This is a genomic window from Salirhabdus sp. Marseille-P4669 (assembly GCF_900240405.1).
Classification (GTDB): domain Bacteria; phylum Bacillota; class Bacilli; order Bacillales; family Alkalibacillaceae; genus OEQK01.
Genome location: NZ_OEQK01000003.1, coordinates 403,700 through 460,808 on the forward strand (window position 1 = coordinate 403,700; position 57,109 = coordinate 460,808).

Below are 57,109 nucleotides of genomic sequence, written 5' to 3' on the forward strand. Positions count from 1 at the left end.
ACGGGGAATGTGTTTATTTTGCAAGGGATGATAATATTGTAATCGCGTCAACCTCAGGGTCAGACAGTAAAGTTGTGAGCACCATTAAAGAAAAGGCCTTTTATCCCCAAGAGCTTTATTTACACCAAAACTACTTAATCAGTATTGGATATTCAGAATCTACTATACGTGAACAACATACAACCAAAGAATCGGATGCGACTGATCGATTGTATCCGACCATGTATGCAATGCAAACGACCGTCTACATCTATGACATCTCCAACACAACAAATCCAAAGCAAATTAGAGAATTTACGATGGAAGGTTCCCTCACCGCTTCTCGAAAAAGCGATGGCTATCTATATTTGGTCGCAAATCATTATCCTCCTATTTCATTGCTACCAGAAAAGGAAGATGTTGAAATTCGGCCATTTGTGAAAGATACGGCTGTCAGCACAGCAGGTGAGCCAATAGATTATGAAGAAATGTTTTATTTCCCTGAAAGCAATGACAACAACTTTATGCTACTAAGCTCAATTGACTTAAATAACATAGACAAAGAAGCATCCGTTGAAACGTATTTAGGTGCTTCGAATCAGCTCTATATGTCTAAAAATAATGTTTATACTGCGGTAAACCGATACCATACAGAAGATCCGAAAAAGGGCATGGCGGATACGATGATAGCGAATTCGGCTGATACGGAAATTATTCAGTTCAAAATCGATAAGGAAAAAATCACATTCCATGCTTCCACAATCGTCAATGGAACGTTAATTAACCAGTTTGCCATGGATGAACGAGGAGATACATTCCGCGTAGCAACCACGAAAAATAGTGGATGGCAAAATGATGTACCTTCTACAAATAATGTATATACCTTTGATTTACAATTACATCCGCTAGGTAAAATAGAAGGTCTTGCGGAGGGTGAGCGTATTTACAGTGTGCGATTTATGGAAGACGTCGCGTATATGGTTACCTTTAGACAAATGGACCCGTTATTTGTCATTGATTTAAAAGATGCAAAAAATCCGAAAGTTCTAGGCGAATTAAAGATACCTGGGTTCAGTAATTATTTGCACCCTCTTGATGATAATCATGTCATCGGATTTGGGCAACATACAGAATTACGAAATGTGGAATGGAGTACAGAGCCTATTGTAAGTCCAGCAGGCTTTAAATTATCTCTATTCGATGTTAGCGATCCAGCTAACCCGAAAGAGAAATTCACAGAAATACTAGGCGAGGGTAGCTCTTATTCGGAGATCAACTATAATCATAAAGCATTATACAAACATCCAGATGAAAATCTATTTGGATTCCCTGCTTATTTATTTGAGACGAAGCCTGTGCAGCATGGAGATGATTTTTATGAGGAAGAAATATTAGTCTTTGAAGGTGCTTTTTTATATGACATTTCTCCAGAAACAGGATTTACATTAAAAGATTCCATTACGCACCAAAAGCAAAGCACGATCGATTATGGCTGGGATACACATATTCATCGGATGGTTTCTGTTGGTGACATGCTTTACACACTGTCATATGATGAGATGAAGGTTTACGATTTAGCAAAAGAACAAGTATTGGAAACAGTAGACTTGAATGATTAGTTGCATGTCCTAATTAAAAGATCCAAAGTACGAAGCCATAGAAAAACTGCACCTTCGATTGTTAGATGTGTCTAACAATTGTGGTGCAGTTCATTCAGTGCTTGGGATTTTTTCAAGAAATCACTTGTTGCAAGTCGCGATAAACATGGAGGCATCCTGATTCATGAAAATTTGCTTTCCATGATAAAAGGTTCTTATTTCCGTTGATTGAAATCCAACTTCCGCTAATTTTTCTTTCAGTTCGTCATGGGAAAAACCGTTATGAACCTTTGGATGACTTATGTTATCGTTTTTATCAAAGTCCACGATAAGGAGCTTTCCACCATCATTTAAGATATGAAATAGCTCCTGTATAATTTTTGTAGTATCTGGGATATGAAGAAGGACCAGTGACATAAACACGATATCTGCCTTCAACTCAGGAGTCTCTTTGGTAAAATCTGCGTAACGCACGTTTGCGTTCGTAATCCCTTTTTGGGCAATTTTCGCCTCCGCAACCTCCAACATTTGTTTGGATGAATCCACCAACAAAATAGACTCAACCAATTCGGCTAATTCTAAGCTTACGAGACCGGTCCCGCTCCCGTAATCAATTAAAGATTTTGATTTACTATTTTGTAATTCTAATTTTACTTCCTTCTCAATTACCTTAGCTAATGCCATTCTCTCTTCTGTATCATATCTTTTAGCCATTTGCTCAAAAACATTATTGTTCATTATGTATGCTCCTAATTCTCTTTTTTTGTTACGAAATCAATTGCAGCCTTTAATTCATCTGGATTCCGAGTACCAATCACTAGTGTTTCATACTGCATATTTACTTGTATCCCCTTGTTACCACTCATAATATACGCTTTTTCTCCATTTACATTGATCCGTATCCCCCATCCACCAAATCGTGTTAAAGCACTATAAGTAATCACCTTATAGTCACTTATATCCTTAATCAATAACGGTTTAGAACGAAAGTGAAATGGCAAATATTGAATAGAAATACCTTCATCATGAACTTCGATTATAAGTTTTGTGAAAAATAGGAGAATGAAAGGAAATGCAATACCGAATAGGAACCACATCACGATTAAAACTACATCTGGAGCAGGTTTATCTCCAACTGGATTTCCAAAAATAACTTGCTGGAAAAATGCATACCACAAAAAAATCATAAGGATAGAAGCTACTATCCAGATTAGAAAAGAGCGCGGCTTTTGAACTTCACGGTACAACACATTATTTTGCTTCTTAATTTCGCTTCACTCCTTGGACTAATTCTTATATTGGTTTATTTTAATCATACTCTTTTTTTCATTGCTTCGGCTACTGCCTTTGACTGCCCATCGTTTTCCTCATAAAGTTTATTTATGATGTTATTATAGTCCTCATCATTTCGATTCTGACTTAATTTATCTGCAGCTTGAACCTCTTCCACCTTTATTTTAAATCCAACGATACCTTTCATTTGTTTTTTCGTTTTGGAGGAAAGATTCTCCCATAAAACTGGATTTTCACGATGCTTTTCATATTTTTGTAATAGTAGTTTTAAATCTTCTTCTAATTCTTGTTCATTCATTATAGAAGCTCTCCCATATACATGGACCGATTGATAATTCCATGTTGGAACATTTTCAGATTGATACCAGGATGACGAGATGTAAGCATGTGGGCCTTGATAGATTACCAGAACATCCTCATCTTCCTCGAAGGTCTTCCATTGCGGGTTCGCAAAAGCCAAATGCCCAGTAATCACATAGTCATCGCCCACTCTATGTAGCTCCAAAGGCAAATGCGTTGCGATTGGTTTTCCTTGTTGTGTCGTTATTAAGGTTCCAAAAGAGTTCCCCTCGATAAATTCTCGAACTTCCTTAAAGTCCGTAACCTGAAAATGCTTCGGTACATACATGTTAATCCACCCTTCCCAAAATCAATTGATTGGTTTGATCATGATAAAGTCTACCTGTCCTTCATCCACCATATAAAAGGAATGCGATTTTTTCTCATTAAGAGCGCATGTCTTTTCATTCTTTTCCCTTTTACGCTCAGCTAAGGCGCCTTCTTATTTCCTTCACAAGCACTTGTTTCTCTTCCTCACCAATTCCGTCAGATGATAGCTTACGCGCTGCTATTGGGGCAATCCAGGAATCGATTTCATCATATGTGGTTCCAGTGATTTGGGTATATTCCTTCATAAAATCTTGAATTATGTTCTCCCGATACGTATCAAATAGATTCATCGCTTCCTTAGGGGTATGTGGAGGTAGCACAGAAAACCGAATCATAAGGATAAACTCTGCTACATCCGCTTCTGGATTTCCATTCGTTCCATTCATCCAATCTATTAAAATAGGCTCTCCACTATTTCGGAATATAATATTGTTCGGATTGGCATCTCCATGGCAGATGTTACTTTTCTTCGGGAGATGGTCCAACAGTTCAAGGACAGCAATTTGTTCTTCTTCCAGTAAATAATCTACACTACGAATCTGTTTCTTCAAAAATTCTCTTTGGGTTGAAGGAAATTTTTTATGAAATACGGTGTTATGGACTTTCCCGAGTAATCGGGCAGATAATCGGGCATCATTCCAGTCTATGGTTGTTGGCTCTAAATCTATTGCTGGAGTTAAATTTTCAAAAAAGCGTTCTCTTAACGTTTTTCCGTATATACGCTCATATACGATTCCGGGACGATTTTCATACTCTATCATTTCATATGGACGCGGTACAGGTAGACCTAATTCCCATACAATGTTATGATTATGAAACTCTTTTTCTAAATCTGTATTATCGATAATCGGCTTTGCTAGTTTTAGAACCTGATTGTCCCCCCACTCTAATACTTCTGCGTTGGAACCTTCCCCTATTTTTCGTCTCATTTCCATTAAAAAAGCTCCTTTTATTCAAAATTTCTTTGTACCCATCGTCTGCTCTATCTTAAATTGGGATATTCATTTTAAATAATGACAATAGAAAAGACCATCAACCGATGATCTTGTTCTCTTGATGCATCTGAGTGGATTACAAGAGCTTAGACATATAATATTCATCCACGAATTCTTCCTGGATCCACACGGAATTTCTTTTTGTTCCTTCTATTTCAAATCCTGCTTTTTTATATAATGATATGCCAGCTTCGTTCTTAGTGACGACTGTTAGCTCTAACCTACTTACATGGTGCTTCTGTGCCCACTCATCTAAATTAAGAAATAGCTTCGTTCCAATTCCTTTTCCTCGAAATGCTTCTGGTATTCCAATCACAATGTAGGCAGAATGTTTATTTCTACGGGCCTTCCCACCTATCGCTAATAAGTATCCGACAAGTCTGTCCTCTATTTCTGCTACTAATATAGTAGAATTTTCCTCCGCTTGAATGCTTTCAATCATTTGTCGTTGTGCATCCTTATTAATATTTCGTTCCCCAGCTTCCCAAAGCATATACTCGGATTGTTTATCCACATCCATCATAAGATTTGCTAGATTTTCTGCATCTGTTAGTTGTATTTCTCTTATAATCATTGCTGCATCTCCTTTTTCTAATCATCCTGTTGTTCTGGTAATAGCAGTCCACTAGTTAATCGGAAATCTTCTCTATTTATCTTTATGCTTGTCGAGCATTTCTTGTAAATATTCCTCTGATTTCCCTCGTGGAATACTAAGACTCTTCCAGCTATCACCTTTTACTAGTTTTCCTATGTAAACCATTTGCCCAACATGAGAAGCGTAGTGTGCCATTTGCCTTTCTATCGCGTCTAAAACCAAATGACCTTCTCCTCGAATCGTAACCTTCTTCAACAAGTCCTGCTCCTGCAAATCAGCAAGTGTCTTAAAAAGAACTTTCCAGCCATTATCCCAAATCCGAATCAGCTCTGCTTTCGAGGATATATCATCAACAAATTCATCCTCACGATCTCGGTAGGATTTTTCCCCATCAGTGGTTAAAAAGTCGGTCCACCTAGAGATCATATTTCCGCTTAAATGCTTTACGATTATTGCTATGCTATTTGACTCGTTATTATAGGTCCAATGCATTTCCTCATCTGTTAATTGATTTATCGTCTTATCTCCAAGACTTTTAACACTTTGAAACCGCTCCAAGACAATGCTTAAATATTCTTTTCCAATGCTCATCCTTTCCCCTCCTCTTTGCAATTTATGTAACAATTGGATTACTTACCGTTTATTGAATCTGCTCCTTAATTAGATATTACCATAATATTCTAAAAATTCTTTCTGGAAATATAAAAATTTCTCTAAACTCCTTAAATTTCGATTTGTTATAATCTACGAGAAAAATACCTCTGTTAATCGTTTTTGAATGAATAAAAACATCCCCCATCCCATTATTCCAAGCATGATTGCGAATGGTAGTCGAATGGAATGTTTAAATGCGAGGTAAATTACGACTAGCATAACTATTGTTGCTGGCAGACCAATGATTACGCCTAGAGTGAAGTGAGAAATATTATGATTGGATTCCCCTTGAACACGTAGCCAAATAATGCTTAAAATACTAACTAATGGTAAGGCAGCGATAATGCCACCATACACAGGAAATCGCCTAGCTAATTCCGTAATAATACCAATAATAGCCGCTGATGTAATAATCTTGATCAATAAATACATTTATTTCGATACCTCACTTAGTAATTGAAATGCTTCAAGAACTTTATTTCTTTCCTCTTCTGATAATTTGAATAGTGCCACACGTAATTTATCCTCATCCAATTCAGTATTCTTTTTTAGCATCGTTAATCCAGAATCGGTTAATTGTAAATAAACCTTACGTTGATCCTGCTCATCTCTATCTTTCTTTAACCAGCCTTTACGCACTAACTTTTTCACATGTTCTGATGCTGTATTATGAGAAATGGATAAATGCTCTGCAATATCTCTGATCATGACAAATTGCTTTTTTTGCACCAATTGTAATATCCTCACATTTTGGTGTGAAATAGGTTCTTCATGAGCAGCATGAAGATAAAAGTAAATATCAGTAAAGGATTCATTTATTTCACGAATCACAAAACCACCCCATGTATCGTTTTAATAGATTATATCGTAATAAACGATATAATTTCAATGAAAAGTTTCTTTTAAGTGTAAGGTAGGACCTTCTTATATTCATACAAATTAAAAAGTCGAGTCTTTTTAGGGAACAAAGAATCTCTTATCCCCCTATAAAGACCCAACTATAGTAAGTTCCTATTTCAAATAGATTTCGCACTTAAGCAAACAAATGTAAGGTAAAACCTCCATCACTTCCGTCTCTCACCTAAATTAATCCCAATCCCCATATACATCACTGCTAATAACAGCATGAATGCAATTGGTAATAGAATATCTCCCCATCCCGCATTATACAAGGCAACATCAAGCATTGCTTCAACAGCATAGCCTAATGGGAAAATATCGGCTAAAACAGTAAAGACAGGATTATCCATTACACCAGGTGCCATATAAAGACCACTAATACCTGGAATTATTGGAAGTAAGGAAGGATAGATCATATAAAACTTTTCTGGTGTTTGTGCAATTCCCGTAATAAGCATGGCTAAGCTCACCGCACTTAATGTAAATACTGCAGCAATTGTTAGAATCATCGCAAAGTTACCAATTTCAAAGTCAAATACATACTTAAAAAGAACCAAGACGACAACCATTTGGAAAAATCCTATAATAAAACTATACACTAAATGTCCAGAGTACATTCCAACCTTACTGACAGGTGACAAAATGAGGCGATTCCAAACACCACTTACCTTATCTGCATTGATGCCATTTACTTTAAATCCAATCGTAAACATGGCGATAAACAATGTAAATACAAATAACAGCTGCTTCCCCATATCATGTTTGGTGAGCTCTCCACCTTGTATTGCTTCTGTTTCTACTAGTAAAGGGGCATTTTCTAAATAGCTTTTCACTTCTTTTCGAATATCAGCTGTATTTTCCGTACCAGTTAATGCCTGCAATTCCGCTTCTTCGGTAAATATTTTGTGCACCTCTTGCTCTACCAACTGAACATTTGGCATATCGGATGACGTAATTAACCGATAATCATGTTCCATTACATGAACAGCTACATCCCTTTTTCCTTCTGCAACTTGTTCTCTAGCATCTTCCTCACTGGTAACTGTAAATTCAATGTCGCTATTTTCATTTAATATCGTTACCCACTTTTCTTCAATCTCTTCTCTTTCTGGACCAGAAGCAAAAATGTCCACTTTACTCTCTGTATTCTCTCCTATATTTCCAAATAGAAGCGTTGCTAAAATACTAAGACCAATAAATAAGAGAATTAAAAATGGTTTTCGTTTGTCTTTAACCCACTGAGCATAGATCACTGGATACATTAGAGTCGCCCCCTTTTTGGAAACATAGACGTAGCGATAACAACACAAGCAGCAAAGAAAGATAAAAGATAGATCAATGGAAGACCTAACGCACTCCAATTACGGAACTGAACCCAGTCAATCACAGCTGTCTGTGTTAGACCATTTGGTGTATATTCTCCCACCATTTGCATAAATTCAGGTAGTCCATCTAAAGGGAAGAAGCTTCCACCTAACACCCCAAACGTCATCACAATCAGCATAAATAGGCCACTTGCTGCGTTACTATCCTGTAAATATAATGTTATCGTTGTAAATAGTGCAGAAAGACCTGCAATGGCAATCGTATATGCTGTGAACATTGCAATTAGTCCAATCCAAAACTCTAGTGATTTTCCGGGAAATACATTTAAAATAAGTTGAATTATTGTAAAGGTAATCGCCACTTGTAACCATATAATGATTAAGGTAGATACAATTTTACCGATTAAATAATGGAATGGATTACTATTTGTTAATAAAATTCGATTAAAGACCCGTTCTCGTTTTTCTGTTACAGTCTTAACGGAAACCGTGTGAGCAATAAAAAGTGGGAAAAGCGTCCCCATTGCAATCGTAAAATATAGTGCGATTGTATAGGATTCGGACTCTTCTACAAATTCCATTCCTCCTTGGGGCAAAATTGGCTCTGCTTGTTTCTCACTACTTTCAAGAGCGAATTGCATATTAAGCGAATTCGTGAAGCTTTGTACCAATTCTTCCAGTGTCGTTACTTCTGTTGACTGCTCATCCGCCAAAATTTTCAAGCTAGATTGAGACTGTTCCCCTAGTAGTGCGTTTGAAAGCATATGATACGTATATCCATTTGGCACCTTCAATATTGCGTCTAGCTCTCCGTTTTCTACTTGCTTGATCGCTTCCTTTTCTGTTAATTCGGTTGCCGTCACCCATTCCTTCATATCGGGGTTATTCAGAAATTCTTCCACCATTTGAACAGGTTGAAGGGTTGTCGATTGGGCAATCAACGCTTCTTTTTCGGAAACAGACATTTCCATATCTTCAAGTGTCGTTTTAAACTGTTGGACACCTGCTGCTACGTCATCCTCTTGCACAAAGCCAATAGTTAACTGAATTTCCTTATCGTCCGAGAATAGACCAGAAAAGGCAAAGTTTAAGATAACGATTAGGATGATTGGAAGTATCAGACTGATCAATATCTCTTTACGGTCTCGCCAAAAGACGAGCAGATCCTTTTTTATAAATGCTCCCATCTGATTACCTCCTTTAATCCCGCAATGTTTTTCCAGTCAGATGTAAAAATACATCTTCTAAACTTGGAATTTCCACTTGATAGTTTAAGATTTGAATTCCTTCTTTATCAGCAGCATGGACAAGATCGTTAAGTAAGCTTTTGCCCTTTCTCGCAATAATGCGAAACCCTTCTGATGTTTCCTCCACCTGCAGGACTTTTGGTAAAGCTTTAATTGTTTCCATCAATGTATCACTTCGATTGCTAAGCTCTACTAGAATCGTATCCTCACTGGACAAAATGCTTAACAGTTCGTCTTTCGTACCAGATGCAATTATGTTCCCATGGTCCATAATGTACACACGGTTACAAAGCTGCTCTACTTCCTCCATGTAGTGGCTCGTATAAAGCACCGTCATTCCACGTGTCTCATTTAATTGCTGAACCGTCTCTAAAATGTGGTTTCTAGATTGAGGGTCAATCCCAACAGTTGGTTCGTCTAATATCAAAATTTGCGGATGATGAAGCAAGGCGGCAGCGATATTAATTCTCCTTTTCATCCCACCGGAAAATGTTTTAATCAGTTCTTTTTGTCGGTCTTTTAAGCCCACAATTTCAAGAACCTCTTGGATTCGTTTTTCGAGTATGGCTTTTTTCACCCGATAGGCTCTACCGAAAAATTTTAGATTTTCATAGGCGGAAAGCTCCTCATATAAGGCAATTTCCTGTGGCACAACACCAAGTACATTACGAATTTCTGAGGAATTCTTGATGGTGCTTTTTCCATCTAGCTTTACATCCCCAGATGTCGGACGTAACAACGACGAAATCATAGAAATGGTTGTAGACTTCCCCGCACCGTTTGGTCCTAGCAATCCAACAGACTCTCCTTTATTTAAATAGAGATTTACCTCATCGACTACTTTCTTATCTTTAAAACGTTTACTAAGCTTTATCGTTTCTAGCATTGCATACAGCTCCTTTAGACTTTGTTACTGTTAGAATATAAAAAAAGAAACAGTATCACTACTGTCTCTAGTCACGAATTATCTTTTTCATCATTACTTTCATCATTTTCATTTTCAGTTAAACCAAATTGTGCCGAATTGCATAGATAGCAAGCTGTGTGCGGTCTCGCAAATCTAATTTTGTTAGGATTTGACTCGTATTGTTTTTAACAGTACCAATTGATATAGCGAGACGTTGTGCAATTTCGTTATTACTCAAACCTTCGCCAATACATTTCAAAATCGCCCGTTCTCTTGGGGTTAACGTTGGATCTGGCTCTTTTGTGTCTTGTTTTTTCATCAATTGGGGTACGACTTTGGCCGCTACTTGGTCTTCAAGCGATAGACCACCTTTTAATGCACTTCGAATTGAACGAAGCAAAGATTCCGTATCACCGTTTTTTAAAATATAGCCACTAACCCCAATTCGCAGCGCCTCCATGACATAATGATCATCATCAAAAGTCGTGAGCATTAAAATTTTCGTGTTTGGCCATCGGGATTGTATGACTTTGGCTGTTTCTAAACCATCCATTACTGGCATACGTATATCTAAAATAGCTATATCGAATTGCTTCTGTTCACATAGTGCTATTGCTTCTTTACCATTATCGGTCTCCCCAGTAACGGTGAATTCTTCCTCTGTCTCAATCATCATCTTTAAGCCTTGGCGCACCATCACTTGGTCTTCCGCTAGCAGTATTCGAATCAACCTCATCACCTACATTTGTTATTTTCAAATAGCCACTAATTAAAAATTTACCCTCAGATTGATATACTTTTAATCCCCCATTATGCTGCTCTAATCGTTCGCGCATGGAGCTTAACCCAAACCCTTCTTTATAAGTTTGATCACTAGCTACGGAATTGCTAATTTCGAAGCGAAAAATACTACCACCAGGTGCTTCAAACATAATTTCGGCTTCCTTAGAGTCACTGTGCTTCATAATATTTGTTAAGGCCTCTTGTACACTACGATAAATAACAAAGGATTGCTCCCCGGTTAGTAGGGTAGTAAATGCACCATGTTTAACGGTAAAATGGATTCGTATCAAGTTTTCTAACTCTAATCTACGTATAAGCCGAATAATTCCAGGAACCCCACCAGGATCATTGGATTTTAACGATTTAACCGCTCTTCGGGTCTCCTGCAGACTTTCCTGTGCCAGATTTTTTAGAGATTGTACGCGCTCCTTATAATCATCCGTTGCTTGTAACCGAAACATTTCCAGCTGCATAATCAGTGCCGTTAGTCGATGCCCCACAGAATCATGAATTTCATGAGCGATTAGTACCCGCTCCTCCTGCCTTGCCAATTCTTCCTCCGATACTGCCCTGCGTTTCAATTCACGGTATTCCATATACATCGCCTGATAGCGTGCATCTAAATCGGTTAGCTGATCCTTTGTCTTTTTATAAAAGTGCATCGCTATTAGTAGGAAACACATATAGAGTATGCAACAAATTATAAGTAAAGGTTTAAGATTACTAGATAAAATCGATCCTGTTAACCCGAATATACTCACACCTGCAATTAGAAAACTATATGGAAGAGTTAAGCGATAAAATCCTTCTGCAATCAGCAAGGATAAAATTAGAATTAGGAATGGATTAAACGCTCCATTATATGGAAATAAAACTGCAACTGCAACAACTACATTCACACAAGCGAGCAGTGCCAATAAACGCTCCCATTTCTCAATTAAAGGAACGATAAAAAATGATAGAAAGTAAAAGGTAACACCTAATATCGGTGCCGGTAACACCGTTTTATTTAAATCTATGTATACAATCGCAAATGGCCAGACAATCACATGTAATACTAGCCATAACCAATAAGACTTCATTCGGTAAACCCCTTTTCTATAAGAGGATATGGACTTCTTTATCGTACCATTATCTATTGTGTGGGACCAAGGTGGATGTTGTTTTTCTTTCTTAATAAATAGTTGTGGGATTCGAACTTTAGGATTACTTAATTCAACAGTTATTAGGTAGAATCCTTTTATTTTAAGGTAAAACATTTGGAGGGGTATATTTATTCTACTTTGAGGAGTACTTTTAACAGGTTAAGGTATGGATTGCAAAATGGAAATTCACAGAACAAATCACAGTTATATTTGCGAGTATATTCACAGCCTGTTCACATGAAAAAGTAGTTTGGTTATCCAAGCTACTTTTAATGTGAACAAAGGAATCTTATGCCGATAAAGCCCCGTTACCTTTTGTGTATTTTTACACGCTTAATGAATAATCTTCAATATTTTCATTTACTGCTTATCAAATTCTCCCATTCATCAAATGATAATTTTTCCGTAATATGTTTTAGTTCATTAGGAACAGCAACGAAACACATTAACTCTAAACTTTTCCCATCAGGATCATCAAAGTATACCGAGGCATTTCCTTGATTAGGTCTTACGAAGGGCTCAACCGATATTCTTCCTCCAAAAGGAACTGTTTTAACTTGTAATGATTCAAGCCATTTTAAAGACTCTTTTAAATCCTGATATGTGACACGGAAAGCGATATGTCTTAAAGAAGGATGATATTGCGTTTGGTACTCATCGCCTTGCCATAGCCCTAACCAGCTGATACCTTCTTCTATCCAAAAGAATGCTGTATCTTCATCGCGCCAAGCTAACGTCAAACCTAATTGATTGTAAAACCTAATAGATTTCTCTAAATTTTTCACAGGTAAGTGTGCTTCATACAACCCCATAATCATAAACAAAACCTCCTTGAACAAATAATACCAACATCTATTAAATTATGGATACGTATAATAGGTGTACTTTTTCTACTACTTTAGTTGTACAACTTGATTATTTTTCGTATTTAACTAAACTGCTTTTTATGACAGTAGGAGTTTTGGCTCCACAACTCTCTCTTACAGCAAAGCCCCTGTAAGTATTTTGATAATAGTCACAAGTAGTTCCGTAATTAACACACAAATTCCGAATGCACCATAATTATTGGATATATATTGAGTAACTAGCTTTTAAATTTTGCTACTTGACCTTTTTCGTTATTTGCATTATTATTTTGTACAATATAAATCACAAATCTTATAAAGCTGGGAAAAGGACAAAAATCATTCATCATTTTCTTATCAGAGAACAGGGCCATTGGCTGAAAGCCCTGAAGAAAAATGAGCGATTTACCACCTTCGAGCTATTATGGGGAAATGACCAAAAATCAAAGTATCTATAATCGGGAAATCCGTTATCGTTTTGAGCATAAAGTATCTTTTGGTGTTTTATGGAATCAGGGTGGAACCACGACCGCACTCGTCCCTATTGTTGGGAGGAGTGCGGTCTTTTTTTATAAAATAAAATAGTTTGGCGATGAAAAGGACATGAATCATTCATTCATTTCTTTACAGAGAGCAGGGTCATTGGCTGAAAGCCCTGAAGAAAAATGAGCGATTTACCACCTTCGAGCTATTATGGGGAAATGACTTAAAATCAAAGTATCTATAATCGGGAAATCCGTTATCTTTTTGAGCATAATCAGCTTTTTGGTGTTTTATGGAATCAGGGTGGAACCACGACCGCACTCGTCCCTATTGTTGGGAGGAGTGTGGTCTTTTTTATTAAATTCATATTAAATTAGGAGGAGTTAGAATGTTTAATCAATTAGAGGCAGAAAAAAGAAATCATCGAAAGTTAGGTCAAGAGTTAGAACTATTTACTTCAATGGAAGAGGCTCCAGGAATGCCTTTTTTCTTACCGAATGGTATGGTGATTAGGAATGAACTTGAAAATCTGTGGAGAAAAAAACACCAAAAGGCAGGCTATCAGGAAATTAAAACTCCTATCATGATGAAACAGGAACTTTGGGAAAAATCAGGTCATTGGAATCACTATCAAGAGAACATGTACTTCTCCAGTGTAGACAATCAAAATTACGCAATTAAACCAATGAACTGTCCTGGTGCACTATTAATTTTTAATAGCAAACGAAGAAGCTATCGAGAATTACCCATCCGTTTTGCAGAGCTTGGATTAGTTCACAGACACGAACTATCAGGTTCTTTAAATGGACTTTTAAGAGTTCGTTCCTTTACTCAAGATGATGCACATTTATTTGTTCGTGTTGACCAGATTGAATCCGAAATTGATAAGGTACTTTCACTTATAGATGAGATCTACTCCCACTTTGGTTTTGACTATAAGGTAGAACTCTCAACAAGACCTGAGGAATATATGGGGTCTGAAAAAATCTGGGATAAAGCAGAATTGGCTTTGGAATCAGTATTGCAGGAAAAGGGAGTTAAATATCAAATTAATCCTGGTGATGGAGCTTTCTATGGTCCAAAAATTGATTTCCACATATTAGATTCCCTTGGTAGAAGCTGGCAATGCGGGACTGTTCAACTAGATTTTCAAATGCCCCAAAAATTTAATTGTGGATATATAGGCAATGATAATAATCTTCATCGACCAGTTATGATTCATAGAGCTATTTTTGGTTCTGTGGAGCGTTTTATGGCCATTTTAGTTGAACATTTTGCTGGGGAGTTTCCTCTTTGGCTGGCGCCTGTACAAGTAAAAATAATCCCTATTTCTGATACACACGCAAATTTTGCAAGTGATGTAAAGTTCCAACTAGAATCAGTAGGATTACGTGTGGAAGTCGATTACAGGGCTGAGAAAATGGGATTAAAAATTAGAGAAGCTGAAAAACAAAAAATTCCTTATATGATTGTCATTGGTGATCAAGAGATGGAGAACCAGTCATTATCATTAAGAAAGAGAAAAGAAGGAAACCTTGGTGTGATGAGCATAAAAGAGACAACACATCGGTTAATTGAAGAAATCAACCAAATGATATAAATTAAACGAGAAAGCCCAAGAAGGTTAATATCTTTTTGGGCTATTCCTTAAAATGATGATCTCGATTATCCATAATTATAATTCAAATGTGGCGTACATTCATTCCATATAATAAATTAATTCCACAAGTTAGGCGCATAATCCTTTAACATAATACGTTAATTCACCAAGAAAACTAATAAATCCTTTAACATAATGTATGAATTCCACATAATCCGCTACATTTTCATTATCGGTTATCCACTCTTTCTGGATACATATCATGCTGGAACAGTCTTTGCTTGGCCATTTCCTCATAAACCGTTCCAGGTTTGCCGTAATTACAATATGGATCGATGGAAATTCCACCTCTTGGGGTGAATTTACCCCATACTTCAATATATTTTGGATCCATTAATTCTATTAAATCCTTCATGATGAGATTTACGCAGTCCTCATGAAAGCCACCATGATTTCGGAAGCTGAACAAATATAATTTCAGTGACTTGCTTTCGACCATTCTTACATCTGGCATATACGATATGTAAATCGTTGCAAAGTCGGGCTGCCCTGTAATCGGACATAAGGATGTAAACTCAGGTACATTAAATTTCACAAAATAATCATTGTCTTTATGCTGATTTTCGAACGTCTCCAATATAGATGGGTCATAATCATACACATATTTATTATTTTGATTCCCTAATAGGGTTAAATCTTTTGTATCACTTTTCATCATTCACTCCACCTTTTCTCATTTAGGATGTATGGGCATTTTCCAATTCTTTATTGCTTACATTCATCCATGCTTTTAGGACTGCAACACCTGCAAATTGCATTAAGATTTTAAAGACAATTTGCCCTAAAATAGCATATCCGACTAGGTTCCATGGTAGGAATCCAGCACCAATTGGACTTAGACCGATTACAACAAACACGATACTATCTAGAATTCCACCTACGATTCCGGAATAAAGAACTCGCATCGTAATTGGTAGGTTCAATCTCGTATAGATTTCCGTATCCGTTGTCTCCGAAATTAGAAAACTTAGTGCACTAGCAAATACAATCCATAATGTATCCCCTAATAGATTACTAGAAATACCGGATAGCACTAATGCCAACAATATAATCCCATATGTCTTCGCTCTTCCATACTTGTTTTGGACCAAATCTCGTAAAATAAAGGTTACTCCAATAAACAATGTCCCATATGGAATAATGAACATTCCCCATTCAAAAGGTGGAAATTTTGCAGTTATAATATTCGCAAACACGATAACTGCAAGATACAGTAAAACACGCACAAACATCATCTCCCTAGTTTTTATTATAGAGGGGATGGTTTCGAACCCTCTCTTAAACACAATACCTGAAATGGGTAGGAAGCACAATAAATTTCATCATTGTTTAAATATTGTGAAAGTACATGCTTGATTCCATTAAAAAAGTTAACCTTCACCCTCCGTGCTTAATCGGGATCCGGTTAACTTGAATAGGAAGAATTTACGGTTTTACTTCCGTTGCAATGCCACTCCACCTGGTCGGTAATCATTCAGAAACTCCTTTTTCTTAGAAAATGCTCTTCTTACTTTTTCTACAAAAGATAAAGTTACCATTGTTACAAACACTGTTGCTGACACAATAATAAGAGAAGTCATCATACTCAACATCTCCCTTCCTCAATTATCAAATATTGCGTTTTTCAGCTACATTTTATCAAATACTACGTTAATTGCAACATATTTTTATATATTCTTTAAAATTCTTTATATTTTATTGGTTTCCTTTAATTTTATGAAAATTTAAATGTGAATTTGGTCTATTGTTACTACAAAAAAGGTTGTTTGTTTCACCCCATTCACTACCATATGAAGAGCTCTTGCACATGTGAACCTAATTTTTCACGCATGAAAATAGCGCCCAAAATCTATTCGGGCGCTTCTCGTTTATTTTTGTGCAATGCACTTTTTAATATCTAATATTATTTATCTATTTATTATATTTTGAGATGGATTCAAGACTATATCTTCATAATCATACAGAATCTGTTCAGAATCCTCCAAGTGCCAGTAATTATTCCACAGTTAAGCCTGATAATTTAACTGTACACATCTAGGGACAGGTTAAAGCCTCTCCTCTTGCCCCATTTTTTTGTTAATACTCATTATCGAAAAATGCTATTTCCCTTTTCATTAACTCTTCCTCTAATAGCCTTATAAACTCTTTATCTAACTCTAGCTCTAATGCCTTCTTGTAACTATCAAACAACTGCTCGTCTGATAAAGAATGCAAATGAAATCCTCCTTTATAAGTTAGAAACAAGTAGCGCTACTATAATACTTATACCACTAATGAAAAAAATACAAACCTATTACATGAGACTAACGTCCTGTTTACAGCTTGAACTCTGTAGCCATACACTAATCGTTTACGAAATTTTATATCGTTAGGTCGAGCTATTATTTCTTGGTCGCACAAAGGTTGACTTTTCTTTCACTGGAGTTAAATCCATCTGTGGATATTCTTTTTGAACTAATTCATATGTTTCTTGTACAATATTTTCTAACTCTCTTACACTATGTTTAGGATGCTCCACTAAAACAGATTGCAAACGCTGGACTAAATTATTTGGTAATAGTGTCATCTTTTCAGTCGATTGCTTTTGCCATTTAAATGCTGGGTGGTGCACATACATACGATTTAGGCCAAACAGTATCCCCATAATGTTCGTTTGTGTGGAAACGATTACGTTATAAAGCATTAACCAGTCTTCTCTACTTAAGAGTGCTTCTCGATTACTCCATCTACTACCCATGTCTAAGTAATTATTAATCATCGCTTGACTCAAAGCTTGCGGATATTTTACAACCTTTTTCTTAAGTTGGCGTATTACTATTTCCCCACCGAACACTCGCCCATCATGTATAGTAGCTACCAGGCATTGTTTCTCCAAATCGGTTTCAAATCGGCTTACAACATCATCGATCCATTTTTCAATCGTTGTTGTTAAAAAGTTACTAATCTCAAGATTCACCCCTTCCGTAATATACGTTTCAGACCATTCGTCATCTTCAAAATCATAGAAATCAATTACTTCTCCGTTCACCCGATTTATAACGTACTTTCGGTCATGGTCAGTTGGGTCTATTTTCCAAAAAACAAATAACTCAATATCTGAAAATTCATCATGCCAATTACGCGCAACAGATCCACCGAGTAAAACCGCTTCCACTTTTGAATTCTCCATATAAACGTTGGCAATGTCATGTGCTAGTTTCTTTAAATCCATTTTTATACCTACTTTTTTTAAATATAGTGATTCCGCTACTCTTCTTACGGATATCTTATGATGAAAGTTTCAAAACACCCTTATCGTAACGAGAGAAAATTATCACATTCTACGACATTCGCCCATATTCGATTGGACATTGACCCATTCTCCCACCTTCTGAATATAGTATAGAAGCGATTGGGAGGTGAATGTGATGACAGAGGGATTATATAAAGATACTCCCGATAACCGAAACACTCTCGATCATTGGAAAAGAAAGAACTTAGATGAATTCGAGGCGAAAATGACAGATAAGGAGCGCCCCTTTCCTTGCATTCCGGCTACCATTGGTTTTTCCTTAAATCATTTACGATACGCTTTTGTTGGAAATCCCTTGGAACAGTCGACCATAGCTAATTTTGCTGCTCTATTAAAAAAATACACCGAGGATTCCAGAAAATACGGGAAGTATACTTCGCTTATCGTGTTTTATCACTTACCTGAAGAAATGAAGACAACATATACCGTCGAGGAATATGAACAGTTGTTTTGGGAACAGTTACGTGCACTATCAGCAGTTGATGAAAAGGATTGGCCAGACGACATTCCGACCAATCCTCATGATCCTATTTGGGAATTTTGCTTTCATGGAGAACGATACTTTATGTATTGCGCAACACCCGCTCACGGGAACCGCCAAAGTCGTCACTTCTTCACGATGCTATTAGCAATTACGCCAAGGTGGGTACTGCAAGCATTTACGAAAACCTCTCACATGGATAAAATGAAAGCTCGAGTAAGAGAACGATTATCCAAATACGATAAAATCTCCATTCATCCGGATCTGAACAGCTACGGAGCTGAAGATAATTTTGAATGGAGACAATATTTTTTGCGAGATGATCATTCGAGACTATCCAAATGCCCATATCATCGGGTATTGGAATGGCTGAAAAAAGATCCGTAATTGCGGATGGAGCAATTGCGGATCTAGAATTGATTAAATGATTAACCTCACTTGTTGGATAAATTAGGGTTGTTGAATGATTATGGGTAGATTTTGCCGAAAAGTGATTGAGTGTTGCATGAAAGTCATAACATCTTGTTGAATTAATTGTAATGATAAAGGAATGTATGCTTATTCTCGTTGATTTAATTTCAAATTACGAATAAATCGTCCATCTCTAGCACGATTTGAATAATTCAACAGTGCGTAGTGATAATTATTTAACTTACGAATTTAATTCAACAAAATAGCGCATTAATCATTCAACATCTCTCATTAATTCAACAAAATAGCGCATTTTTCAATCAACAACCAAGTTTAATTCAGCAATTGGCGTTTATCTTTCAGTGTGATTCATTAATTCAATAAAATGGAACGTTAATCATCCAACATCCCCAATTAATTCAACAAAATAGCGTAATAAACATACAAAACCCCAAATTAATTTAACAAATTAGCACCACATTTATTTCGTTCCAATTTCTTCTTTTTCCTCAGCCACGACAGATTCCGCTCCATCCTCTTCCGTTTCATAGTCTGGAGAAACAGCTTTTTTAATAAACAAAGCAATAACAAATGCAAAACAACATAACGCAAGAGCGAACCAGTATGCATGATGCACACCTTGGGTCATGGCCGCATCTGTTACTTCTTCGGTAATAGGTCCCGCTGCATTTTCCAAATACTGATTTTGTCCATTCGTCATGATACTGACAAAAACCGATACCCCTAATGCGCCGGAAATTGGTTGTAAGGTGTTCGAGATTGCCGTTCCATGCGGATATAAATTTTTCGGTAGTTCATTTAATGCATTTGTTTGGGATGGCATCATGATTGCGGAAATAGACACCATCAACACGATGTAAACCAAAACAAATGACCAAATTGGCATTGCTGGTGATACATTGCTGAAGAAAATCATGACACCAACTAAAACAAGCGTTCCGGGAATAATTAGCTTCCTCGGACCAAATTTATCAAACAATGTTCCCATTACTGGAGACAATAAACCGTTGAGTATCGCCCCAGGCAGCAGCAGTAATCCAGCTACTTTTGCGGAATACTCCATTGGTCCTTGAAGGTACATTGGCATTACAATTTCTGATGCAAACATTGCCATAATTACGATGATGAAAAGGATAATACCGCGAGCATAGCTTTTGTATTTAAACACACGCACATCCAAAAGTGGCTCCTCTAATCGCAATTGGCGAATGACAAATAAAGTAATACTGATGACACTAATAGCGAGAACCCATATAAAAGTTGGGGAAGAAAATCCTGCCTCTGTTTCCCCAGCACTACTGAAGGCGTAAACCATGCCACCGATGCCGATGGATGATAAGAAAATGGAGAGAATATCAACTTTTGGTCGTGTTACCTCCCCTACATTTTGCAAGAACTTCCATCCGAAAATAATAGAAAATAGTGCGAAAGGAATAACAATGATAAACAACCAGCGCCAGCCTAACAAATCAACGATAACCCCAGATAACGTCGGGCCTAGAGCTGGAGCGAACATCAATACTAAACCAAAGATCCCCATGATTCTTCCACGAACCTCAGGTCGATAAAGCAACAGCAGCGCATTCATGATGACCGGAATGAGCAATCCTGTTCCAGCCGCCTGAATCATCCGCCCTGTTAACAACATCGGGAAGCTGAAAGCACATGCTGAAATCGTCGTTCCAATAAGAAAAATACTCATGACCCCTAAAAACATTTGTCTTGTGGTAAACCACTGTATTAATAAAGCAGATATTGGCATTAACACACCCATCACTAACATAAATCCAGTTGCCATCCACTGCACCGTAGTAGGCTTTACCTGAAACACATCCATTAATTCCGTTAGAGCAATGTTTAGTAACGTTTCATTTAAAATGGCAAAAAACGCACCAAACATAAAAGTAACTAAGACAATTTTTGAATTGATCTTATTTTCCATATGTACCTCCTCGAATAGAGGGAATTTTTCAATCCTAAGTAGAAATTTTAACCATTTATCCTGAAACTGTCTATGGATAACATTTTAAAAAATTATTAAATTTTGAATCCTTGATGGTTATGACTTTGAGGATTTTTCCAGATTAGAAATTAATTCATTGATTTTTGGTGATAATCATTCAGCTTGAATTCGTTTTTTAACAATGTATTTGTGAATTTAATTAGTTCTGTTTAATTTTTCAACAACTTAATGCGTTATTCATTCAATTCAGCTCATTTTTTCATCAACTTTGCGCGTTATTCATTCAATTCCCCCTCAGAATTCCACAACATCCAGAGATAATCATTCAACACAGCCATTTTATTCAACAATAACCCACGGAATTCATTCCATTCTCCCCAAATATCCAATCCATCCAATTTAATATCCATTCCCTAATCAACAACCAACCTTAAAATAAACTCCTTCATATCGACAAAACGGGGATAGGTTGGTTTTTCATCTGATCCTGTGATGATAAGTGGTACGAAAGATTCTTGTTTATGCAACGACCCGTGCGCGGCACCACTTAGGTGGAATGGGGTTAATTGGGCTTTGAAGTCACAGCCAGGTTTGGCATTTACAATAATAAATCGTCCTTCATGTGAGTGTAGTGCGCTATGTAGCCTCGCTAAAGCATCGGGATAGTCTCCAAAACTAACTTTATTGTCATCTGTTACATCTAAATTTAAAAGTTTTCCCTCACCATCCAACTCCCACGTTTGGTTATAGACATCCATATACTGGCCGTTAGGGCGAAAGCGGAGCGATCCTTCACGGAGACCGGAAGTCACATGTACCGCATCCTCCTCTTTCCAAGCAATAATATCGATGCGCGTGTCCGTTTTCAGGTCGTCCACTATCGTCTTCAGTGATAGATTTTTATCTAATACATAAATATAAGTCATTCGCTGATTAACGCAGAGAACGAGTTGGTCTTTATTCTTAACTTGCCGTTCAATTCGAGCGATACGGTAATTTTTCAATATCTTTCTTAGGTCTATAATAAATTCCTTGTATCTCGTCCCTGTTGGGGAATGTCCGTTATCCCCAATCACCATCCAAACATTTTGTTCAACAGCTTCCTCCCAGCTGGAATACATGTTTAAAATTTTCTGAATTTCTTTATCTATTTTTGATATACCCTTTAAATCCATGCGTCCACGGAAATGAATACGCGCATCCATATCTTGAAATATGCAAAAAGTGAAAGCTGGAAGATTATTTTTTCGAATTAAAAAACGGAGCTCTCTTGCGGTAAATTTATAATTTCCGGCTGCAATTTGGGGTGTGAATCCCCATTTTCTAAGCTTGGAAAAATGACCTAAAGACAGAATGGAGGGGCCTTGTGTTGTCCATTCTCCATTTTCAAAATAGGTTAGAGCACTGAAAAGCCTTGGGACATGTAACTTTTGTGGTGTATTACCTCTATAGACGAACGAATTAATAGATGCTGATACAATTCCCCGCTTTGCTAAATCCTCATAAATGGTACTTACCTCAGTGCTCATGTGTTCATTATTTAGACGATAAAGCATGTTGTGTGTGGTTCTTCTTACCCCTTGTCGTGTGGTTTCTCGAAATCCAGTTCCATAGTTCACAATCTCTTTCTTACGATAATCAAACCAGTTTAGACCAGGTATATGATGTTTATCAGCATAAGCCCCAGTCAACAAGGTGCTATCGATGGTGACTGACATTGTTGGGAAAGAGCTAACCATGTTTGGTATGTAATTTCCGTTTTCTTTAAGGAATTGTAAGGCAGGTGCACGCCCAGTTTGTGTTGCAATCTCTAATGGCTCTGGCATTAATGAATCGATATTGAGTAAAATAATTGGTTTAGTAGTCTGATTCATCGCTTGTCATCCTCACTTCATATTGGTTCTATTTGGTAAAATTAGTTTGGCTTTTCAACATTACTCTTACTCATATTTTGAGGTGTTCCATTTCAAGATATGGTCTTTTGTACAAAAATACCGTTGGTGACTAATCACCAACGGCTTGTACAATAGCCCTAAATTGAGGTAACTCGCTTCATTATCATCCAACTTGCTTGTCCGGCTTAGAGGATGGTTATTTTTTGATGCTTGTCATCATAGCAACAACTAAGGTTCCGAAAGAGATCATCAATACTAGTGTCTCGAAAACCGTCAATCTACCACCACCTTTCTCTTCTGAGGTGTTTGGGGCATCTTGTACAACATGATTGTAACAGATTGTTAACGTAAATAACAGAACACTTGTTCTATTTATTACCTGTATGATGAAATGTAAAACCTTAGTTTATAAATTGTTTTAATACGTAATAGGAAAATTCATAGAAAAAGGAGCTTGGATGTCCAAGCTCCTTTTTCTCCATATTTTTATTTATTACTTCATAAATACTACAAAACTTCGGTCATTATCCTTACATCGCTTTTATCACACTCAAGTTCCTTCTAAACAACTCACCGGCATCGTTATTTAAAGTTATCCAACCTTTATATTCATCAGGAACGTTGACTTCTTCCATGTTCTCGTTATCTTTTGCTAACTTTATTAACACATTAATGTAGTTCTTTAATTTAACCATATCTTCTTTTGCTCCGATTGGTCCGTGGCCAGGGACTGCTTTTTGAATCGGGAAGTTAGTTATTTCATCTAGCATCGTTACCCAATGTGATGGGTTCGAGTAGGCGAAAAATGAAGGATGCATACCTACAAATAGAAGGTCAGCCATAAAAATGATTTCCTCTTCCGGTATATAAAGGACAGCATCACAAGAAGTATGGCCGCCTCCAAGTGTCATAATTCTAGCTGAGCGTTTTGTTCCATAAATGGTAAATTCGTTGGTGAATGTGAGTTGTGGTAACACCAATTCTAGATGAGGGAGTGAGATTTCTAGTTCTTTTAAAACGTTTATTTCCTTTTCAATCTGTTCATCATTGGAGGTTTTATTTTGTTCAACAAGGGAATGTATGTATTTTTTCAAGCCCTCTATATCTGCTTTCTGTGCAGCAATTCTTTCTGGATGATCCTTTTTCATTTGTTGAAGGGTTTTTTGACTAGATAGTATATTACAATCTTTAAATACTTGGTTTCCTCTAATATGGTCGCCATGGAAATGACTATTGATTACCCATGAAACTGGTCGATTCGTTATGGTCTCCGCAACCATCCTCAAATCTTCCGCTGCCTGTTGTGTGTTAAACGTATCAAAAATGATGCTTTTGTCTCCTAAATCTATGAAACCAGCATTTCCAACCGCTCCACCACCATCTTTCGCAATAGCTGCATAAATACCATCACTTACTTTTTCAAGGTTAAAATGCTTTGAATGAAATTCAGTCAATAACTGTCCCCTCCTAATTGTATTGATTCAACCTTACAACCATTAACATAATATTTCTATATTTTTTTGGAAAAATCCATCTTTCTATCGTACTAGCACAATGGTTATTTCCATTACATAGCTACCTATTTAGGAAAAACACTATATTTCCGATCTATTATGGATATCAATATTGACAGGTGAAAGTATACATTAGCCGCTACAAATCCAAAAATGGAAAATGTAATCACTTCCAATCGGTAGACGTTTTCACTAAATAGTATAAGAAAAATGATACCTACCATAGTACCAGCATACGAATATAATACTAGTCCAGCAAAATATCTTACCCAACTCTTTTCTATTAATTTGAGTAAACTATCAATATAGATCGATAGTGGTAATCCTGCAAGAAAATACATCGGTCCAGAGTAGATAATAACAAACACAAACAACTCAAAAAAACCAAAATAATAAGTATTAGGATTCTGCTGGTAGCTGGGTACATAGGAAAAGCAAGAATATAGTGTAGCAAATAAAATAGCAGATAATGCAACTGTTAATAATCTTTTCATTCGATCACTCTTTCCGTGCTGCAATAAATAAAAAGTAATCTCCTTTGACTTTTATTTCAATTAAACGTTTCCTAATTTAATATATCTATTAATTTACTTAGCTTAATCGTTAATCGTCTTTTGGATATGTACGGATGTGTAACCACTAATCCTCCCAACACTAATGCATCTTCACTCCATTCTTATGAAGCTAAGAACATATTCAGGTTTTATATTAATAGTACGCCTTGTGCAAAAGGTTTAGATTGGCGTGCGAGTAATTTTCATTTTCGGCTTGTATTTTTCAAAGTTCGGCGCGTAAATCAGAAATATGGACGAGTATTTTGCAGAATAACTCGTATTTTCAATTATAGAAGAGTATTTCCATCTATTCGGCGAATAAAAATGGACAATAGACGCGTATATAAGATTCCAACGAATAAATTGTTGATACAGACAAGTAAAGTTTTCTTCTATACGAATAAAGCTTCTGTATAAACGAGTATTTATCTAATTTCTAGATTTCCCTCAAAAATTAATGCAAAATGGTTAAGAGTTCTGCTCCATGGCCCCATTCAAGAATTAACTAAAGCTTTTTCTTATAATCGTGCCAATTACGATCCCAAGAAAACCAGCTATAATAGTACCAATAACCAATCCCCAGTTTATTTGTTCACCCTGCACCAAATTCCAAATGAACTCAACTGTTCATATTCCTGCGATAAATGCGATCCAAATCTTCATTATATTTTTTCCCAAATAAAAACCTGCCCTTTTTTTCTAACGAAAGCAGTCACAATGTGGGATTCTTACTAACAATGCTACCAACGTAGTGAAAATTTCGTTAAAATGTTAATAAATACGATTACTCCACTTAGTTGAAGCCTCATATCCTTTTAGTAAATCTACCCAATAATTATCGGTAATCCCTTCTTCTGCATAGTAGTCAAAAAATTGATTAGATTGCCCTCTTGTTCCAACCTCTGCTGTAAAATGTAATGTGTCTTCTATAACCTCTATGTATTCCTTCATTTGATTTTTCATTTTAGTCATATCTTCTATTTGCTCTGTTGACAAACGAATCCTATCTCTATCAAACGGAATTTCTAAATTCATGAAATAGTGATAATAGTCACTATTAACAATTGTAATTTTGTTATAATTAAAATCTTTTAATTCTCCAATATACTGAGCAAAATTTGCAACATCTTGAATATCAAAAACAATTTCACTAAAATTCAATGCCAATTCATCTTTCTGTGCAATAGTTAACATACCACTCTTTAAAACATCCTCTAATATCCCCAAGCTATAGGATGTTGAGGAAGTAATCCCAACTATTTGATTCACTATTTCAGAAGAGAGATATTTTTCATAAGCATTATTTTTGTATTCTGAAAGTATCCATAAGGTAAGACAAACAACTAAACACACACTTAATAGTAAAGACACTAAATTAAACTGCTTCATTTGCAAAAACATCCCACCTTACAATGGTACTTTTTTGGAGTGCATGGTTCCCTTAAAAAATAAAGTAAATTTTATGAAATTGTCTCTATCATGTTTCGTTTCATAAAAATGATTGTTATAAGAGTCGGAATAATGCTTTTACAATACATCTATACTCGAATCTAATTTTTAATCACACCAGAGTCAATAACTAATCTAGGAGGGAATGTAGTGAGTTTTGCGTTTACTCCAAGTGGCACACCATAATTAGGCTGGCAATGTCCAATATAAAAATTCTCCACAACTGGGAATGACACACATTTGAAGAAATCTTTTACCACTTTTTTTATTTTCGCATTTTCATTTGGTTCCACTTGAAAATTACCAACAACCACGCCTTTGACTTTACCAAACACGCCAGCTTGTTCAAGATGGGTTAGCATCAAATTTATCTTAAATGCTGGTTCTTCGACATCCTCAATTAATAGGATAGCTCCATCCGAATTCACTTGATAAGGTGTACCTAGTCCATTGGTAAGCAAAGTTAAATTTCCACCTACTAATCGACCTTCTACCGTACCATTAACTAGAGTGTTGAGTGGCGAATTACTAGAATCATAGGTAAACGAATCTCCCAAGAATAAAGGTAAAAATGAGGATACGGTTTCTGCAGTTCTTTGTTCATCATTTAAATCCGATCCTATCATCGGTCCGTGGAAAGTAACCAAATCACTAAACTTTTGAATTGCATTTAGAAGATACGTAATATCACTATATCCCCAGAATATCTTAGGATTTCTATTTATCATTTTGTAGTCAATCATCGGAGCAATTCTTGCAGTACCATAACCTCCGTTAGCACAAAAAACCCCATGAATAGTAGGGTCTAGGAAGGACTCGTGCAAATCAGCTAGTCGCTTTTTATCTATAGCGACAAGATCATCGTCCTCATCAAACACGTGTCGTCCAAAGACGACATCAAGTCCCATATCTTCAAGTACACGTTTCCCTTCTATCAGCTTATCTTCCTCTGGCCGACCGGCTGGAGCAATAATGGCAACACGGTCACCTTTTTGTAAAGCAGGTGGCTTGATCATATCCTTATCCCCTTTGCCAATATATTGGCTCTCTTTCACTAACAAAGCTTAAACGTGTCACTAATTAGAAAACAATCCGATAACCCCAATAACCATCAAACCTAAAACAATTACCATCACTGCAGCTACGGTATATAGTACAAACTTTTTCACAACCTTATCCACTTTGCTTTCGTCACTCATATAGCTCTCCCCCTTTACACTAACGGTTCAAGAATTAGAACTCTTTATCACCTTAAATGTTAAACTAGACAAAATAAACGAAAAAACGATAAGTAATGGTATTACGATAACAAGCGCTAGTAATTCTGTTTTGTAATGATAAGGTACAAATGCTTCCCATATTTCTCCTGTTATTTTCCATAACACAATAAAGAATAGTATGGTAAACACATAATAAATAAGTTTTTCAAAAATGTTATTCATTCAAAAAGTCCCTCCCTATACAGCGTTAAACTTGTAAAATATCCGGTTCATTCATCAAAAGTTTCTAAATCCTAACTATTCCCCATTTCAATAAGCTTCAGCAGCACCTAACTGTTCCAATACTTCAATCGCAAATTCTTCAAATAGCTCAATACCAATGATCTGGTTTCTTTAAATAGCTCGGAATTTTTGTATGATTGTCTCCAATTGCGGAATTTATTTGTGATTGAGTAAGAAATAGTGCATCGGATAAATCTGCTCCTCTTATATCTGCATCACGAAGATCAGCGCCAATGAAGTCAGCCTTTCTTAAATCACTGTTTCGTAGGTTGGAAGCAATTAATAATGTTCCACGAAAGTCTTCACCTTGTAGGTTTAAACCGCTTAAGTCTGCTCCTATGTAGTCTACATCTTTCCTTATCCTCTTCTTTTTACTAGTGTTACCTCTATACAGTTTACTAGTCTCTACTAAAAGAGCATTAACAGAACTTCTTTGCTCTACAATATCTGTCCCTAATATTTCCTTAGGTTTCATTTCAGTTAGCTGATTGGTTTCAATGTAAATCTTTTGCAGACGAGAATGAATAGATTGTGTTTCTTTTAATGCCAAGGCTTGTTTCAGGTACCAGAGCATTTCGTGAAGCTGTTGCACAAGAGGAAATACAGCAAACATTTCTTCCGCATGTTCAGCATCTTCTCGCCAATCCTTTCCAGTATAAATAGATTGTGAAACATGCTGGCCAGCACCAAAACACTCATAGGATACACAACCACGGAAGCCCTTCTCCCTTAGTTGATCATGGATATGACACAAGTTATTGGAACATAAATTTTGACAAGGTTTACCTCCATCCTTGTTAAAGGGAAAATCAGCTGACTTCCCAAAAGGTAAGGCAACACAACATAATCCAAAGCAATTTTTACAATCTGACGCTAATTCTTTACTCATTTTATAGCACTTCCTAAAGTACTCGAATATTTTTGGGTTTCACTTGACGTATTTCTAATTTTTATACCGCATCCACAACCTAGCGAAGGCAACAAAGGGCTACCTATTCTAGTTCCTTTTATCAAACTTTATCCAACCATAAAATATTATATAAGCAATTATAGGCAGAAAAGAAGAAATCCACTGGTATTCTATTGGAAAAAGTATGATAAGAATTACGGATAGAATGATAATAGGTAGTACCCAAATAAAAAACATTCTCACATATTTATTTTTGAAGCTAAGCTCAAACTCCTCCATTATTCATCACTCCAGTTATATCAACTTACACTCTTTTTACTAAAGAAACCGAATTGTGCATTACGGAAAATCCATTTTTTTGATAGAAAGGATAAGCTGGGACATCCTTTTCCGTAGCTAAGGTAATATGTTTAACATCTTTAGCTTTCAACACTTCTTCAATTAAAGTTAGAAAAGTGCTACCTGCCCCTTTGCTTTGTCTTTTTCTGGAAATAAAAAATTCTTTAATAAAATATTCTCGACCTTCCCACCAGTTAAAAATATATCCTAATGAGCAACCTATAAGCTCATCTTTTTCATCATATAAAGCCAATGAGAGCGAATTATTATTCTCCGTCAAATCCTTCATATAATGGTCTAATTGGTCATTATTCCACTTATCAAACCAAGGTTCATTTGAAAATACATCTAAAAATAATTCTTTCATTTCCTCATATTCGCTGTTTTTTAAAATTTCTACCTTCATCAATAGAGCCTCCTACTTTTATCATAGACTAATAGTATTTATTGGTAAGTAAATCTGAACTTCTTCTCCTTCTTCTACCGGATTCGACAATATATGAATCGAGATCTCTACGGTAACCTTTCCCCTCAGCCCAATCCACTAGATTCAAATGAAGTTCTTCAAGTTTTGATATATTTCCTCTTGTAGTGATGTAACGCTGATTTAGTTCCATATATTCCATTCCTGCTGGTACTACGTTGGGTTTGGCCTTCACAATTAGCCCAACATAATAATGACCACGCTGGTGCTCCTAACCTCTTTTCGGTTCAAATAATGCAATTTCTGTATTCGTTGCCGATAAAATTTCATTTGCGCGACTTAAAAGTTCCTGCGCAAGCATTGGTACTTCCTTGCTAAAATTTACATACTCTCCATTACTTTTTAATCCAACTATTTTAAAATTTTTACTTTCCATTCTGAACGGCATATTAATATCTCCTGTTTCAGCATACACCCTTAACTAATAAAAGATTCTTCTTAATTACTCACTACGTCTCTCAAACATCAAATACAAAACAACAATTAACATTATCATATTAGAAATTTGAAACATTGCTGTAGTATCCGTATTATTAAATAAAACACCAATAAATGGAACTTGATATAATATAAACCCTAGGATAAGTGAAATTAGAACAACTAGAAATGTATTAAGCATATCCCCTCTCCTTAATGATTCATTTTAGTTTTTGAAGCATAATACTGTTGTAACTCGACTTCTTCTGTCCATTTTAACAAATTATACCACTTATAAATACCACTAAATGTAATACCTTTAATAAATTTCCATAGGATAGCCTCTTTTATCTAACGCCCCTATTAACGTCGAAATAAAAATTATGATCAAAAAAACTATTGACACCCTCAAATTCTACGTGTATTGTATTATCTATAATTTAATATTTAGAAAATTCTTATCCAGAGAGGTGGAGGGACTGGCCCTTTGAAGCCTCGGCAACGGACTTATGTTAAGTACCGTGCCAATTCCAGTAGCGTAATGCTAGAAGATAAGAAGAGAGACAATTGCAACGGCAATTTGCCCCTTTTCTTATGGAAAAGGGGTTTTTTATTTATAAAGAATTAAAGGAGTGGCTAGGATGACTACAACATTTAAGAATGAATTATGGGATGCATTACAAACGTTAAAAGGCAAACAGTGGGTGGATTTAACCCATTCATTTGGTCCTGAATCGCCGCACTTCTTTGCTTTACCTGATGCAGAGATTGCACCATTATTTACGCATGAAGATGGATTTTTTGTACAGAACTTTTCATTCCCTGGGCAATATGGAACGCACATTGATGCACCTATCCATTTTGTTCCTGATCAACGTTGGCTTGAGGAATTGGAATTGAAAGAGCTAGTATTACCACTTGTTGTAATTGATAAGTCAAAAGAAGCTGCAGAGGACAATGATTTTACGTTATCTGTTCAAGATATACTAGATTTCGAGAAAGAGTATGGTGCAATTGAACCTGGTACCTTTGTAGCTCTTAGGACAGATTGGAGCAAGCGTTGGCCAGACATAGAAGCCTTTGAAAACAAAGACAAAGACGGCAATCAGCACGCACCTGGTTGGGGAATGGAAGCATTAAAGTTCTTATTTGAAGAAAGAAAAATTAAAGCTGTTGGTCATGAAACATTTGATACAGATTCTTCTGTCGATGCGAGAAAAAATGGCTCCCTTATCGGAGAGTATTACGTGTTAGAGCAGGATACATACCAAATCGAGCTATTAACAAACTTAGATTTATTACCAACGAAAGGGGCAGTTATTTTCAATATTGTCGCTAAGCCCGAAAAAGCAACAGGCTTCCCGGTTCGTTCCTTTGCTATTTTACCTTAATAAATAATTTGAGAGGATGATTAAATATGACAAAAACATTAGTAAAAGCACCATTCAAAGCAGATCACGTTGGGAGTTTACTACGCCCAGAAAGCCTACAGCAAGCAAGAGAGGAGTTTAAGGCAGGAAAAATATCTCTAGAGGAGTTACGTAGAGTCCAAACGAGAGAAATTAAACGTATTGTTGAGAAGCAGGTAGAAATCGGTCTTGAAGCCGTAACAGATGGAGAATTCCGTCGTTCGTGGTGGCATATTGACTTTATTGAGAACTTAAATGGATTCGAAGGGTTTGTACCTGAGCGAGGTATTCAATTTGCAGGCTTGGAAACAGAGCCTTACGATGTTCGAAATGTAGGGAAAATCTCGTTCAACCAAGACCATCCATTTGTCCAGGATTTTATTGAATTTAAAGAAATTGTTGGAGATCGTGCCGTTCCAAAGCAAACCATTCCGAGCCCGAACCAATTATTCCATGCAGGTATTCGCAATCCAGAGGTGTATCCAAATTTAAAGGATTATGTGAATGATGTGATTCAAGCTTACCGTGATGCATTGAAGGCGTTTTATGATGCTGGCTGCCGTTACCTACAATTTGATGATGTATATATTGCTGGTTTGAACGCTGAGGATTTGTTTGCATATGAAAAGCTTTCTCGAGAAGAACTTATTGATTTAGCGTTACACGTCGTAAATAGTGTATTAGAGGATAAGCCTGAGGATCTCGTTATCACAACACATCTATGCCGTGGAAACTATCGCTCTACTTGGGCATTTGAAGGAAGCTATGCGCATATTGCACCAACTTTATTTGCAAAAGAAAAAGTGGATGGATTCTTCCTTGAGTATGATGATGATCGTTCTGGAGACTTTAAACCTTTACGTTTCATCCCAAATGATGATGGACCACAGGTTGTACTAGGCCTATTCACATCGAAATTCGGCGAACTAGAAGACAAAGCGTTAATAAAAGCACGTGTGGAGGAAGCAACACAATTCGTACCGAAAGAGAAAATATGCTTAAGCCCACAATGTGGATTCGCCTCCACGCACCATGGCAATAAACTAACAGAGGAACAACAATGGGATAAGCTGAAGTATATCGTAGATTTATCTAAAGAATTATTAAGCGAATAAATATATGGGGATAAGCCGAATTCGGCTTATCCCCATTTGTTTTTTTAGCTTCCCATTTTTCTTCTAGTATTTGTCGTTTTCTTTACATGCTGACTTTTCATCATATGATTTCCATTATCTCTTCCATGCTTATTGCCATTTTGTTGAGCTTGTTTTTTTCTTTCTAATTGCTGTTTTACGATTTCTTGCATACTAAGCTTTTGTTTTCCACTCGAATCGTTTTGGTTTTGAGACATATTGGACGCTCCTCATTCTTTCCATTTTTTTCAACATATCTTTATTATAATAACATGGATACAAATTTATAACTATACAAGACTAATCAACAGAAATAGGCACTATATTCTGCTTTAATCGATCCTTTATTTCTGTGAGCAATTTCTTTATGCTTTCATTCCGCTTCTCCTCAGGAACCTTTTTATTAAAAACGGTATACAATGAAAGATCCCGAAGCTGTAAAAATAACGGAAGCTGTTCCTTCCAATTCGGCGGTGGCATGTGTACCGTTTCGTAACCTGCCATAAAGGCCTTTAAAAACGCTTTAGCAAATGCATTTCGAACTTCACTGCTCTCATTCGGATATTTCCACAAAGTAGAATAGTATAGTGGAATCGCAATATCTGAGCAATAATAGTGATAACTGCTATCATCAAAGTCAAAGGTATGTATGTCTTCCCCATCGTAAAAGAAGTTTCCGGAATGTAAGTCAGTATGGATTAGTCCATAAGTAGTTTTCGTTTTAGGAAGGTTTTTAATTTGGTCTAGCAGTTTCTTTGCGTTTTCATAGATTTGTATCTCTTCACTTGGGATATACTTTTCCAAATTAAAAACAACATCTTCATCCCAATCGAGTCGTCTTTGAACTCCTTCCTTCACCTCATACTTCATAGTTGCTCGATGCATCTTCCCCACCGTTTTTCCGTAAGAATAAAAAAGCTTCTCATTAAAATTTACGTCCTGAATTTGCACTGGGTCCCCGGGGGCTTTCGAAAATAAACAAACGTGAAAAAAAGTACCATCTACTGCGGGTAATGTTTCTACAAGGCTTCCATTGTTAGAGTGAAACACTTCGGGTACATTGACATTCTCATAATGTAAAAATCGAACCCAATCCAACTCAGAAAGTATCTCCTCACTGGACCTGTGTGAGCTATGGGTGATGCGTAAAATGAATGGAGTATAACCACGGTATACCTCAAACACATAGTTTTCAAAGCTTCCTAGTTTTTTAGTAACCTTTTCCAAAGAAAACAATTCTAATGCTTGTGTCACGATCTCTTTTTTAAATACTTTTTCAACTGCCTGTTCCATTTGGCTCCCCCTTTTTTTGAAGCATTCTCTAAGCAGAATCCTATAAAGCTATATAATATTAGATTATTGGGATTGATTGATTTTGTTCAATTCTCATTCGATAAAGATTTAAAATCCTTACTTGATCTTCTGTTACATTTTCTTTATCAAAATACATGTGCATTAAATTGTAATCAAATATTTCCTTTAGTTTTATAAACAAGGGAATTTCTTTTAACATATCTGTACTTAATTCATTTCTCTCTTTGTATCCATCCATAATTGCTTTTGTAATCCTCTGACCGTAATCAACGATGTTTCCACTACCTACAAAAGAATACTCTAGGGCACTATATATTGGTACGATTAGATCATAAAGATAAAAATGTTTTTCAAAATCTTGAAAATCAATCATGGTCAATTTCATATCCTTATCCATTAATATGTTCTCTAACCACAAGTCACCGTGAATTAGCCCATAATTAGCATCATTTTTTGGTATTCTTTTTACAGCATGTAAAACCTCTTTAGCAATCTCTCGAATCGTACCTTCTTGCTTTGGAATGAATTTAAGAAAATCATATTCCTCATTATCATACCAATCGTTAGTATATTTAACTGGATGTATGTCTTCATATTTTTTGGATAAACGATGTAATGTACCAATTTGCCGACCTAACTCCTTAAATATTTGGGTATTCCATTGGTTTCTAGGTAAATGAATGCCCGGAGCTGATTTATAAAGAACGGTTAAGATTTCTCTATTATCAAGTTTAATCAACTCTACTTTCTTCCCGTTTACTGAAGATATGGTTGGCGAAACACCAAACCCTTCATTAAATAAAAAATCGGTAAAACAAACTTCTTCTAACTGTTCTTCCATACTTTTATAGTTTGTAATTCTAGCAAAGTAAAGACTATTATCTAACGTAGTGCACCGAAACATCTCATCTGTTACCGATTCCACTTTTAATAAGTTCACTGAATATAATTTATTAAGTTGTTCCAGTATTTTCTGATCCAAGTACCCTCTCCCCTTTCTTTTCTATAATTCTTCAATGTTTAATTATTTTCCCTATTTTGTTAAGAGCGCTACTTTGTTTAATCAATGAAATATTAGATACTATTTATGAAGTAAAGTGGAAAGGTAGTCCATTCTGTTCAGTACAACGGATGTGGAATCAGCATATAAAGAAATGATAAAAGAATGGAGTGAAAATCTTAAGTATGCCGGTAGTCCCTCGTTCACTTTTTACGATTAAGATGGGAACGAATATATTAAGAGAAGATAAATAAGTTAAACTTTACATATATGGAGCATTACCATAAGCGTTCAAATATAATTATGCATATGGACAACAGGTATGAAGACTGCTTTGTGCTTCTTATTTTTTCAAATGAATCTATGTATTTCTCTACCAACGATTGACTTCAGCTATCTTAATACTTTTCCTTTATTTCTTTTAGCAATTCGATTATTTCTTCCTTTTGTTTACTACCTCTTCTAAGATGACCTTCAATTGCGAAAAGAGTAATGAATAGTGCAGCATAAACGAAGATAAACAATTGAAATCCTCATTGAAATGTTATCCTATTAATCTCCTTAGTTGGAATTTACTCTCACAAACATCCCTCTCGTCGCTTTCTCATAAGCCTCATTTCCCATTGTCCTTACACTTTCGGATACAGTAGACGCTGAAATGAACTCGCCATCCCTATAAATAGTAGGATCAATTAAACGTAGCTTGTTTTTTCGATGTAGGTCGTAATGTTCTCGGTCTTCCATTACATTTACATTCGGATGAATCTCATCTAGTAATCTGAGCAATTCCATATCCCTTGACGCCTTTATTTTACTAATTAATTCATTATCAGAACCTAAAAAATCATTTGGACTAATTACCCTTTTTTCTATGGACCGCCTCAATGTTTTCGCCAACCGATCATTGGCATATATATTTAATGGGTCCATAAAAAAGTCAATCACTTCTTTATAGTACGTTTGGACAAACCATTCTGCAGTTTTAATGTTTTGTAAGAACATCTTCCCATCGACAACAATCAAATCTTGTAAAAAAGCATTTATTTCTTTTAATGTTATATTTCCATAGCTATACATATCACGAAGCGTATAATCCACCCTATCCGCACACAATTCTGGTGCAGGTTGCTCCAGCAATGTCCACTGTTTATCATCTAACAATATATCCTGATAATTGTATTTATAAGTAGCTAATAGAACAGGAATTTCGGAATCCTCAATAACAGATTGGTAGATTTTCTCATGATAGTCCTCCTCCTCATTCTCCAAAACAAAATCAACAACATGAGAGAAAGCGGTATGCGAAACATCATGCAGAAGCCCTGCTATTTGCTCTTCAACCGAACCACCAAGCCTCTTTATTAGTAACAGGACACCAATAGAATGCTCGTAGCGAGTTACATTCCATTCTTTATTCACTAAGTAGCTAGCTCCTCCTTGATGGATTCCCTTTAACCTTTGAACAGGTTCACTCAAAATTAAGGCTTCGATTACCTGGTCCACTTCAAATTCACCATAAAGGTCATCATAAATAACCATTTTATCCCACCTAACGCCGATGATTGTTTCAACTATTAATCATGTAATCCTTTTCCACTAAAAATGTGTTCTATATACTTTTCAATTCTCGCTGCTCGTGTTTTGGATTGTTTGGCTTTTGAAGAATAAAGTATGTATGCTCGTTGTCGCCCTGGAGTTAATGCTTCCAATGCATTTTTCAAGGAAGGACTTTCCTTGAATTCTTCTTGTAATTCCTCAGGATAGCTTAATTCCGTTTTCTCCTTTACCTCCACCTGTAAACGGAATTTTTTTACCTCCACCGCTTCGTTAATATAGTTTTTTAAGAGATCTTCCAATTCTTCTATTTCCCCTACATTGGTGAACCGTACTTGCCGTTCCAACAAAACGCACCTCTTTATTTCATTAGCCGAAATTATTATTTTGTTATAAGTGATACACCATTCGGATCTGTTTCATTCAAAAATGACATCCTGCTTAGCATTGCCTTATGAATAGTAACGTTTTTTCCCAACTTGAAGGTAAGGTCTATTGCCATTTCCTTTAACAATTGCCTAATATCATGCTCTACATGTGCATCTTTAACCGTAATTTCTAATGCTTCAATTCTAGCAGCGTCCTCGGAATCCTCATCGATTGCATCCCGATTCGTTTGAAGTTCGATTCGAAAGTTATATGGTGTGCCGATAAACGTTCGTCTATCGTTTGAATGGACGTTCCATTTTAATGACTTAGCACTCTTGCATATGTCATCATGTTCCTTTCGGGTTACAAGAAATCCAATATGATCAAACATCACTTTTTTCCCATATCCAAACGTAATATTGATGGCCCCCTTTCGAACTTCAATAATTCGGAAGGTAATGTCCAAACCTCGAAAGTCTTCCCAGTTCAATGGGGGATCAAAAGACTGAAATTCCCCATCCTTTTTTCCGACTCGTTGGGTAACCCGAAATCCATTTTCTATATAAAACTTTTCTGTTTCTTCGACATTCGGGGTCCAAAAATGATAATGAAAAAGCATATTCTCCCTCCCAAATTATTTCAACCGCACTAAAGTTTAAATTTTTCTTTTATCAGGAGTGCTACTTCGACGGCTTCCATATTAGTGTTGTTGATTCTTATATAATTTTCTTCCTGAATTTCCCCATCCAAGGAGTTCATCCTTCGAGTATCCAATGTTTCCAACAAATGTTGTTCGGATTGCTCGAGATTTCGTTTTGTCGGTTTATGTGCTAATCTATTCGGAGTCTTGTTTCGCTCGATTCTTTCGTTCACATTCGCTTCCAACTCAACGAAGTAAATCTCTACACCATGGGAACGGAAGAGTTCGCACATTTTCTCCACATGCTCCCAGTCTTCTTTCTGATCAAAATACCAAATTTTTGTGAAAATCATTCCGTATTGATCACTACTAGCAAATGACTTGAAAATCTCCTGTCGGAAAAGTAATGCTAACCTCCACATCTCTTTTGTAAATCCATACAATGGCTCTAGTAAATCAATTGTCATATGATTATGGAAGAGTTTTAAGTTTGTCAGCTTTGCTAACTCTTGTCCAACTGTCATTTTCCCAACAGCTTGTGGTCCAAAAATAAAAACGAATTTTTCCATGATGTATCCTCCGTAAAATAACATTTAGACTATCAACGCCCAATTTGAGCCCATATTTGAAAATGCCTCTTTACACTAGTGACCTTGTTCTGACCTTATGTATGTACCAAACACTCATCTATTTCTATTTTATTCATATTATAAGCTGCTTTCATCCGTACGAGGTTTTAAGAACTCTACGACTTTAGATGGAGATGGTTTATAAAATGATGCCTGTGGAATAAAGATGGACATGAGCGGAACATAAAGGAGCATAAAATGATTTCAGATAAAAATAAAGAGAGTTTCGAAATAAAAATAAGCCCTTACGATATCTTTTTTAAAAGGCCGTATCAAATTTGATTAATGTAAATGATTTTTTAATCGCTAATTTAAAAACACACAACGGCTAAAACGAAAATTGCTCCATCTCCTTCATGACTTCCTTAAGCACTGTAATAGAATCGAAGATATGAAAATCCCTTTCCAAAGAATGATTCACATTAGGAATTAATTTAGATGTCATATTAGGGTTACTCAAAACTTCTTTATATCTTCCATCATCATAAAAACGATCTTTATCCCCAATGATACATAGACTCTGATTTTTAGTATGAATCATTCCATTATATACTTCCTCCTCAGTTAACAACGGGGTGAGCCAAATCACCTTTGCACGCTCGAAAGAATTCATATTCGTAATCGAGGTGAGTGGAATCGTTCCAATCGATTTCCCAAGTAGGATGTACTGGTCATAGGATTTCTCCGCAACATACTTCTCTACTACCGCCTTGGAATCAAAATGAATGGCCTCATTTAATTCTTCATTACTGAAGGAATCATAAAATGGATCTTTGTAGCTGTAGTTCACCTGTAAAACATCATAGGAATGGCTCAAAAATAAACCTGTTCCATAATGAAAAATGGGTGATTGAACCGTATATCCAGCACCTGGAAAAAAGATTACCAAACCATCCGCTTCATCTGAATTGCTTAATACGGAAAAAGAAATATCTCTATCTTTATATCCTTTTACACTGCCTGTTTGAACACTTAACATAACATTCTCCCCCCTAATTACAGTCATAGATTTCTAGATTTTTCTACCAATGTAAAGTAAATGTGTTGAAATCCCAAGAAGAGATGAATCGGTTGCTTTTTCAATAATAAATTTAGTGACTCTTTCTTCTTCTCCTTTGTTCTTCCAATAATCCCAACTCTCTTGATTTAAAACAGCTCCAACATTAGAGCCTAATAATTCAAGGCTTTCAAAACCTTGGGACTCCATAAAGGGCTTGATGTCTTCCATATTAAAATAGTAAGCCCCTGTAAAACGACCGTCATCCGCATGGTTGAAGCAGCCCGTTTCCAAAAAGGTTTGGATCGTATCCATATTGTCGTTTGGTTTCCAATGTTCCGGATTCAGAAGTGATGTAAAAATATGTCTGATTCGAGACATAAAAGCGACAAAGACTACTCCATCTTTCTTCGTCACTCGATTTAATTCCTGAACTGCTTGCAATCGAGACTTTTGATCCTGCAAGTGATACATGGGACCAAGCATGAGGGTAGCATCAAATTGTCCATCCTCTAAACTGCTAAGGTTTCTGGCGTCCAGCTCGTAAAAGCCATCAAATTGTTTGTCTAACTTAAGCTCTAGGGCTTTTTCTTTCGCAACATTGACTAGCTTTGGCGTTACATCTGCAAGTGTTATGTAATATCCCTCTTGAGCAAGCCTCATAGCATATTTACCTGGGCCTGCACCATTATCTAAAATGAATCCAGATTCGGGTAAGTATTTCTTAATATACTCCCAATTTACTAGAAATTCTATTGGCTCCCGATCAAGCCTTCCCCACTCATCAAATTGACTATAATAGTTCACAATATGACTCATGCCTACCCTCCCCATCATCTAGCTCGAAAGTTATTTTTCCCATATTAACATAATATTCCAAAAAGTGGAATCAGAAAATATATTAATACATGGTCGTTTTATTGGTTTGGTGGTGTGATGAGGTGGTGCGGTGTCGAGGTTGGTTATGGAACATTAAAGGCTGATTATGCAACATAAATGACTTTATCTGAGACATAAAGGGCAACTTGTGGAACATAAAAACTGGAATGGAACATAAATTGTGAACCATGCAACAGAAAAGGGAAAAGTTGGAACAAACAGTTTACCTTTTGGGTGATAAGTTAAATAAAATAAAACATAAACAGCAATATTTGAAACATAAAGAGCGTCTTCATAAAAATTCTCCCCCTATGTATCATTGGATGAATCATAAAATGAAAAGTCTGGTTTATAAACCAAGTGAAGTGAACGATAACAATGAAATAAGGAGTTTAATTCGACAAAAAAGCACAAAAATCGGGTGGTGCCAGGCACCACGAACATACTAGACTGGTGTACATTTCCAAGCTTTATGGAATAGGATAAAGTGATATTTCACGGAAAGGATTGAAAAGCATGCACTTTAAACAGTATATTGATCCACAGCATTATTATTGGCATCGGCATGTTCCAATGCAGCCTTATGTTAATCAGCCCGTTTATTGGGCTTATCCGCCGGGGTATGGTGATTATCGGTTCTCTAGTCAAAACCCAAGCCCTATGAACACTCAAGACTTTGGAGGACAGCCGTATGTAGTGAATATTGATCAAGCGACGAAACAAAACAATACGTTTCGAACAGCTATTTGGACAGGAGAACATTTACAAGTTACGCTCATGAGCATTGGGGTTGGAGAGGACATTGGGTTAGAGATGCATCCGGATGTAGACCAGTTTCTACGGATTGAAGACGGCCAAGGATTGGTTCAGATGGGGGATTCTCGAGACAATTTAACATTCCAGCAAAATGTCTTTGATGATTTTGCCGTCATGGTACCAGCAGGAAAATGGCACAACATAACCAATACAGGGAATACACCACTCAAACTGTATTCCATTTATGCTCCACCTGAACATCCATTTGGAACCGTTCATCAAACAAAAGCTGAGGCAGAAGCACATCATTAAACACAATCGGAAGTGCCACTCCAAAAACTTTGGAGCAGCACTTCCTACATTAAGCATTAATCTTCTTCTTTTGCTTTTGTAAATAAAGCCTCTGGAATCATCTTAAAGCCTTCAATAATCGTATCCTCTTCCACTTCTATTAACAAACATAGCTTACCATCAATTTGAGTTTGCTTCACATATTTTAAATCCTGTGGGCTAACGGAAATATCCGCAATTTTTGTTTTTATTTTAATGGATTTTTTGTTGTATTTCGGTACGATACTGGTTGCTTTTAGTTCGTACTTTTCATCGTCGATTACCTTTTTAAACGCTGTTTCTACTTTTTCTGTATTGACGTCCTCGATTCCACTATTTCGCAATACATTTTCCACATCTTTATAATCTAATTTCGGTGGTTCTGGCTCCTCGTGCTCCTCCATAACTCGGTGAATCTCTTCATACACATTGGAAAGTGTCGAGGTATTAATTTGGTCACCTACAACATCTTTCACTATTTCTTCAAACACAATTTTATCCTCTTTGGCAGTCATAACTTCCTCTGCATTTAAAACCTCTTCAATAAAATGATAATCTGGCTCATGGGCTTTTCCAGTAGCATAAAGAACATGATTTACATCTGCTGCGTTATCGGTAAAGCAGGGAAACAAAAAACCTCCGACTGGCGCGGTTAGGTTGATGATTGGGTCTACGACAATATTGTATTTAAATTCCTTCTCGATATAATCAAACAGCAGTTCTTTTTTTGGATCTTGCGTTTTATTCATGCTACAAAGAATAAAGGAATGAGCATAAACCGCATCTCGATCACTTTCTTCTGCCTCTTCATTGCTGCGCTTCATGGGCTTTAAATATTCCCCACGAATAAATGTTATCACTATATCCATTTCATACTGCTTGTCCTTCAGCATTTTGCCAACAATCTGAAGCATTTCTGCTTTCCATTCCTCAACATCTTGACTTAATAATCCACGGTGTAAAATAAACTGACTGGAATTTTCTGCATCCCGGCGAAACTTTAATTCAAATAACTTCTCGTCCAGCTGACCACCAAGCACTTTTTTAAAGTTGTTTAAAAATAATTCTTGTTGATCCTGGTCTAGCATTTCGAATGGTGTACTTTGGTAATGGTAAATATCACTCGACTCTTTCATTACATACACATTAAAAATTTCCTTAATATTCATTAAATCATTGTCTACTTTGAATTGTTTACGAATGTTTGCAATGTCTTTTTTGTTCAACTCTTCCAACTCCTAGATCGTTATCTAAACAAGAAATTGGAGAGTAAATCATAGATTTGATTTACTCTCCGTATTTTCAATTATGCCTTATTTTAACACATGCATTTCGGAAAAGCCTGTATGTTTCTACCCATTTATTTTTTGGATAACTCCTGAATCTGCTTCGTCAATTCGAGAAATTTTTGATCAAGTTCCGCATATTGATCATCATTCGGTGTCATAAAACTTAATTTACCTAGCACTTCTTGACGATCTGTTTCCAAGGCAAGCTTCAATTCTTCCATTTCATCCGGATTTCTGTTTTCTTTAACTGGCCTCAAAATCTGCTTATCGGCTATCACAAGCTTTTGATTCGTTATTTTTTCAAGAAAATATCGATCATGAGATACGACAAGTAACGTTCCATTGTACTGAGCTAAAGTATCTTCTAATTGCTCACGGGATGGTAGATCAAGATGATTGGTCGGCTCATCTAGTATAAGAACATCTTTATCTTCTAAAATGTAATACATGAGCTTGCACTTCACCCGCTCTCCCATACTCATATTCCGAATTGGTTCTTTCCATTGGGAGGGGGTAAATCCTAAGTGCTTCATCAAATTTTGTACCTTTCCTCGTTCTGCATAGGTCTCTTTATAAAAAAAATCTTCAGGTGTTTGGTCTAATGGTAAATCAAACACCTCTTGGGTTAAATAACCAAAATTGGCAGCAGGGGATATCCAGACGTCACCCGTTGCTTGTTCCTCCCCAAGAATTATTTTCAGAAATGTGGTTTTCCCACTTCCGTTCGGTCCGACAAGTGCTATCTTTTCTCCATGCTTTATCGTAATATGAACCTTTTCAAAAAGGGTTCGCCCTGAAAACGCCTTTGTTACATCCTTTACCTCTAAAAACCGCTTGCCTACTTTTTCATTCGCCTCCATCGAAAAACGTACCGTATATTCTGGTTCTACTCGTTCTACTTTAGCTTTCTCCAATTCCTTCTCCAACCGTTTTTGCTTTGACTTCACTTGCGAGTCCATTCGTTTTGCTTTTTTTCGGTAATATTCTTTATATCCTTCCTGCTTAGTGGATTGGGCATGGGCTTTTTGGGAAAAGGAGTTTAACTCGCTAATTTGACCTTCTATTCGTGCAATACTTTTTTGTTGCTTCTCATATTCCCGCTCTTGTGTTAACCGCTTCTTCCGCCTTTCTTCCATATAGCTTGAATAGTTCCCTCGATGTTCGATCACCTTCTTCTGTTCGATTGACCAAATTTTTGTGGCCACTTCATCAATAAAATGCCGATCATGAGATACAAATAAGATAGTACCTGTATAACGCTCGAGTTCCTCTATTAACAACTGTATACTATCCTCATCCAAATGGTTTGTTGGTTCATCAAGCAGCAATACATCTGCCCTTTGCGATAAACCCCTTGCTAGTCGAGCTTTTAATTTTTCTCCACCACTTAATTGAACATAGTCATTTGCTGGCACATGCCATTGGTTTAACAATTTCATCTCCTGTGGATTAGCCTTTTCAAAGGAATGGTGTTCGGTTTCCTGCTCTACCATGACCGTTTTCGCATATCCACCAACCCGCTGAATGCTACCCCCTGCCGGTTGGAGATTACCGTTTATGAGCTGAAGCAAAGTGGATTTCCCGGCACCATTTTTGCCAATTATCCCTACGATATCACCTTCCTGTACCGTTGCATTAACGGTATCCAAAAGCACAGAATCCAATATTTCATAATGAACATTTATTAGTTTTATCAATTCCTTCATTAAATCGCCCTCTCGTACAAGGGAGGATAGACATTTTACATATGAAAAAATCCTCCCATTTTTTTGGAAGGATTAGTCGTATACAATACATTATCAAATAAGCTATTATCATGATAGCTTGATCCGTTATTTGAAAAATGGGCAGACTAATCCTATTTTGCAACAGTTGAAATATACAATTTCAAACTTTATAAAATAAGATTAGTTAATCATCGGCCACCCATCATCCTTTCTAACTTTTATAAAATAAGTATAGCACACCTTAAATTTTCTAAGCAATATCACTTTCCTTGTATGACAACGAACGCCAACAAACCATACCCAATTCCAAGGCATAAAAGTAGTAATTCGATTTCCCTTCCTAATGCCCCATAGCTCATAAAAAAGCCAATCAGCAACATAGCGCCGACAATCAAACAATAAATCAAATAGAGGTTTTTCCTATTTTTCTTTGGTAAATTCCTAGCACCAATTATCGTTATAATTCCTGATAAAATAAGAAACACAAATATAATAAAAAACGGACCTCCTGAAAAGGAATGAAATAGAAAGGAAAACCCCATTCCAATCAACGATATAACACCAAAAACCAAGGCTCCTAGTAATGTTAACATTCCCACCAAGATACCTAACCATTTCGAAGCATTGTATTCTTTCATCGTCCACCTCTTTTAAACAATTTAATTTAGGAAATCTAAAAGCGTTCTTATATTCTATTTGATTTTGATCAATTGGATACTGGCATCTTTTCAAATCTTGTATTTGTGAAGTTGAATTTAGGATGTTGGTTATGAACTACTGTATTTTTTGGGGATTAAAGTAAAATCGTACAGGGATTCCTCGCCAATGTTCACCCACATATCCTCTCTCCTTTGTTTTACGATAATATTCTATTTGAAAAAAGTGTCATTTTTCCCATTTTGTACATTTTTTATTAAATGGTGCTCGAGAGTGGATGATTGATGTAGCATATCTTCTCTATTTTCTGTTCCCATGAATCTTGCTTAACAACCTTTACTCCATCCAAACAATAATACATCCATAAAAAAGCCTCCTGAGACAATAAAATCTCAGGAGGGCTTTGAATATGTTTCAATTAATCATTTATTAAGCATTTTGCTCGTCTTTTAGTTGCATTGTCGTTATACAAGTATTATCTCCCTCAAATGTGGTTATTACTCGTTCTGCCACTTTTCCTTCGTGCGTTATTGTTGCATGGTAGGTTTTGTCACTAGGTAACCATAGGTCAAGAAAACCATTTGATAGGGATGTCATCTTTTCATCTACAATGACATTGCCATCCTCATCTTCAATATAAACATCAAACTCCTGTTCCACCATTTCACCTTGACACCCGGTTAAACTATGCATTTCGCAAGGGTGGGTAGTAGTTAAAAAAGGTGCAATGGAGACAAAAAATTCATCTTCAGGTAAATCATATGCTGTTTGACGATCGCCTTCTGTCACAACTAACTGAGTAGAAGTTATGGAAGCATTATCACTTGTAATGTTTCGCAAACTATAATCTTCTACTAATTCTTTAATATTAACCTCTTTGGCCTCGTCTTTCGTTGAATTATTTATAGTCCAAATTGCAACAACTGCAACTATGACGACACTAGCAAGTATAAGTATTTTATTTTTCATGACTTCATCTCCCATCAGTCGTAAACTATTTCTAACACAATCGTATCATATAATACTATAAACCTTCTCTATCTTTTGCCAGAATTAGATTATGAATCATAAAATTTTACTAGTTTTGTCAATTTTTCTTTTTATTTCGTCTTCCTCTCACATAAGTATAGACGATTGGTAATAGGAAAATTAAAAAAGTAATAATTCCGAGAATCCAGAAAACAATTGCATAAATAATGAGATGTTCTCCAGGTACATCATTGTTTATCGTGAATTTCAAGAAAGTAACATCGACTGTTGAATCCGCCACAAATTCTTTTATTTTCCATAGTTGATATCCTTTATCCAAAAGTGCTAGAGTGAATACAATTAGAGCTACACTTACTACACCCCGATTAAAGCCGCGCATCCGTGCTCTCCCTTCCGTATTGGCTTAATGAATTAAAGACCCTCTTAATGTATGAACACCATTTTCTAAATACGCCTTCAAGCAAGTGATCATGTAAACCCAGCCTTCCTTTTGATCTAATAATTTTTGGATCAATTGTGGGTCATCGTCTCGAAACCCTGATTCTACCACTTCCAGCACCGTGATCCCTTCCTCTTCTTGTATTAATGAGAGGGATACTTCCGTTTGATTCTCGCCTTCTCCCCATGTGTAAACAATTTTCTGATTCTCGATGATGCTTATAATAGGTATTGGGATATCCATGGTACTATACTCCTTGTATTGTAAGGTTATGGTTTTCCCTTGCTCCCAGCGATCCGAGCTACTTGAAAACCAAAAATGTAAAATTTTACTTGGATCTACGATAGCTTCAATTACGTTCTTGACCGGTGTGTGGATTTTCATTTTCGTTTTAATATCCATGTCATATTTGTTCCCTCTTTATTTATATTATTTTAAATATGTTTCCCTTTAAAGACTTGGATTAAACACTTGGGTAAATGAAAAACAAAAAGCAATCCCTTCCCCTTTTTCACGAGAAAAAATTGCTTTATCAATACTAAATTAATTTCTATTAAGATTGAATTATGCCACATTTATCATATGACGCCAAATATCAATTGGGTGTTTTTTCGACGAAGTCACTCGCCTTAAGGTTGCTTTGTGAAAGATAAAGTCCACACGTCCGAAAATACGGACAGCTTCATTTATAATTTTTTGCAGTTCGGTATTATTATCAATAGTAGCCTTTATAAACTTTACCTCACCATTCTGTCTACTTAGCTCTTGTTGAAAAGCTAGCCCTTTTCCTTCATTTATATCGACGAGTAAAACCTTTGACCCTTTGTTTCTAAACAGCTGTGCAGTTGCAGCACCAATTCCGGATGCCCCGCCAATAATAACCGCAACTTTTTCACTTAAATTATCCATATGCTTCAAACCTTTCTTTTTAAAAAGTTTTCTATGGAAATAAATCTCATGTAGACGCTTACAGTATTAGTATACATCGTTGGTACTTGTCACTAACGTCCAAATTTCAACAGTTTTGTGAAGAAATGAACTTAATAACAAAAAGAACAAACTGTGCAAAGCTTTGAAATACTATACCTCTACCTTACACAGTTAAAATTTATTACATTTTCCTTTTATTTATCATTTTTTGGATCCGTGAGATCCATGTTACTTTTTTCCGCGAGATTTATCTCCTTTGGATCCGTGAGATTTATCTCCCTTGGAACCGTGAGATTTATCTCCTTTGGACCCGTGAGATTTATCTCCTTTGGAACCGTGAGATTTATCCCCTTTGGAACCGTGAGACTTATCTCCTTTGGACCCGTGAGATTTATCTCCTTTGGAACCGTGAGATTTATCCCCTTTGGAGCCGTGAGATTTATCCCCTTTGGAGCCGTGAGATTTATCCCCTTTGGAGCCGTGAGATTTATCCCCTTTGGAACCGTGAGATTTATCCCCTTTGGAGCCGTGAGATTTATCCCCTTTGGAGCCGTGAGATTTATCCCCTTTGGAGCCGTGAGATTTATCCCCTTTGGAACCGTGAGATTTATCTCCTTTGGACCCGTGAGATTTATCTCCTTTGGAGCCGTGAGATTTATCCCCTTTGGAACCGTGAGATTTATCCCCCTTTGAGCCATGGGACTTCTTACCCTTAGATTTTGGTCCTGGTCCTTTCTTTTTCTTCTTTCCTTCTACTACTAATGATTGTTCTTTTTCTACTGGATTATGAAACATAAAAGAGGTGTCTAATTCGTTTTCTATACCAATCTCTTTTGCTCTACTAACTGTTAGTATTTTTGTCATACGTTCTCACTCCTTAGAAAAATATGAATTTCTATATTTAAAATACGCATCTGTGAAGGAATGGTTTGTATAAATGACATGGTTTTTATAAATCACTCACAAATGTTGCAATATTTTACATACAGTACATTAGTTAATTTACGAGAGGAGTAAAATGATGGAGTCGATTCAAGAAGTTATACAATATGAAATAATCGCAAACCCTAAAAAGTTAAAAAAATTACGTAATGATCCTTGGTCAGATACCCCTGTTCCAGGAAAGCTTCAATTGTTAAATCAAATCTATGACATGGATCTATTGTATAGGGGACATCATATTCGAAAATTACCGAAAAAGTCTTATGATATAACGTTCCCAAATTTCCAATTATTTCAAAATCAAAGAAGAATACATTTAAATGCAGAATATAAAGACCCTTCGCGAATTCGAAATAAATTATCTTTTGACTTTTTTAATGACATAGGGGTTATCGCCCCAAAATCTAAACATGTACAACTACGATTAAACAAGAGGTTAGAGGGTGTCTATTTACAAATCGAATCTTTTGATGGTCTATTTTTGAAGAATCGTGGACTTGCGGATGGTGACATCTATTATGCAACCAATGATGATGCTAACTTTTCCCTTATCACCCCTGAAGGAAATACGAAAAAAAACCTTCTTGATGGATATACCAAGCATTATAGCAAAAGTCATAGTCCTACTAATGAACCTTTGGAAAACCTTATCTTCCTTATTAACACTTTGCCAAAAGCCGAATTTAAAAAAGAAATAGCTCTTGTGCTTAATATCCCTAAATATATGCTTTGGTTGGCAGGGGTTGTTTGCACACAAAACTTTGATGGATTTATTCATAATTACGCTTTATATCGAAATGACGATACTGGTCTTTTTGATATAACACCTTGGGATTATGATGGGACCTGGGGAAGAAATTTGAATGGAAAAGAATTAGATCATGATTATGTACCAATCACAGGATATAATACCTTATCTGCACGACTTTTATCTGTCCCTCAATTTCGTAAACAATATCATTCAACGCTATCTGATCTGTTAGAACATTATTTTACTGTTACGTATTTAGAAGGATATATTAGGGAGCTGTTGCAAACAATTAGACCATATGTGTTACAGGACCCCTACCAAAAGTCTATAGATGCTTTTGATAGGGAGTTTGATTATATTCTGGAATTTATAAAAAAGAGAAATGACTATTTAAAAGCAAACATGAATTTACTGTTATAAACCCTCCGTCTAATGAGGGTTTTTTTTTGGTCACCTTTCATATGGCTAAGAGTCTACTAGACATTTGTGTAAAATTAAGGAAAGAGGCGATGTAACTAGTACCCTATTAGTATATGACACATATACATACAGTGAATTTACACAAAAAATAATAGTGGAGGTTATGGTAAATGAGTGAGCAAATGAGAACTTATTTAGAATCTCTTCGGGATAAAGTAGTTCGTTTTGATAGAGGAGGTCCCGAATCAAGAGTTGGTAGGCTACTAGATGTGTATACAGATTATTTAGTGTTGTTAACAGAAGAAGATGGGGTAGTGTATTACAAAACCCATCATATTAAAAGTATTACAGAAGAAGTAAAAAATGGGATTGAGTTTGATTTGGAAGCATCTGAGGATTTCAAATATGAGACAGGTGAAAATTTCATTGATTTACTAAGAAAAATGAAGCATAAGTGGATCACAATTAATAGAGGTGGTCCTGAAAAGCTGGAGGGTGTCATCGATGAGATTACAGAGGATTATGTAACGGTTGTATTGTATACCGAAGTCATTCGACTATCTACTTTCCATATTAGAAACTTCAGTTATGGATTAAAACCAGAGCCACCTGTTCCTTTAGAGGAAATGGAGGTACAAAGAGGCAATTTAAGAACTGAAAATTAATATAAAAGTCGCTTCGTTATAGGAGCGGCTTTCTTCAAAACAGGAAGGAGGAGATCAGATGACATCTCACAATAACTTAAATGACCTTGTCGGTTATACCGTGCGGGTTCAATTAAGTGGAGATGAATACGTCTATGGAAAACTACTAGACTTAAAATGGGACCATCTCATTGTGCTAGGAGAAAATGAAGAAATTGACTATTTCAGCTTGCGACACTTAGTAGAGATCAAGAAAAACTCCAAAGAAATTGCTATGGATATGCCAACTTATAACTATTTAAATAGAGACACTTTTAGTAATTTACTACAAGATTTAGAAAACACATGGGTTTGTATAAAACATACTGAAGGTGGATTTATTGAGGGGGTAGTTAGTGAGGCGAATATGAATTATCTAATTTTCATAGATGAAGAGGAAATCAAATATGTACCAATCGAAAAAATTGTCAAAATTCAATTAAGACCATTGGAAAATGAGGAGGAAGAGATTCAAGAAGAGATAGAAGAAGAAAACGAGGAAAACGAGGAAAACGAAAATGAAACAGCTCAAGAATCTAATAATGAGGCAATCCCCTATACAGTTGAAGAAAATCAATCAGAAGTGAACTCCAACAGCAAAGATACTGAATCAAAGCCAATAGAATCGAGTGAAGAGGTAAAAAAGACTGAAGCGGAAAATTCAGAGAAAAAAGCTGTTGAACAGGTTGAAGATAAAACCATTTCCAACCACCTTATAGAACAAGAAGAAAAGAATAGAGATAAGCCAGTCCAAGAGAAAACCACTGACAAACATCAAAATAATGAAACAAATAAAGAAAAGGAGCAAATACCAAAATCCCCAAAAACAAAAGTAAAGGTAAGTGAAATCAAGCCAATGAAGAAAACGAATTCACCTATAAAAAGAAAGGAAGTCCCAAACCCAGAAAAAAGATACAAAAAGAATAACATTACGGAAGATTTCTATTTACGAAATTGGAAAAAAGTGAAATCAAAAAAAAAAAAGAAATGAGATTCGATTACCCAAAAAATAAAAATTCAATTAAGAACCACTTTGCCCTTGATCTATCAATTAATTCACCCTATGTTGCATCTACTAAAAACAAAAAGGTCAAGGGCAAACATTACTTTGGTGTTTACTCATATTCAAACTTAGCATTTAAAAATAGAAAACGGAGCCGTTCCTTCCATAACAAGGTCCCTTCACAGTTTATTCAATCTATTAATAGCTGTAAAATTCACGAAACTCTCCACCAGCATATGAAAGAAAAATAAATTTCAAGATATTTTAGGAAGGAGGACTAAAAATGGCTATGGCGTTCATTTTAGTAGCATTCGGGATTTTTTATTATCAATTGATTAAACCTGGCTATGCTACAATACACGAGAAAAAAGTCATCCCAATCAAAATAAAAGATTCTACTATTAAGGGAGAGGCGAACATTAATGGATGAAATAAGAACCGGACTCACCATATCGATTTTTTCCTTAACCATTTTATTTATGATTTGGAAACCAAAGGGGCTAAATGAAACAATTCCAACATTCATTGGCGCATCATTATTTCTAATTTTTGGAATCGTTCCTCTATCTGAGGTAATTGATATTTTTAATATGGTAAGTGGCCCATCAATCACGATTATATCTACCATTGTTATGACGGTTGTGTTAGAAAGTGTCGGTTTCTTTAAATGGGTTGCCCAAAATATAGTTTTGAAAACCAATGGTTCCGGTTTACGACTCTTTATCTATGTTAACATCCTTTGTTTCTTTACAACGATTTTTTTTAATAATGATGGAAGCATTCTAATCACAACTCCAATTATTATTCATATCGTTACCTTTTTAAAATTAAAGGACAAACAAAAGATACCTTTTCTAATTTCTGGAGCACTTATTGCTACAGCTTCTAGCGCTCCAATTGCAGTAAGTAATATCGCAAATCTAATTTCATTACAGATTGTAGGGTTAGATTTAAATCGTTATATTTATATGATGTTTGTACCATCTATGGTTGGGATCATCATAATTGGTTTGCTCCTCTATCTATACTTTAGAAGTGAAATTCCAAAAAGGATTCCAATAATAAACCAAGCTTTTGACATGAGCGGCAAAAAACATCCCTTGGAAAGTTCAAAGCCATTAACAGATGTAGATTGGTCTACATTAAAACTCTTTTTCATCATTGTAGTGTTCGTACGCGCTGGCTATTTTGTCTTGTCCCCTTTTGGTATTTCAATTGAAATTATCTCGATTGTCGGAGCAGTCATTATTATCTTGCTTAGATGGATCAAACAAAGAAAAGGAATTAAAGATGTTATCAAACGAACCCCCTGGCATATCCTTTTATTTGCCTTTAGCATGTATATTCTAGTTTTTGGTCTTCACAACGTCGGAATTACCAATAGTATCATTGACTTTTTAAAACCTTTCATACAAGACAGTGTTTTTAACGCAATTATGATAATGGGAACATTTCTATCTTTCTTATCTAATATTGTAAATAACTTACCGTCCGTAATGATAGGAACGCTTATGCTAACGGAAATGAATTTGGATATAGAAACAATTCAACTATCCTATCTAGCAAATGTCATTGGTGCAGATATTGGCTCCCTACTCACCCCTGTTGGAACTTTAGCAACATTAATCTGGATGTATCTATTAAAACAAAATGGTATTAAAATTACTTGGGGAAAATATATTAAAGTCACATTAATGGTAATCCCAATCGGCTTGATTATGAGTCTACTAAGCTTATATTTATGGAACCTTTGGCTTTTAAACTAAGAAAGGAAGATCTGATTTGAATATGTTAAATAACTATGTAAATGAGAAAATCAACGTAGAACTATCTGGAAAAATAAACTATGATGGTATTTTAATTGAGATAGGTGCAGATATCATCGTTTTATTTGATGGAGATGACTATCTTTACATTCCGATATTACACATTCAAAAATTAAAAAAAGGCTGGAGTGAAAATTTTATTAGAGAAATAAACGATCCAGGTGAGTCACCTTTTTATATCGAGAAAAATAACAGTACCTCCCTTCGGAAAATCTTAAATGTTGCCAAAGGAACATTCGTCGAAATTTTTGTAACTGGTCATCAATCGATTCATGGGTATATTACAAATATTTTAAGTGATTACTTTGTTTTTTACTCACCTGTATATAAAACAATGTTCATTCCAATCAAACATCTCAAATGGCTCATTCCTTATATTGAATTTAAAACTCCCTACTCATTAAATAAGCAAGACTTTCCAGTTAACCCCTCCGAAATAGGTCTTTCCAGAACATTTGAAATACAATTGGAAAAATTAAAAGAGAAAATAGTCGTTTTTGACTTAGGTCTAGATAAAAATAAAATCGGTCAATTAACAACAATTAAACATAACATGGTAGAAATGATTACTGCCCGAGAAGAGTCCATCTTCTTAAATTTACACCATATAAAAACGGTACATTTCCCATAGGAGAGGTACCGTTTTCCTTTTTTTTAGCATCCTCCCGATTAGGCTTTCCTCTCATCTGACTTCTCTCCACCATATACCCCGACTAATAGATCTACTAACCATTTATTCTTATCCAGTATGATATGACTTACAAATACGGAAAGAAAAAAGGAAATGGTCGGCAAACCTGTTGTCAGTATGCTTGTCACTATCAAAAATAAAAAAACCGAAATTAAGAAAAGTAGAATTGTATAAATAATACCTCTAGCCATATAAATCCTCCATAAATAGTTTTAAGAAAATGTTAGCATAATGCCCCATATATGTATGTAATTACCGATAATACACTACTTCTCTATTTTTATAAATTGTAGAATAATAAAGTTAACCCAGGTTAAGACAGGAATAAAAAATAATAAAATAGAAAAACGAGTTTGCGCTAAACCAAATAATGCTGCTTCCTCATCCAAATAATACACAAGCCATGATGCGCTAATTAAAATGACCGTATTTAACCCAAACGCAACCCACATGCTAATTGCCTTTGATTTACTAATCTTTTTTATGTATATAGAAACAAGTGTCGATAGGAGGAATGTGATAGAAATAATAACAAAATTCAATTCCTCTCCCTCTCTTTCCTTGGGATATTAGGTAAGTATATGTGATAGATTTCTTACTTTTCTTCAATTTTAATTTTTAATAATAACACTAAGCTATCCTCCTTTATCATTTTTTCCACTTCCGATTTATTCGTGTAATCATATAGCTTAACCGAATTAGTAGAAGGCTGCCTGAACACAGCTAAGGTATAACTTTCTCCTAAGCTCAACTCTACCTTATCTTCTCCTATCGTATACTCAGAGCCGCTAGGTAATAGCTCCTTATACCCTAAATCTATATTTCTAGGCTGTAAGGTAGTAGAGGGAGAATATAAAAATACTTGTGTATCTTCTGTTCGGGGATTAATGATTCCCCACCCCAAGCTTCCCTCCTCGAGTTCATTTGGGCTATGACCGTAAGATAACTGTGCTAGAGGATTCGGATCTTTTTCTCCATTAACATACTTCTCAACCCATAAGGTTACCCATCGTTTATTTGCATTTGGTAACGTAAACGAAAAATCATAAAGGGTTCCTATGCCTAGCTCTTTAAACGTTTCCATATAAGGAGAGTCCGGATTTTTAACTATGGTTGCATTTTCCTTGTTATCGTCAGCACATCCACTCAAAAATAGTATGCCAAAAATAAAACTTAAGATTAACAATAGCCCAACCCTCTTCATCAATAATATCCCCCTATCCTTCGCCAAATTTATGGATTTCTTATAATCCATTTTATCACAAACCCCATTGCATTAATAGGAATATTCTGTAAATTACTATTGTCATATGCTAAAATAATCTATAAAAGGACACCAGATTATATCCTAATAACTGACTACCCGTTTTGTTACGGGAATCTTACGGACTAGGAGCATGCACATGAATGTTGATGTTTTGGAAATGGCTTTATTCTTTTTTATTGCTTTTGCATTTACAAAACTTGTTAGCTACCTGTTAAGAAAAACCCTACAAATTCAGAAGGTTAAAAAAGAGTTTTTCTCCAATAATCACATCACGAGCAGTCATAAAAAAATAGACTGGGGGTTAAGAACAATCTTCTTTATCGCTCCGTTTCTTGTCCTTTTTTTAACGAAACTACAAAACATGGAGCTTTATCTTACGCTTACTTTCTTTATATTTCTCCTTACAGTTATACTCGACTATGCTGTACGTGCTTATTTTGAATGGAAGCATACCGATCAACCAAAACAAGCAATCCTAACACTTAGTGAGATGACGTTATTTTCAGTAGCAATAGTTATTATGTTTACATAATAGAGTAAGTTAAATTAATAAATATTATGATGCTCTTTTCGCGTTCCTCTCCAAAAAGTAATTGTTTAGTTAAATCGCTAACTTTTCGATCAATTCGTTGTTATCTGTGATTCCATAATTAGCTATTAAAATGGGTCTACGTTTTTCACCTTCGATATATCAGAAAATTCTTTCTATGATTCTGTAATCATGATACGATATGGAAGAAAAATAATGCAAAAGGGGATGAAGCCTTGAAAACATCGACTAATACAAAAGCGATAACAAGTGACGTAACCATTCAATCTGAGTTGGAACTCGTATGGTATGCATGGACATTGTCTGAGCGTGTTTCCCAATGGTTCGCACCGGAAGCGGTAGTTGATCCCAAAGTTGGTGGTTCATTTGAACTTTATTTCATACCTGGCAATAAAGAAGAAATGAACACAAGAGGGTGTAAAATTTTAAAGCTTATCGAAAAAGAGACATTAGTATTTACATGGAAAGGCCCTGATCCCTTTCAAAATCTAATGAATAAAGAAGACGAGCTTACCGTTGTCAACGTGAAGTTCGAGAAAGTCGATGACAGCAATACAAAGGTTGTTGTAACACATGATGGATTTAAAGAGGAAGAAATCTGGTCAGAAGCATTTAACTGGCATCAAGCTGCTTGGAAGCAAGTTTTAGCTAGCTTAAAATCAGCTCTAGAAAAAGGCGAAGGAGCCTTATGCTGTCAACCATAAGCTATTAGACAATGAAAGTACTATTCTAGTTAAGAGCCTAAAAAATGAAATTTGTATGAATCCTATCATGATATCACTTCATACTGTAGTATTAGGACTTAAAGATGAAAATTCTTTATGTCCTTATATTAATTAGTTGGAAGATTTCGCAAGCGTAATTATGTATTACATTCTCCTATTACGTCTCTTGTGGCACAATTAGAATATGTGTTGTGTTTATTTTTTACTTTCCAACTATAGATAAAGCGTATATAATAAATAACACTCCATTTAAGGGCGGTGAAAGATTGTGCAAAAAAACGTTGCCCTGTTGCTTCTACTTTTAGTAGTATGCTATTCGCACACATTTGAATCTACCTTAACACTAGATCACAACCCAATCGATATACAAGAATATGATCCCTTACTTAATTATTCATTCGATTCAGTAGACAATGGTGGAGACAAAAGAATAGCAATTGTACACTTTATCGTAATAGGTTTCATTCACTTATCTTTAGCAGTTCCCTTCGGCCAACTTATTCAATTAACAAAATATCGCAAATTACTAACTCCGGTTTTTTACCAATCAAATTATGTGGTTTTTCCTCTTCTTTTGAAAGAACGGAATCTTTTTTAAAAGGAGGAAAACAATATGATGCTATGGTTTCGTATTATTATGATAGGCTTCTTCTCTATGACTGCGATTTCTTTACTTTCTTACCAAGGAATTGAGATTTATCAAGCCTTTTTGGATTTTTTTCAAAACCAAGAAAAGTAATAAAGCCTTCTAAAACCACCTTTTTTAAGGTGGTCAGCTTGTAGAGAAAGTAGGTGTTTTTTCTCTACAAGCTTTTTTGTTGTATGGAGGAAATTAAAATTAAACCGGTATTTGGGGTGGAAAATAGACTCCCACACACCTAGCCAAGCTTGGCTAGGTG

The 57,109-nt window shown here is 35.9% G+C and carries 68 protein-coding genes, 1 pseudogene, 1 riboswitch and 1 other annotated feature (1 of these 71 only partly in view); of the genes and pseudogenes, 16 read left to right on the forward strand and 53 right to left on the reverse strand.

Annotated elements, in window-relative coordinates:
* On the forward strand, window positions 1–1,598 hold the 3' portion of the coding sequence (locus tag C1A05_RS08615; RefSeq protein WP_102027792.1) for a beta-propeller domain-containing protein. 343 nt of this gene lie to the left of the window's left edge; the window shows 1,598 of its 1,941 coding nt (coding positions 344–1,941); the start codon falls outside the window, past its left edge; it ends in the stop codon at window positions 1,596–1,598.
* Between the two features lie 120 nt (window positions 1,599–1,718).
* Here C1A05_RS08615 and C1A05_RS08620 read toward each other — a convergent pair whose 3' ends face one another.
* The 14 genes from C1A05_RS08620 to C1A05_RS08685 form a co-directional block, all read right to left on the reverse strand.
* Window positions 1,719–2,315, reverse strand: a complete 597-nt coding sequence (locus C1A05_RS08620) for a class I SAM-dependent methyltransferase (protein ID WP_102027793.1) — start codon at window positions 2,313–2,315, stop codon at window positions 1,719–1,721.
* Window positions 2,316–2,326: 11 nt separating this feature from the next.
* On the reverse strand, window positions 2,327–2,845 hold the full coding sequence (locus C1A05_RS08625) for a DUF6141 family protein (RefSeq protein ID WP_102027794.1): 519 nt from the start codon (window positions 2,843–2,845) through the stop codon (window positions 2,327–2,329).
* A 44-nt stretch (window positions 2,846–2,889) separates the two neighbouring features.
* Window positions 2,890–3,498, reverse strand: coding sequence for an FMN-binding negative transcriptional regulator (locus C1A05_RS08630; protein WP_102027795.1), 609 nt, complete (start codon window positions 3,496–3,498; stop codon window positions 2,890–2,892).
* Window positions 3,499–3,634: 136 nt separating this feature from the next.
* Window positions 3,635–4,474, reverse strand: a complete 840-nt coding sequence (locus tag C1A05_RS08635) for a phosphotransferase (RefSeq protein ID WP_102027796.1) — start codon at window positions 4,472–4,474, stop codon at window positions 3,635–3,637.
* A gap of 136 nt (window positions 4,475–4,610) precedes the next feature.
* Window positions 4,611–5,108 (reverse strand): GNAT family N-acetyltransferase, encoded by a 498-nt coding sequence (locus C1A05_RS08640; RefSeq protein WP_102027797.1) that lies wholly within the window; start codon window positions 5,106–5,108, stop codon window positions 4,611–4,613.
* Window positions 5,109–5,180: 72 nt separating this feature from the next.
* Window positions 5,181–5,720, reverse strand: coding sequence for a DUF1572 domain-containing protein (locus tag C1A05_RS08645; RefSeq protein ID WP_102027798.1), 540 nt, complete (start codon window positions 5,718–5,720; stop codon window positions 5,181–5,183).
* 153 nt (window positions 5,721–5,873) lie between these two features.
* A complete protein-coding gene (locus C1A05_RS08650) occupies window positions 5,874–6,215 on the reverse strand; it encodes a DUF3147 family protein (RefSeq protein WP_102027799.1) in 342 nt (113 codons plus the stop codon).
* Window positions 6,216–6,614, reverse strand: coding sequence for a MarR family winged helix-turn-helix transcriptional regulator (locus tag C1A05_RS08655; RefSeq protein WP_102027800.1), 399 nt, complete (start codon window positions 6,612–6,614; stop codon window positions 6,216–6,218).
* Between the two features lie 233 nt (window positions 6,615–6,847).
* Window positions 6,848–7,945 carry an ABC transporter permease gene (locus C1A05_RS08660; RefSeq protein WP_102027801.1) on the reverse strand — a complete coding sequence of 366 codons (1,098 nt, stop codon included), beginning with the start codon at window positions 7,943–7,945 and terminating at the stop codon, window positions 6,848–6,850.
* A complete protein-coding gene (locus C1A05_RS08665) occupies window positions 7,945–9,195 on the reverse strand; it encodes an ABC transporter permease (protein WP_102027802.1) in 1,251 nt (416 codons plus the stop codon). Before C1A05_RS08665 ends, C1A05_RS08660 begins: the two co-directional genes overlap by 1 nt.
* Before the next feature lie 13 nt (window positions 9,196–9,208).
* Window positions 9,209–10,141: an ABC transporter ATP-binding protein gene (locus C1A05_RS08670; RefSeq protein WP_102027803.1), complete on the reverse strand. Its 933-nt coding sequence runs from the start codon at window positions 10,139–10,141 to the stop codon at window positions 9,209–9,211.
* Window positions 10,142–10,259: 118 nt separating this feature from the next.
* Window positions 10,260–10,892 carry a response regulator gene (locus C1A05_RS08675; protein WP_102027804.1) on the reverse strand — a complete coding sequence of 211 codons (633 nt, stop codon included), beginning with the start codon at window positions 10,890–10,892 and terminating at the stop codon, window positions 10,260–10,262.
* Complete coding sequence (locus C1A05_RS08680; protein WP_102027805.1) at window positions 10,828–12,027, reverse strand: sensor histidine kinase; 1,200 nt, start codon at window positions 12,025–12,027, stop codon at window positions 10,828–10,830. Before C1A05_RS08680 ends, C1A05_RS08675 begins: the two co-directional genes overlap by 65 nt.
* A gap of 419 nt (window positions 12,028–12,446) precedes the next feature.
* Window positions 12,447–12,908 carry a VOC family protein gene (locus C1A05_RS08685; protein WP_102027806.1) on the reverse strand — a complete coding sequence of 154 codons (462 nt, stop codon included), beginning with the start codon at window positions 12,906–12,908 and terminating at the stop codon, window positions 12,447–12,449.
* A gap of 341 nt (window positions 12,909–13,249) precedes the next feature.
* Window positions 13,250–13,481: a binding site (T-box leader), on the forward strand.
* A gap of 325 nt (window positions 13,482–13,806) precedes the next feature.
* Between C1A05_RS08685 and thrS the strand changes: the two genes are divergently transcribed.
* On the forward strand, window positions 13,807–15,018 hold the full coding sequence (thrS, locus tag C1A05_RS08695) for a threonine--tRNA ligase (RefSeq protein ID WP_102027808.1): 1,212 nt from the start codon (window positions 13,807–13,809) through the stop codon (window positions 15,016–15,018).
* Between the two features lie 229 nt (window positions 15,019–15,247).
* Here the strand turns inward: thrS and queF are convergent, their stop codons facing one another.
* From queF to C1A05_RS08715, 5 genes are all read right to left on the reverse strand, one after another.
* Complete coding sequence (queF, locus tag C1A05_RS08700; protein WP_234998435.1) at window positions 15,248–15,733, reverse strand: preQ(1) synthase; 486 nt, start codon at window positions 15,731–15,733, stop codon at window positions 15,248–15,250.
* 22 nt (window positions 15,734–15,755) lie between these two features.
* Window positions 15,756–16,304, reverse strand: a complete 549-nt coding sequence (locus C1A05_RS08705) for a VUT family protein (RefSeq protein WP_102027810.1) — start codon at window positions 16,302–16,304, stop codon at window positions 15,756–15,758.
* Window positions 16,305–16,511: 207 nt separating this feature from the next.
* A complete protein-coding gene (locus C1A05_RS18025; RefSeq protein ID WP_159462041.1) occupies window positions 16,512–16,661 on the reverse strand; it encodes a hypothetical protein in 150 nt (49 codons plus the stop codon).
* 493 nt (window positions 16,662–17,154) lie between these two features.
* A complete protein-coding gene (locus tag C1A05_RS08710) occupies window positions 17,155–17,292 on the reverse strand; it encodes a sporulation histidine kinase inhibitor Sda (RefSeq protein ID WP_102027811.1) in 138 nt (45 codons plus the stop codon).
* Between the two features lie 154 nt (window positions 17,293–17,446).
* Window positions 17,447–18,289, reverse strand: coding sequence for a DUF4037 domain-containing protein (locus tag C1A05_RS08715; protein WP_102027812.1), 843 nt, complete (start codon window positions 18,287–18,289; stop codon window positions 17,447–17,449).
* 196 nt (window positions 18,290–18,485) lie between these two features.
* Here C1A05_RS08715 and C1A05_RS08720 point away from each other — a divergent pair, with 196 nt between their 5' ends.
* Window positions 18,486–19,238, forward strand: a complete 753-nt coding sequence (locus C1A05_RS08720; protein WP_102027813.1) for a YqcI/YcgG family protein — start codon at window positions 18,486–18,488, stop codon at window positions 19,236–19,238.
* Between the two features lie 505 nt (window positions 19,239–19,743).
* On the opposite strand, the gene C1A05_RS08725 is transcribed toward C1A05_RS08720, so the two are convergent.
* The 13 genes from C1A05_RS08725 to C1A05_RS18300 all read right to left on the reverse strand — a co-directional run bounded on the left by C1A05_RS08725 (window position 19,744) and on the right by C1A05_RS18300 (window position 30,281).
* The gene (locus C1A05_RS08725) at window positions 19,744–21,225 is read right to left on the reverse strand and encodes an MDR family MFS transporter (protein WP_102027814.1); all 1,482 of its coding nucleotides are present in this window, start codon (window positions 21,223–21,225) and stop codon (window positions 19,744–19,746) included.
* 434 nt (window positions 21,226–21,659) lie between these two features.
* Window positions 21,660–23,120 carry an alkaline phosphatase family protein gene (locus tag C1A05_RS08730; protein ID WP_102027815.1) on the reverse strand — a complete coding sequence of 487 codons (1,461 nt, stop codon included), beginning with the start codon at window positions 23,118–23,120 and terminating at the stop codon, window positions 21,660–21,662.
* A gap of 217 nt (window positions 23,121–23,337) precedes the next feature.
* Window positions 23,338–23,418, reverse strand: a complete 81-nt coding sequence (locus tag C1A05_RS18290) for a putative holin-like toxin (RefSeq protein ID WP_255398297.1) — start codon at window positions 23,416–23,418, stop codon at window positions 23,338–23,340.
* Window positions 23,419–23,671: 253 nt separating this feature from the next.
* Window positions 23,672–24,595 carry an MBL fold metallo-hydrolase gene (locus C1A05_RS08735; protein ID WP_102027816.1) on the reverse strand — a complete coding sequence of 308 codons (924 nt, stop codon included), beginning with the start codon at window positions 24,593–24,595 and terminating at the stop codon, window positions 23,672–23,674.
* 125 nt (window positions 24,596–24,720) lie between these two features.
* The gene (locus C1A05_RS08740; RefSeq protein ID WP_145997304.1) at window positions 24,721–25,149 is read right to left on the reverse strand and encodes a hypothetical protein; all 429 of its coding nucleotides are present in this window, start codon (window positions 25,147–25,149) and stop codon (window positions 24,721–24,723) included.
* A gap of 831 nt (window positions 25,150–25,980) precedes the next feature.
* Entirely contained in the window at window positions 25,981–26,604 is a 624-nt protein-coding gene (locus C1A05_RS08745) for a hypothetical protein (RefSeq protein ID WP_102027818.1), read from the reverse strand.
* Between the two features lie 155 nt (window positions 26,605–26,759).
* Window positions 26,760–27,674, reverse strand: coding sequence for a S66 peptidase family protein (locus C1A05_RS08750; RefSeq protein ID WP_102027819.1), 915 nt, complete (start codon window positions 27,672–27,674; stop codon window positions 26,760–26,762).
* 60 nt (window positions 27,675–27,734) lie between these two features.
* A complete protein-coding gene (locus tag C1A05_RS18425; protein WP_255398293.1) occupies window positions 27,735–27,857 on the reverse strand; it encodes a hypothetical protein in 123 nt (40 codons plus the stop codon).
* 27 nt (window positions 27,858–27,884) lie between these two features.
* Window positions 27,885–28,100, reverse strand: a complete 216-nt coding sequence (locus C1A05_RS08755) for a hypothetical protein (RefSeq protein ID WP_102027820.1) — start codon at window positions 28,098–28,100, stop codon at window positions 27,885–27,887.
* 148 nt (window positions 28,101–28,248) lie between these two features.
* The gene (locus C1A05_RS08760) at window positions 28,249–29,049 is read right to left on the reverse strand and encodes a pentapeptide repeat-containing protein (protein WP_102027821.1); all 801 of its coding nucleotides are present in this window, start codon (window positions 29,047–29,049) and stop codon (window positions 28,249–28,251) included.
* 325 nt (window positions 29,050–29,374) lie between these two features.
* Window positions 29,375–29,815 carry a GNAT family N-acetyltransferase gene (locus tag C1A05_RS08770; protein ID WP_102027823.1) on the reverse strand — a complete coding sequence of 147 codons (441 nt, stop codon included), beginning with the start codon at window positions 29,813–29,815 and terminating at the stop codon, window positions 29,375–29,377.
* A 28-nt stretch (window positions 29,816–29,843) separates the two neighbouring features.
* Complete coding sequence (locus C1A05_RS18295; RefSeq protein WP_234998436.1) at window positions 29,844–30,068, reverse strand: hypothetical protein; 225 nt, start codon at window positions 30,066–30,068, stop codon at window positions 29,844–29,846.
* A gap of 36 nt (window positions 30,069–30,104) precedes the next feature.
* On the reverse strand, window positions 30,105–30,281 hold the full coding sequence (locus C1A05_RS18300) for a hypothetical protein (protein ID WP_234998438.1): 177 nt from the start codon (window positions 30,279–30,281) through the stop codon (window positions 30,105–30,107).
* A 484-nt stretch (window positions 30,282–30,765) separates the two neighbouring features.
* Window positions 30,766–30,868, forward strand: a riboswitch (SAM riboswitch).
* Between the two features lie 83 nt (window positions 30,869–30,951).
* On the opposite strand from C1A05_RS18300, the gene C1A05_RS08780 reads away from it, so the two are divergent.
* Together C1A05_RS08780 and C1A05_RS08785 are read left to right on the forward strand one after the other, a co-directional pair.
* Entirely contained in the window at window positions 30,952–31,701 is a 750-nt protein-coding gene (locus tag C1A05_RS08780; RefSeq protein ID WP_102027824.1) for a cyclase family protein, read from the forward strand.
* Window positions 31,702–31,727: 26 nt separating this feature from the next.
* Window positions 31,728–32,834 carry a 5-methyltetrahydropteroyltriglutamate--homocysteine S-methyltransferase gene (locus tag C1A05_RS08785; protein WP_102027825.1) on the forward strand — a complete coding sequence of 369 codons (1,107 nt, stop codon included), beginning with the start codon at window positions 31,728–31,730 and terminating at the stop codon, window positions 32,832–32,834.
* 44 nt (window positions 32,835–32,878) lie between these two features.
* On the opposite strand, the gene C1A05_RS08790 is transcribed toward C1A05_RS08785, so the two are convergent.
* From C1A05_RS08790 to C1A05_RS08830, 10 genes and pseudogenes are all read right to left on the reverse strand, one after another.
* Entirely contained in the window at window positions 32,879–33,070 is a 192-nt protein-coding gene (locus C1A05_RS08790) for a hypothetical protein (RefSeq protein WP_102027826.1), read from the reverse strand.
* A gap of 82 nt (window positions 33,071–33,152) precedes the next feature.
* Entirely contained in the window at window positions 33,153–34,145 is a 993-nt protein-coding gene (locus C1A05_RS08795; RefSeq protein WP_102027827.1) for a phosphotransferase enzyme family protein, read from the reverse strand.
* Window positions 34,146–34,203: 58 nt separating this feature from the next.
* Entirely contained in the window at window positions 34,204–35,148 is a 945-nt protein-coding gene (locus tag C1A05_RS08800) for a phosphotransferase enzyme family protein (RefSeq protein ID WP_234998444.1), read from the reverse strand.
* Window positions 35,149–35,564: 416 nt separating this feature from the next.
* On the reverse strand, window positions 35,565–35,690 hold the full coding sequence (locus C1A05_RS18430; protein WP_255398294.1) for a hypothetical protein: 126 nt from the start codon (window positions 35,688–35,690) through the stop codon (window positions 35,565–35,567).
* A 37-nt stretch (window positions 35,691–35,727) separates the two neighbouring features.
* A complete protein-coding gene (locus C1A05_RS08805; RefSeq protein ID WP_102027828.1) occupies window positions 35,728–36,705 on the reverse strand; it encodes an HD domain-containing protein in 978 nt (325 codons plus the stop codon).
* Window positions 36,706–36,740: 35 nt separating this feature from the next.
* Window positions 36,741–37,061 (reverse strand): annotated as a pseudogene (locus tag C1A05_RS08810) (YdeI/OmpD-associated family protein); the annotation flags it as partial.
* A 41-nt stretch (window positions 37,062–37,102) separates the two neighbouring features.
* Window positions 37,103–37,708, reverse strand: a complete 606-nt coding sequence (locus C1A05_RS08815; protein WP_102027830.1) for a hypothetical protein — start codon at window positions 37,706–37,708, stop codon at window positions 37,103–37,105.
* Between the two features lie 29 nt (window positions 37,709–37,737).
* Window positions 37,738–38,298 carry an AAA family ATPase gene (locus C1A05_RS08820; protein ID WP_102027831.1) on the reverse strand — a complete coding sequence of 187 codons (561 nt, stop codon included), beginning with the start codon at window positions 38,296–38,298 and terminating at the stop codon, window positions 37,738–37,740.
* A gap of 388 nt (window positions 38,299–38,686) precedes the next feature.
* Window positions 38,687–39,337, reverse strand: a complete 651-nt coding sequence (locus C1A05_RS08825) for an alpha/beta hydrolase (protein WP_102027832.1) — start codon at window positions 39,335–39,337, stop codon at window positions 38,687–38,689.
* Between the two features lie 33 nt (window positions 39,338–39,370).
* Complete coding sequence (locus C1A05_RS08830) at window positions 39,371–40,174, reverse strand: class I SAM-dependent methyltransferase (protein ID WP_102027833.1); 804 nt, start codon at window positions 40,172–40,174, stop codon at window positions 39,371–39,373.
* A 576-nt stretch (window positions 40,175–40,750) separates the two neighbouring features.
* Between C1A05_RS08830 and C1A05_RS08840 the strand changes: the two genes are divergently transcribed.
* Window positions 40,751–41,302, forward strand: a complete 552-nt coding sequence (locus tag C1A05_RS08840) for a cupin domain-containing protein (protein ID WP_102027835.1) — start codon at window positions 40,751–40,753, stop codon at window positions 41,300–41,302.
* 56 nt (window positions 41,303–41,358) lie between these two features.
* On the opposite strand, the gene C1A05_RS08845 is transcribed toward C1A05_RS08840, so the two are convergent.
* From C1A05_RS08845 to C1A05_RS08880, 8 genes are all read right to left on the reverse strand, one after another.
* On the reverse strand, window positions 41,359–42,546 hold the full coding sequence (locus C1A05_RS08845) for a DUF4317 domain-containing protein (protein WP_102027836.1): 1,188 nt from the start codon (window positions 42,544–42,546) through the stop codon (window positions 41,359–41,361).
* Window positions 42,547–42,680: 134 nt separating this feature from the next.
* On the reverse strand, window positions 42,681–44,315 hold the full coding sequence (gene abc-f, locus C1A05_RS08850) for a ribosomal protection-like ABC-F family protein (protein ID WP_102027837.1): 1,635 nt from the start codon (window positions 44,313–44,315) through the stop codon (window positions 42,681–42,683).
* Window positions 44,316–44,596: 281 nt separating this feature from the next.
* Window positions 44,597–44,974 (reverse strand): hypothetical protein, encoded by a 378-nt coding sequence (locus C1A05_RS08855; protein ID WP_102027838.1) that lies wholly within the window; start codon window positions 44,972–44,974, stop codon window positions 44,597–44,599.
* 448 nt (window positions 44,975–45,422) lie between these two features.
* Window positions 45,423–45,962 (reverse strand): CueP family metal-binding protein, encoded by a 540-nt coding sequence (locus C1A05_RS08860; protein WP_102027839.1) that lies wholly within the window; start codon window positions 45,960–45,962, stop codon window positions 45,423–45,425.
* A 118-nt stretch (window positions 45,963–46,080) separates the two neighbouring features.
* Window positions 46,081–46,362: a hypothetical protein gene (locus C1A05_RS08865; protein ID WP_102027840.1), complete on the reverse strand. Its 282-nt coding sequence runs from the start codon at window positions 46,360–46,362 to the stop codon at window positions 46,081–46,083.
* Between the two features lie 24 nt (window positions 46,363–46,386).
* Entirely contained in the window at window positions 46,387–46,824 is a 438-nt protein-coding gene (locus tag C1A05_RS08870) for an SRPBCC domain-containing protein (protein WP_102027841.1), read from the reverse strand.
* Window positions 46,825–46,986: 162 nt separating this feature from the next.
* Complete coding sequence (locus C1A05_RS08875) at window positions 46,987–47,331, reverse strand: SDR family NAD(P)-dependent oxidoreductase (RefSeq protein WP_102027842.1); 345 nt, start codon at window positions 47,329–47,331, stop codon at window positions 46,987–46,989.
* Window positions 47,332–47,546: 215 nt separating this feature from the next.
* A complete protein-coding gene (locus C1A05_RS08880) occupies window positions 47,547–48,050 on the reverse strand; it encodes a DUF2345 domain-containing protein (RefSeq protein ID WP_145997305.1) in 504 nt (167 codons plus the stop codon).
* Window positions 48,051–48,373: 323 nt separating this feature from the next.
* Here C1A05_RS08880 and C1A05_RS08885 point away from each other — a divergent pair, with 323 nt between their 5' ends.
* The 6 genes from C1A05_RS08885 to C1A05_RS08905 all read left to right on the forward strand — a co-directional run bounded on the left by C1A05_RS08885 (window position 48,374) and on the right by C1A05_RS08905 (window position 53,608).
* On the forward strand, window positions 48,374–49,465 hold the full coding sequence (locus C1A05_RS08885) for a CotH kinase family protein (RefSeq protein WP_102027844.1): 1,092 nt from the start codon (window positions 48,374–48,376) through the stop codon (window positions 49,463–49,465).
* A gap of 170 nt (window positions 49,466–49,635) precedes the next feature.
* Complete coding sequence (locus tag C1A05_RS08890; RefSeq protein WP_234998445.1) at window positions 49,636–50,130, forward strand: hypothetical protein; 495 nt, start codon at window positions 49,636–49,638, stop codon at window positions 50,128–50,130.
* A gap of 58 nt (window positions 50,131–50,188) precedes the next feature.
* Window positions 50,189–51,139, forward strand: a complete 951-nt coding sequence (locus C1A05_RS08895) for a hypothetical protein (RefSeq protein ID WP_102027845.1) — start codon at window positions 50,189–50,191, stop codon at window positions 51,137–51,139.
* 295 nt (window positions 51,140–51,434) lie between these two features.
* Complete coding sequence (locus tag C1A05_RS18030) at window positions 51,435–51,581, forward strand: hypothetical protein (RefSeq protein ID WP_159462042.1); 147 nt, start codon at window positions 51,435–51,437, stop codon at window positions 51,579–51,581.
* Complete coding sequence (locus C1A05_RS08900) at window positions 51,574–52,917, forward strand: arsenic transporter (protein WP_102027846.1); 1,344 nt, start codon at window positions 51,574–51,576, stop codon at window positions 52,915–52,917. Before C1A05_RS18030 ends, C1A05_RS08900 begins: the two co-directional genes overlap by 8 nt.
* A gap of 22 nt (window positions 52,918–52,939) precedes the next feature.
* On the forward strand, window positions 52,940–53,608 hold the full coding sequence (locus C1A05_RS08905) for a DUF2642 domain-containing protein (RefSeq protein ID WP_234998452.1): 669 nt from the start codon (window positions 52,940–52,942) through the stop codon (window positions 53,606–53,608).
* A gap of 38 nt (window positions 53,609–53,646) precedes the next feature.
* Here the strand turns inward: C1A05_RS08905 and C1A05_RS08910 are convergent, their stop codons facing one another.
* From C1A05_RS08910 to C1A05_RS08920, 3 genes are all read right to left on the reverse strand, one after another.
* Window positions 53,647–53,859 carry a short-chain dehydrogenase gene (locus C1A05_RS08910; RefSeq protein WP_102027848.1) on the reverse strand — a complete coding sequence of 71 codons (213 nt, stop codon included), beginning with the start codon at window positions 53,857–53,859 and terminating at the stop codon, window positions 53,647–53,649.
* A 75-nt stretch (window positions 53,860–53,934) separates the two neighbouring features.
* Window positions 53,935–54,210: a hypothetical protein gene (locus C1A05_RS08915; RefSeq protein WP_102027849.1), complete on the reverse strand. Its 276-nt coding sequence runs from the start codon at window positions 54,208–54,210 to the stop codon at window positions 53,935–53,937.
* Window positions 54,211–54,263: 53 nt separating this feature from the next.
* Window positions 54,264–54,872, reverse strand: coding sequence for a hypothetical protein (locus C1A05_RS08920; RefSeq protein ID WP_102027850.1), 609 nt, complete (start codon window positions 54,870–54,872; stop codon window positions 54,264–54,266).
* Between the two features lie 199 nt (window positions 54,873–55,071).
* Between C1A05_RS08920 and C1A05_RS08925 the strand changes: the two genes are divergently transcribed.
* From C1A05_RS08925 to C1A05_RS18435, 4 genes are all read left to right on the forward strand, one after another.
* On the forward strand, window positions 55,072–55,467 hold the full coding sequence (locus C1A05_RS08925; RefSeq protein ID WP_159462043.1) for a DUF4181 domain-containing protein: 396 nt from the start codon (window positions 55,072–55,074) through the stop codon (window positions 55,465–55,467).
* A 233-nt stretch (window positions 55,468–55,700) separates the two neighbouring features.
* Window positions 55,701–56,189, forward strand: coding sequence for an SRPBCC family protein (locus C1A05_RS08930; RefSeq protein WP_102027852.1), 489 nt, complete (start codon window positions 55,701–55,703; stop codon window positions 56,187–56,189).
* Between the two features lie 289 nt (window positions 56,190–56,478).
* Window positions 56,479–56,808, forward strand: coding sequence for a hypothetical protein (locus C1A05_RS08935; RefSeq protein WP_102027853.1), 330 nt, complete (start codon window positions 56,479–56,481; stop codon window positions 56,806–56,808).
* Between the two features lie 15 nt (window positions 56,809–56,823).
* Entirely contained in the window at window positions 56,824–56,949 is a 126-nt protein-coding gene (locus tag C1A05_RS18435; protein ID WP_255398295.1) for a hypothetical protein, read from the forward strand.
* The last annotated feature ends 160 nt before the right edge of the window (window positions 56,950–57,109 follow it).

What these genes read in the sequence shown, in the direction of transcription:
- C1A05_RS08885 (WP_102027844.1), top strand. Translation starts at nt 48,374, where the DNA reads ATGGAGTCGATTCAAGAAGTTATACAATATGAAATAATCGCAAACCCT.
- C1A05_RS08900 (WP_102027846.1), top strand. Translation starts at nt 51,574, where the DNA reads ATGGATGAAATAAGAACCGGACTCACCATATCGATTTTTTCCTTAACC.
- C1A05_RS08755 (WP_102027820.1), bottom strand. Translation starts at nt 28,100, where the DNA reads ATGAATAACATTTTTGAAAAACTTATTTATTATGTGTTTACCATACTA.
- C1A05_RS18025 (WP_159462041.1), bottom strand. Translation starts at nt 16,661, where the DNA reads ATGATGACTTCTCTTATTATTGTGTCAGCAACAGTGTTTGTAACAATG.
- queF (WP_234998435.1), bottom strand. Translation starts at nt 15,733, where the DNA reads ATGAAAAGTGATACAAAAGATTTAACCCTATTAGGGAATCAAAATAAT.
- C1A05_RS08630 (WP_102027795.1), bottom strand. Translation starts at nt 3,498, where the DNA reads ATGTATGTACCGAAGCATTTTCAGGTTACGGACTTTAAGGAAGTTCGA.
- C1A05_RS08830 (WP_102027833.1), bottom strand. Translation starts at nt 40,174, where the DNA reads ATGAGTCATATTGTGAACTATTATAGTCAATTTGATGAGTGGGGAAGG.
- C1A05_RS08895 (WP_102027845.1), top strand. Translation starts at nt 50,189, where the DNA reads ATGACATCTCACAATAACTTAAATGACCTTGTCGGTTATACCGTGCGG.
- C1A05_RS08825 (WP_102027832.1), bottom strand. Translation starts at nt 39,337, where the DNA reads ATGTTAAGTGTTCAAACAGGCAGTGTAAAAGGATATAAAGATAGAGAT.
- C1A05_RS18425 (WP_255398293.1), bottom strand. Translation starts at nt 27,857, where the DNA reads ATGAGTGACGAAAGCAAAGTGGATAAGGTTGTGAAAAAGTTTGTACTA.
- C1A05_RS08785 (WP_102027825.1), top strand. Translation starts at nt 31,728, where the DNA reads ATGACAAAAACATTAGTAAAAGCACCATTCAAAGCAGATCACGTTGGG.
- C1A05_RS08795 (WP_102027827.1), bottom strand. Translation starts at nt 34,145, where the DNA reads ATGGAACAGGCAGTTGAAAAAGTATTTAAAAAAGAGATCGTGACACAA.
- C1A05_RS08860 (WP_102027839.1), bottom strand. Translation starts at nt 45,962, where the DNA reads ATGAAAAATAAAATACTTATACTTGCTAGTGTCGTCATAGTTGCAGTT.
- C1A05_RS08685 (WP_102027806.1), bottom strand. Translation starts at nt 12,908, where the DNA reads ATGATTATGGGGTTGTATGAAGCACACTTACCTGTGAAAAATTTAGAG.
- C1A05_RS08640 (WP_102027797.1), bottom strand. Translation starts at nt 5,108, where the DNA reads ATGATTATAAGAGAAATACAACTAACAGATGCAGAAAATCTAGCAAAT.
- C1A05_RS08665 (WP_102027802.1), bottom strand. Translation starts at nt 9,195, where the DNA reads ATGGGAGCATTTATAAAAAAGGATCTGCTCGTCTTTTGGCGAGACCGT.
- C1A05_RS08890 (WP_234998445.1), top strand. Translation starts at nt 49,636, where the DNA reads ATGAGTGAGCAAATGAGAACTTATTTAGAATCTCTTCGGGATAAAGTA.
- C1A05_RS08910 (WP_102027848.1), bottom strand. Translation starts at nt 53,859, where the DNA reads ATGGCTAGAGGTATTATTTATACAATTCTACTTTTCTTAATTTCGGTT.
- C1A05_RS08715 (WP_102027812.1), bottom strand. Translation starts at nt 18,289, where the DNA reads ATGGATTTAAAGAAACTAGCACATGACATTGCCAACGTTTATATGGAG.
- C1A05_RS08920 (WP_102027850.1), bottom strand. Translation starts at nt 54,872, where the DNA reads ATGAAGAGGGTTGGGCTATTGTTAATCTTAAGTTTTATTTTTGGCATA.
- C1A05_RS08725 (WP_102027814.1), bottom strand. Translation starts at nt 21,225, where the DNA reads ATGGAAAATAAGATCAATTCAAAAATTGTCTTAGTTACTTTTATGTTT.
- C1A05_RS08770 (WP_102027823.1), bottom strand. Translation starts at nt 29,815, where the DNA reads ATGAAGGTAGAAATTTTAAAAAACAGCGAATATGAGGAAATGAAAGAA.
- C1A05_RS08620 (WP_102027793.1), bottom strand. Translation starts at nt 2,315, where the DNA reads ATGAACAATAATGTTTTTGAGCAAATGGCTAAAAGATATGATACAGAA.
- C1A05_RS08870 (WP_102027841.1), bottom strand. Translation starts at nt 46,824, where the DNA reads ATGGATATTAAAACGAAAATGAAAATCCACACACCGGTCAAGAACGTA.
- C1A05_RS08790 (WP_102027826.1), bottom strand. Translation starts at nt 33,070, where the DNA reads ATGTCTCAAAACCAAAACGATTCGAGTGGAAAACAAAAGCTTAGTATG.
- C1A05_RS08880 (WP_145997305.1), bottom strand. Translation starts at nt 48,050, where the DNA reads ATGGCTCAAAGGGGGATAAATCTCACGGTTCCAAAGGGGATAAATCTC.
- C1A05_RS08650 (WP_102027799.1), bottom strand. Translation starts at nt 6,215, where the DNA reads ATGTATTTATTGATCAAGATTATTACATCAGCGGCTATTATTGGTATT.
- C1A05_RS08925 (WP_159462043.1), top strand. Translation starts at nt 55,072, where the DNA reads ATGAATGTTGATGTTTTGGAAATGGCTTTATTCTTTTTTATTGCTTTT.
- thrS (WP_102027808.1), top strand. Translation starts at nt 13,807, where the DNA reads ATGTTTAATCAATTAGAGGCAGAAAAAAGAAATCATCGAAAGTTAGGT.
- C1A05_RS08750 (WP_102027819.1), bottom strand. Translation starts at nt 27,674, where the DNA reads ATGATCAAGCCACCTGCTTTACAAAAAGGTGACCGTGTTGCCATTATT.
- C1A05_RS18030 (WP_159462042.1), top strand. Translation starts at nt 51,435, where the DNA reads ATGGCTATGGCGTTCATTTTAGTAGCATTCGGGATTTTTTATTATCAA.
- C1A05_RS08730 (WP_102027815.1), bottom strand. Translation starts at nt 23,120, where the DNA reads ATGAATCAGACTACTAAACCAATTATTTTACTCAATATCGATTCATTA.
- abc-f (WP_102027837.1), bottom strand. Translation starts at nt 44,315, where the DNA reads ATGAAGGAATTGATAAAACTAATAAATGTTCATTATGAAATATTGGAT.
- C1A05_RS08670 (WP_102027803.1), bottom strand. Translation starts at nt 10,141, where the DNA reads ATGCTAGAAACGATAAAGCTTAGTAAACGTTTTAAAGATAAGAAAGTA.
- C1A05_RS08840 (WP_102027835.1), top strand. Translation starts at nt 40,751, where the DNA reads ATGCACTTTAAACAGTATATTGATCCACAGCATTATTATTGGCATCGG.
- C1A05_RS08720 (WP_102027813.1), top strand. Translation starts at nt 18,486, where the DNA reads ATGACAGAGGGATTATATAAAGATACTCCCGATAACCGAAACACTCTC.
- C1A05_RS08680 (WP_102027805.1), bottom strand. Translation starts at nt 12,027, where the DNA reads ATGAAGTCTTATTGGTTATGGCTAGTATTACATGTGATTGTCTGGCCA.
- C1A05_RS08660 (WP_102027801.1), bottom strand. Translation starts at nt 7,945, where the DNA reads ATGTATCCAGTGATCTATGCTCAGTGGGTTAAAGACAAACGAAAACCA.
- C1A05_RS08815 (WP_102027830.1), bottom strand. Translation starts at nt 37,708, where the DNA reads ATGCTTTTTCATTATCATTTTTGGACCCCGAATGTCGAAGAAACAGAA.
- C1A05_RS08820 (WP_102027831.1), bottom strand. Translation starts at nt 38,298, where the DNA reads ATGGAAAAATTCGTTTTTATTTTTGGACCACAAGCTGTTGGGAAAATG.
- C1A05_RS08855 (WP_102027838.1), bottom strand. Translation starts at nt 44,974, where the DNA reads ATGAAAGAATACAATGCTTCGAAATGGTTAGGTATCTTGGTGGGAATG.
- C1A05_RS18300 (WP_234998438.1), bottom strand. Translation starts at nt 30,281, where the DNA reads ATGCCGTTCAGAATGGAAAGTAAAAATTTTAAAATAGTTGGATTAAAA.
- C1A05_RS08635 (WP_102027796.1), bottom strand. Translation starts at nt 4,474, where the DNA reads ATGGAAATGAGACGAAAAATAGGGGAAGGTTCCAACGCAGAAGTATTA.
- C1A05_RS08645 (WP_102027798.1), bottom strand. Translation starts at nt 5,720, where the DNA reads ATGAGCATTGGAAAAGAATATTTAAGCATTGTCTTGGAGCGGTTTCAA.
- C1A05_RS18435 (WP_255398295.1), top strand. Translation starts at nt 56,824, where the DNA reads ATGATGCTATGGTTTCGTATTATTATGATAGGCTTCTTCTCTATGACT.
- C1A05_RS08740 (WP_145997304.1), bottom strand. Translation starts at nt 25,149, where the DNA reads ATGAAAAGATTATTAACAGTTGCATTATCTGCTATTTTATTTGCTACA.
- C1A05_RS08875 (WP_102027842.1), bottom strand. Translation starts at nt 47,331, where the DNA reads ATGGATAATTTAAGTGAAAAAGTTGCGGTTATTATTGGCGGGGCATCC.
- C1A05_RS08805 (WP_102027828.1), bottom strand. Translation starts at nt 36,705, where the DNA reads ATGGTTATTTATGATGACCTTTATGGTGAATTTGAAGTGGACCAGGTA.
- C1A05_RS08905 (WP_234998452.1), top strand. Translation starts at nt 52,940, where the DNA reads ATGTTAAATAACTATGTAAATGAGAAAATCAACGTAGAACTATCTGGA.
- C1A05_RS08760 (WP_102027821.1), bottom strand. Translation starts at nt 29,049, where the DNA reads ATGAGTAAAGAATTAGCGTCAGATTGTAAAAATTGCTTTGGATTATGT.
- C1A05_RS08780 (WP_102027824.1), top strand. Translation starts at nt 30,952, where the DNA reads ATGACTACAACATTTAAGAATGAATTATGGGATGCATTACAAACGTTA.
- C1A05_RS08865 (WP_102027840.1), bottom strand. Translation starts at nt 46,362, where the DNA reads ATGCGCGGCTTTAATCGGGGTGTAGTAAGTGTAGCTCTAATTGTATTC.